Source organism: Sphingobacterium sp. UBA5996 (genome assembly GCF_002429765.1).
Taxonomy (GTDB): domain Bacteria; phylum Bacteroidota; class Bacteroidia; order Sphingobacteriales; family Sphingobacteriaceae; genus Sphingobacterium.
In genome coordinates this window covers 303,344-361,014 of sequence record NZ_DJAS01000003.1, presented here as the reverse complement: position 1 = coordinate 361,014, position 57,671 = coordinate 303,344, and the positions used below count along the sequence as shown (strand labels likewise).

46 protein-coding genes (1 of these 46 cut by a window edge) are annotated in these 57,671 nt (G+C 39.0%); 16 read left to right on the top strand and 30 right to left on the bottom strand.

Annotated elements, in window-relative coordinates:
* The 3 genes in view from recJ to B3E00_RS02550 are tightly spaced (at most 58 nt apart) and all read left to right on the top strand, a layout consistent with a single transcriptional unit that may run on beyond the window.
* Nucleotides 1–283: the 3' end of a single-stranded-DNA-specific exonuclease RecJ gene (recJ, locus tag B3E00_RS02560; protein ID WP_293883703.1), read on the top strand. The gene continues 1,418 nt to the left of window position 1, outside the view; the window shows 283 of its 1,701 coding nt (coding positions 1,419–1,701); its start codon lies beyond the left edge, outside the window; its stop codon occupies nt 281–283.
* Between the two features lie 58 nt (nt 284–341).
* On the top strand, nt 342–1,076 hold the full coding sequence (gene lptB, locus B3E00_RS02555; RefSeq protein ID WP_209580433.1) for an LPS export ABC transporter ATP-binding protein: 735 nt from the start codon (nt 342–344) through the stop codon (nt 1,074–1,076).
* Between the two features lie 22 nt (nt 1,077–1,098).
* The gene (locus B3E00_RS02550) at nt 1,099–2,613 is read left to right on the top strand and encodes a GH3 auxin-responsive promoter family protein (protein ID WP_209580431.1); all 1,515 of its coding nucleotides are present in this window, start codon (nt 1,099–1,101) and stop codon (nt 2,611–2,613) included.
* A 213-nt stretch (nt 2,614–2,826) separates the two neighbouring features.
* On the opposite strand, the gene B3E00_RS02545 is transcribed toward B3E00_RS02550, so the two are convergent.
* Complete coding sequence (locus B3E00_RS02545) at nt 2,827–2,985, bottom strand: hypothetical protein (RefSeq protein ID WP_209580429.1); 159 nt, start codon at nt 2,983–2,985, stop codon at nt 2,827–2,829.
* A 324-nt stretch (nt 2,986–3,309) separates the two neighbouring features.
* Here B3E00_RS02545 and B3E00_RS02540 point away from each other — a divergent pair, with 324 nt between their 5' ends.
* Nucleotides 3,310–4,380: a branched-chain amino acid aminotransferase gene (locus B3E00_RS02540; RefSeq protein ID WP_209580427.1), complete on the top strand. Its 1,071-nt coding sequence runs from the start codon at nt 3,310–3,312 to the stop codon at nt 4,378–4,380.
* A gap of 81 nt (nt 4,381–4,461) precedes the next feature.
* Here B3E00_RS02540 and miaA read toward each other — a convergent pair whose 3' ends face one another.
* Genes miaA through pdxA form a run of 4 tightly spaced genes read right to left on the bottom strand, consistent with a single transcriptional unit; the run spans nt 4,462 to nt 8,626 of the window.
* Nucleotides 4,462–5,397, bottom strand: a complete 936-nt coding sequence (miaA, locus tag B3E00_RS02535) for a tRNA (adenosine(37)-N6)-dimethylallyltransferase MiaA (RefSeq protein WP_293936727.1) — start codon at nt 5,395–5,397, stop codon at nt 4,462–4,464.
* Between the two features lie 45 nt (nt 5,398–5,442).
* On the bottom strand, nt 5,443–6,036 hold the full coding sequence (locus B3E00_RS02530; RefSeq protein ID WP_293936724.1) for an IS1096 element passenger TnpR family protein: 594 nt from the start codon (nt 6,034–6,036) through the stop codon (nt 5,443–5,445).
* Nucleotides 6,037–6,082: 46 nt separating this feature from the next.
* Nucleotides 6,083–7,516 carry a CCA tRNA nucleotidyltransferase gene (locus tag B3E00_RS02525; RefSeq protein WP_209580421.1) on the bottom strand — a complete coding sequence of 478 codons (1,434 nt, stop codon included), beginning with the start codon at nt 7,514–7,516 and terminating at the stop codon, nt 6,083–6,085.
* 54 nt (nt 7,517–7,570) lie between these two features.
* Nucleotides 7,571–8,626: a 4-hydroxythreonine-4-phosphate dehydrogenase PdxA gene (gene pdxA, locus B3E00_RS02520; protein ID WP_209580420.1), complete on the bottom strand. Its 1,056-nt coding sequence runs from the start codon at nt 8,624–8,626 to the stop codon at nt 7,571–7,573.
* A 162-nt stretch (nt 8,627–8,788) separates the two neighbouring features.
* On the opposite strand from pdxA, the gene rsmA reads away from it, so the two are divergent.
* The 3 genes from rsmA to B3E00_RS02505 are packed head-to-tail and all read left to right on the top strand — an operon-like array spanning nt 8,789 to nt 11,743.
* Nucleotides 8,789–9,568: a 16S rRNA (adenine(1518)-N(6)/adenine(1519)-N(6))-dimethyltransferase RsmA gene (gene rsmA, locus B3E00_RS02515; RefSeq protein WP_209580418.1), complete on the top strand. Its 780-nt coding sequence runs from the start codon at nt 8,789–8,791 to the stop codon at nt 9,566–9,568.
* A 1-nt stretch (nt 9,569) separates the two neighbouring features.
* Nucleotides 9,570–10,769, top strand: a complete 1,200-nt coding sequence (locus B3E00_RS02510) for an FAD-dependent monooxygenase (protein ID WP_293936722.1) — start codon at nt 9,570–9,572, stop codon at nt 10,767–10,769.
* 41 nt (nt 10,770–10,810) lie between these two features.
* The gene (locus tag B3E00_RS02505; RefSeq protein ID WP_293936719.1) at nt 10,811–11,743 is read left to right on the top strand and encodes an NAD(P)-dependent oxidoreductase; all 933 of its coding nucleotides are present in this window, start codon (nt 10,811–10,813) and stop codon (nt 11,741–11,743) included.
* Nucleotides 11,744–11,837: 94 nt separating this feature from the next.
* On the opposite strand, the gene B3E00_RS02500 is transcribed toward B3E00_RS02505, so the two are convergent.
* Complete coding sequence (locus B3E00_RS02500; protein WP_293936717.1) at nt 11,838–12,716, bottom strand: hypothetical protein; 879 nt, start codon at nt 12,714–12,716, stop codon at nt 11,838–11,840.
* A gap of 185 nt (nt 12,717–12,901) precedes the next feature.
* On the opposite strand from B3E00_RS02500, the gene acs reads away from it, so the two are divergent.
* Entirely contained in the window at nt 12,902–14,818 is a 1,917-nt protein-coding gene (gene acs, locus B3E00_RS02495; RefSeq protein ID WP_293936714.1) for an acetate--CoA ligase, read from the top strand.
* A 165-nt stretch (nt 14,819–14,983) separates the two neighbouring features.
* Here the strand turns inward: acs and B3E00_RS02490 are convergent, their stop codons facing one another.
* The 18 genes from B3E00_RS02490 to B3E00_RS02405 all read right to left on the bottom strand — a co-directional run bounded on the left by B3E00_RS02490 (nt 14,984) and on the right by B3E00_RS02405 (nt 39,392).
* Nucleotides 14,984–15,976: an energy transducer TonB gene (locus tag B3E00_RS02490; protein WP_293936711.1), complete on the bottom strand. Its 993-nt coding sequence runs from the start codon at nt 15,974–15,976 to the stop codon at nt 14,984–14,986.
* Nucleotides 15,977–16,386: 410 nt separating this feature from the next.
* The gene (locus B3E00_RS02485; protein ID WP_209580406.1) at nt 16,387–16,818 is read right to left on the bottom strand and encodes a nuclear transport factor 2 family protein; all 432 of its coding nucleotides are present in this window, start codon (nt 16,816–16,818) and stop codon (nt 16,387–16,389) included.
* Between the two features lie 613 nt (nt 16,819–17,431).
* Nucleotides 17,432–18,436 carry a hypothetical protein gene (locus tag B3E00_RS02480; protein WP_293936709.1) on the bottom strand — a complete coding sequence of 335 codons (1,005 nt, stop codon included), beginning with the start codon at nt 18,434–18,436 and terminating at the stop codon, nt 17,432–17,434.
* Nucleotides 18,437–18,486: 50 nt separating this feature from the next.
* The gene (locus tag B3E00_RS02475; protein WP_293936707.1) at nt 18,487–18,678 is read right to left on the bottom strand and encodes a hypothetical protein; all 192 of its coding nucleotides are present in this window, start codon (nt 18,676–18,678) and stop codon (nt 18,487–18,489) included.
* Nucleotides 18,679–18,775: 97 nt separating this feature from the next.
* The gene (locus tag B3E00_RS02470; protein ID WP_293936705.1) at nt 18,776–19,639 is read right to left on the bottom strand and encodes a DUF4302 domain-containing protein; all 864 of its coding nucleotides are present in this window, start codon (nt 19,637–19,639) and stop codon (nt 18,776–18,778) included.
* 5 nt (nt 19,640–19,644) lie between these two features.
* Nucleotides 19,645–20,559, bottom strand: a complete 915-nt coding sequence (locus tag B3E00_RS02465; RefSeq protein WP_293936702.1) for a zinc-binding metallopeptidase — start codon at nt 20,557–20,559, stop codon at nt 19,645–19,647.
* A gap of 1 nt (nt 20,560) precedes the next feature.
* On the bottom strand, nt 20,561–22,159 hold the full coding sequence (locus B3E00_RS02460; RefSeq protein WP_293889577.1) for a RagB/SusD family nutrient uptake outer membrane protein: 1,599 nt from the start codon (nt 22,157–22,159) through the stop codon (nt 20,561–20,563).
* Nucleotides 22,160–22,162: 3 nt separating this feature from the next.
* Nucleotides 22,163–25,741, bottom strand: a complete 3,579-nt coding sequence (locus B3E00_RS02455; protein WP_293936699.1) for a SusC/RagA family TonB-linked outer membrane protein — start codon at nt 25,739–25,741, stop codon at nt 22,163–22,165.
* Nucleotides 25,742–26,001: 260 nt separating this feature from the next.
* Nucleotides 26,002–27,150: a FecR family protein gene (locus B3E00_RS02450; protein ID WP_293936696.1), complete on the bottom strand. Its 1,149-nt coding sequence runs from the start codon at nt 27,148–27,150 to the stop codon at nt 26,002–26,004.
* 46 nt (nt 27,151–27,196) lie between these two features.
* Nucleotides 27,197–27,724 (bottom strand): RNA polymerase sigma factor, encoded by a 528-nt coding sequence (locus B3E00_RS02445; RefSeq protein ID WP_293889574.1) that lies wholly within the window; start codon nt 27,722–27,724, stop codon nt 27,197–27,199.
* Between the two features lie 447 nt (nt 27,725–28,171).
* Nucleotides 28,172–28,612 (bottom strand): hypothetical protein, encoded by a 441-nt coding sequence (locus B3E00_RS02440; protein WP_293936693.1) that lies wholly within the window; start codon nt 28,610–28,612, stop codon nt 28,172–28,174.
* 30 nt (nt 28,613–28,642) lie between these two features.
* The gene (locus tag B3E00_RS02435) at nt 28,643–29,257 is read right to left on the bottom strand and encodes a hypothetical protein (RefSeq protein ID WP_293936690.1); all 615 of its coding nucleotides are present in this window, start codon (nt 29,255–29,257) and stop codon (nt 28,643–28,645) included.
* Between the two features lie 367 nt (nt 29,258–29,624).
* Nucleotides 29,625–30,953, bottom strand: a complete 1,329-nt coding sequence (locus B3E00_RS02430) for a DUF4302 domain-containing protein (protein ID WP_293936687.1) — start codon at nt 30,951–30,953, stop codon at nt 29,625–29,627.
* Between the two features lie 3 nt (nt 30,954–30,956).
* Entirely contained in the window at nt 30,957–32,327 is a 1,371-nt protein-coding gene (locus B3E00_RS02425; protein WP_293936685.1) for a substrate import-associated zinc metallohydrolase lipoprotein, read from the bottom strand.
* A gap of 4 nt (nt 32,328–32,331) precedes the next feature.
* Entirely contained in the window at nt 32,332–33,804 is a 1,473-nt protein-coding gene (locus B3E00_RS02420) for a RagB/SusD family nutrient uptake outer membrane protein (protein ID WP_293936682.1), read from the bottom strand.
* An 11-nt stretch (nt 33,805–33,815) separates the two neighbouring features.
* On the bottom strand, nt 33,816–37,436 hold the full coding sequence (locus B3E00_RS02415; RefSeq protein ID WP_293936680.1) for a SusC/RagA family TonB-linked outer membrane protein: 3,621 nt from the start codon (nt 37,434–37,436) through the stop codon (nt 33,816–33,818).
* Nucleotides 37,437–37,666: 230 nt separating this feature from the next.
* Nucleotides 37,667–38,818: a FecR family protein gene (locus B3E00_RS02410; RefSeq protein ID WP_293936678.1), complete on the bottom strand. Its 1,152-nt coding sequence runs from the start codon at nt 38,816–38,818 to the stop codon at nt 37,667–37,669.
* 52 nt (nt 38,819–38,870) lie between these two features.
* Nucleotides 38,871–39,392, bottom strand: coding sequence for an RNA polymerase sigma-70 factor (locus tag B3E00_RS02405; RefSeq protein WP_293936676.1), 522 nt, complete (start codon nt 39,390–39,392; stop codon nt 38,871–38,873).
* Nucleotides 39,393–39,801: 409 nt separating this feature from the next.
* Between B3E00_RS02405 and B3E00_RS02400 the strand changes: the two genes are divergently transcribed.
* The 7 genes from B3E00_RS02400 (at nt 39,802) to mnhG (ending at nt 45,551) form a co-directional block, all read left to right on the top strand.
* The gene (locus tag B3E00_RS02400) at nt 39,802–42,111 is read left to right on the top strand and encodes a putative monovalent cation/H+ antiporter subunit A (protein WP_293887860.1); all 2,310 of its coding nucleotides are present in this window, start codon (nt 39,802–39,804) and stop codon (nt 42,109–42,111) included.
* Between the two features lie 63 nt (nt 42,112–42,174).
* Entirely contained in the window at nt 42,175–42,597 is a 423-nt protein-coding gene (locus tag B3E00_RS02395; RefSeq protein WP_209580377.1) for a Na+/H+ antiporter subunit B, read from the top strand.
* A complete protein-coding gene (locus B3E00_RS02390) occupies nt 42,597–42,953 on the top strand; it encodes a Na+/H+ antiporter subunit C (protein ID WP_209580376.1) in 357 nt (118 codons plus the stop codon). The genes B3E00_RS02395 and B3E00_RS02390 overlap by 1 nt, the downstream gene beginning before the upstream one ends.
* Nucleotides 42,950–44,458, top strand: coding sequence for a proton-conducting transporter membrane subunit (locus B3E00_RS02385; protein ID WP_293936673.1), 1,509 nt, complete (start codon nt 42,950–42,952; stop codon nt 44,456–44,458). The genes B3E00_RS02390 and B3E00_RS02385 overlap by 4 nt, the downstream gene beginning before the upstream one ends.
* 19 nt (nt 44,459–44,477) lie before the next feature.
* Nucleotides 44,478–44,936 carry a Na+/H+ antiporter subunit E gene (locus tag B3E00_RS02380; RefSeq protein ID WP_293936671.1) on the top strand — a complete coding sequence of 153 codons (459 nt, stop codon included), beginning with the start codon at nt 44,478–44,480 and terminating at the stop codon, nt 44,934–44,936.
* The gene (locus B3E00_RS02375) at nt 44,933–45,208 is read left to right on the top strand and encodes a monovalent cation/H+ antiporter complex subunit F (protein ID WP_209580362.1); all 276 of its coding nucleotides are present in this window, start codon (nt 44,933–44,935) and stop codon (nt 45,206–45,208) included. Before B3E00_RS02380 ends, B3E00_RS02375 begins: the two co-directional genes overlap by 4 nt.
* On the top strand, nt 45,201–45,551 hold the full coding sequence (mnhG, locus tag B3E00_RS02370) for a monovalent cation/H(+) antiporter subunit G (protein WP_209580360.1): 351 nt from the start codon (nt 45,201–45,203) through the stop codon (nt 45,549–45,551). Before B3E00_RS02375 ends, mnhG begins: the two co-directional genes overlap by 8 nt.
* Before the next feature lie 42 nt (nt 45,552–45,593).
* On the opposite strand, the gene B3E00_RS02365 is transcribed toward mnhG, so the two are convergent.
* A complete protein-coding gene (locus tag B3E00_RS02365) occupies nt 45,594–46,685 on the bottom strand; it encodes a lactonase family protein (RefSeq protein ID WP_293936669.1) in 1,092 nt (363 codons plus the stop codon).
* Between the two features lie 476 nt (nt 46,686–47,161).
* Here B3E00_RS02365 and B3E00_RS02360 point away from each other — a divergent pair, with 476 nt between their 5' ends.
* Nucleotides 47,162–48,508, top strand: coding sequence for a peptidylprolyl isomerase (locus B3E00_RS02360; protein WP_293936667.1), 1,347 nt, complete (start codon nt 47,162–47,164; stop codon nt 48,506–48,508).
* Between the two features lie 78 nt (nt 48,509–48,586).
* Here B3E00_RS02360 and B3E00_RS02355 read toward each other — a convergent pair whose 3' ends face one another.
* The 5 genes from B3E00_RS02355 to B3E00_RS02335 all read right to left on the bottom strand — a co-directional run bounded on the left by B3E00_RS02355 (nt 48,587) and on the right by B3E00_RS02335 (nt 57,311).
* Nucleotides 48,587–49,471 carry a DUF4440 domain-containing protein gene (locus B3E00_RS02355; RefSeq protein WP_293936665.1) on the bottom strand — a complete coding sequence of 295 codons (885 nt, stop codon included), beginning with the start codon at nt 49,469–49,471 and terminating at the stop codon, nt 48,587–48,589.
* A gap of 42 nt (nt 49,472–49,513) precedes the next feature.
* Complete coding sequence (gene cysS, locus B3E00_RS02350) at nt 49,514–50,980, bottom strand: cysteine--tRNA ligase (RefSeq protein ID WP_293936662.1); 1,467 nt, start codon at nt 50,978–50,980, stop codon at nt 49,514–49,516.
* Nucleotides 50,981–51,000: 20 nt separating this feature from the next.
* Nucleotides 51,001–52,302, bottom strand: coding sequence for a ribosome biogenesis GTPase Der (der, locus tag B3E00_RS02345; RefSeq protein WP_209580350.1), 1,302 nt, complete (start codon nt 52,300–52,302; stop codon nt 51,001–51,003).
* A 174-nt stretch (nt 52,303–52,476) separates the two neighbouring features.
* The gene (locus B3E00_RS02340) at nt 52,477–54,198 is read right to left on the bottom strand and encodes a RagB/SusD family nutrient uptake outer membrane protein (RefSeq protein ID WP_293936659.1); all 1,722 of its coding nucleotides are present in this window, start codon (nt 54,196–54,198) and stop codon (nt 52,477–52,479) included.
* Between the two features lie 23 nt (nt 54,199–54,221).
* Entirely contained in the window at nt 54,222–57,311 is a 3,090-nt protein-coding gene (locus tag B3E00_RS02335) for a SusC/RagA family TonB-linked outer membrane protein (RefSeq protein WP_293936656.1), read from the bottom strand.
* Nucleotides 57,312–57,671 lie beyond the last annotated feature (360 nt).

Sequence of the window (57,671 nt, the reverse complement as noted above, 5' to 3'; positions counted from 1 at the left end):
TCTCCAGCAATTTGAACCATTCGGTCCCCAAAATGAATCCCCTATTTTCCTCAGTAAAAAGGTAAATGCAGTAGGACAAGCCTTTATAGTAGGTACCAATCATCTTAAGATGACCGTTGTGCAGGAAGACTCTCCGGCATTTGACTGCATTGGTTTTGGATTGGCAGAGCATATCACGCATATCAATTCTGGACAAAGTTTCGATATCTGCTACAGCATCGAAGAGAATGTGTGGCGCAACAAAAAGAACTTACAGCTAAACATCAAAGGGATTAAGTATTAGTATTGCAAGAGTAAGAAGATATTAAATATATTTACACAACAATAGATATTCCACGAAGATGATTTTAAAGGCAGAGCATCTTATCAAAAAGTATAAACAGCGCACCGTTGTCAACGATGTTTCTTTCTTTGTAGAGCAGGGAGAGATCGTCGGGTTATTGGGCCCGAACGGAGCTGGAAAAACGACCTCTTTCTATATGATCGTTGGTCTTATTAAGCCCAATGAAGGGAAGGTATTTCTCGACGATCAGGAAATTACGCAAGATGCGATGTACCAACGCGCTCAACGAGGGATAGGTTATCTCGCTCAGGAAGCATCGGTCTTCCGGAAGCTTTCTGTGGAAAACAACATCCTGGCTGTATTAGAAATACACTATCCGAATAAAGAAGAACGTTTGGCAAAACTGGAAGAACTACTCACAGAATTCAGCCTACACCGTGTCCGTAAAAACAGAGGTGATTTGTTATCTGGTGGCGAACGTCGACGTACCGAAATTGCGCGGGCATTAGCTGCAAATCCATCCTTTATTCTTTTGGATGAACCTTTTGCAGGGGTCGACCCAATCGCCGTGGAAGAAATTCAGACGATTGTGGCCAAACTCAAAACCCGTAATATCGGCATCTTAATTACCGATCACAACGTGCAGGAAACATTATCAATCACCGATAGGGCCTATCTGCTAACCGAAGGAAAGATTATGCTGACGGGTACACCTGAGGAGATTGCGGATAATGAGCTTGCCCGTAAATTTTATCTCGGTCGACATTTTGAGTTAAGAAGGAAAAAATTTTAAAAATTAAAGACAAACCTCCCCTATGGCCTTATTAAATTCCATTTTTACTTGGTTCATGAAAAAAAGAATTCACCAGATTGAACTTTTCATGAAATATCCGCATGATGTTCAAGAAGAATGGTTTCAAAGTTTAATTGCCACTGCGGAAGCAACAGAATGGGGAAAAAAATACGATTACACAAGTATATTAACGCCTGAAATTTTCAAAGAACGTGTCCCTATACAGGACTACGACGATATTAAGGGTTATGTTGATCGTATGATTAAAGGTGAGCAAAATATTCTGTGGCCATCGGATATCAAATGGTTTGCGAAGTCTTCGGGCACTACCTCAGATCGAAGCAAATTTATTCCAGTCAGTGAAGAAGCACTCGAAGAATGCCACTTCCAGGGGGGGAAGGATATGTTGACAATCTATTGCCATAATAGGCCCGAAAACCGTGTATTTACAGGGAAATCGGTGGTTATCGGTGGTTCTTCACAAATAAACAATTTTAGTCCAGATTCCTATTATGGTGATCTTTCGTCGATTCTCATTCGGAATCTGCCTTTTTGGGCCGAATTTAAACGGACACCAAATATGGAAGTAACTTTAAACCCAAACTTTGAAGAAAAAATTGAGCAAATTGCTCAAATCACGCTTAAAGAAAACGTAACGAGCCTGGCAGGTGTACCCACTTGGAATATCGTTATGGCCAAACGTATACTTGAAATTACAGGTAAAGACAACTTACTGGAGATATGGCCAAATCTCGAATTTTATGGACACGGGGGCGTGAGCTTCAAACCTTACCGTGAACAATTCCAAAAATTGATCCCGTCAGACAACATGTATTATTTGGAGAATTATAATGCTTCAGAAGGCTATTTTGGTTTACAGGACCAATCTGATTCGGAAGATCTCCTACTCATGTTGGATTATGGTATTTATTACGAGTTTTTACCTACAGAGCGAATGCAGGAAGAAAATCCGTCAACGCTACGCTTGGATCAGGTTGAACTAGGTAAAAATTATGCATTGATCATCTCGACCAACGCAGGTCTTTGGCGTTATAAAATCGGGGATACCATAAAATTTACATCATTATCCCCTTATCGTTTTCAGATCTCCGGACGCACCAAACAATACATTAATACTTTTGGGGAAGAAGTTATCGTCGACAATGCCGAACAGGCACTGGCCGAAGCGAGCAAACTGACTCAAGCTCGAATAAAAGATTATACGGCAGGACCGGTATATTTTAAAGATGCCCAAGCTGGCGCACATGAATGGGTGATCGAATTTGAACAACAACCCAATGATTTTAAGCGTTTCTGTGAAATATTAGACGCGAAGCTCCGTGAAATCAATTCGGATTATGACGCCAAGCGTTTTAAAGATATGGCTCTCCGCCAGCCCATCGTTCATAATGCACCCGAAGATACATTTTACAAATGGATGAAATCACGCGGTAAGCTCGGGGGGCAAAATAAGGTTCCTAGATTGAGTAATAATCGCGAATATATCGACCCGCTCTTAAAACTACTCGCTAGCTAAATGATACATTAAGTATGATTACTTCATGATACAACATGAAACATGATGAAGCATACGGCCGAAATAATAGCCTAGCCTCCGGCTGGAGATTAGCCAAAATTTCCAGGACTTTTTATTTTGGCTAATCTCATGGTATCCAATCGTTGTTGAAAAAACTACTGCGAGTTCATTTGATGTGATAAGCCCAAAAGCTTACACAATTGTGGAGGTTTGTTAGGGTTTAATTGCTGTTTTATATAAAAACACAAAAAAACCGAGGATAAAATTCATCGAAATACCTTTCTTCTGAACTTCAACGTCACGCGGTAACAATGTGTGTACATCGCCAGATGTTACTTCATTACCTTTGTCAAGACTGTGAGTCAATTCCATACTTAGTTTATTTTATGATAAGTGATTTTATAGCGTTACTGCAAACCACAAAGCCCATCAAAATGGTTGCATCCTTTACAGCCAAACTTTATGCCATACTATTGAAACCCGACATTAATTAATAAAAAATTAACACTATTAATTATGAATACTTATGCGCATTAAAAAATGCATCGAAATTCTTCCATTTCAAAAAAAAGTGTAGTAAAATGGGGAACAACTGTCCGAAATAAAAGGCATATCCATACCTGCAAATTATCCAGCTATACGTGCGACTTATATTTCATTTTTTTCCTAACTTAGCCTATGTAATTAAAAAATAAGATGAACGCGACAGAGAACTATTCAATTCGCGTAGAGCCAACTCAAAATTCAAGACTCTCGCAAGTAGATTTCGACAATCTAAAATTCGGAAAGATTTTATCCGACCACATGCTGGTCGCAAACTATGATGACGGTGAATGGAAAGATGTCAGCATCGTTCCTTATGGAGATATCAGTATTAGCCCTTCAATGTCCGCTTTACATTATGGTCAAGCGATCTTCGAAGGAATCAAAGCTTATAAATTTGCCGATGGAACAGTAAGCATTTTCCGTCCGGACAGGAACTGGGAAAGATTCAACAAATCTGCAGCTCGTTTACAAATGCCCGAGGTACCTGAAGAGATTTTTATGGATGGCTTAAGCAAGCTATTGGACATCGACCGCAATTGGATTCCAGCAAAAGAAGGCTCATCCTTGTATATACGCCCTTTTATGTTCGCAACAGAAGCAGCATTAGGTGTGCACCCTTCTAAATCATACAAATTTATTGTTATCACAGGTCCAGTTGGCGCATATTACAGCAAAGCAATTAGTTTAAAAGTAGAAACTTACTACACACGCGCTGCTGAAGGTGGTGTCGGTTTTTCTAAGAATGCCGGTAACTATGCGCTATCACTTTATCCAACACAATTGGCAAATGATGAAGGTTATGACCAAATTATGTGGACTGATGCTTCCGAGCACAAATACATTGAAGAAGCCGGTACAGCGAATCTTATTTTCCGCATTGGAGATACGATCATCACTCCACATGGCGACACAATCCTACATGGTGTTACGCGTCGGACAATCATGGAATTGGCAGAAAAATGGGGCTATAAAACGGAGCAGAGAAAGGTATCTGTACAAGAACTAATTGATGGTATAAAAGCAGGTATCGTGACAGAAGCTTTCGCAGCGGGCACTGCAGCCACCATTACAGATATCAGCCGTATCGGTTTTGAAGGACAGGATTATAATTTGCCGCCAGTCGAAGGCCGCGAATTTTCAAATCGTGTTTTGAATTACCTTAATGATTTACGCTACGGCAAAGTAGAAGATCCATATGGATGGAACTATCTAGTAAAATAGTCCTCCAGGAAAAATAAAAAAGCCTTGGTTATTCATAACCAAGGCTTTTTTATTTCCTATTCGTATAACTTTTACAAAACCCTACCTCACCGCATCCCTATGGATGTGCCCAGCCAGTTCCTTTTGGATAAATTCAATAATAGCTGCAGTCTCATGGGCTAGAAACCAATGTGTACGACCATATTTTTTAAACCAGGTGATCTGTCTTTTGGCGTAACGCCTAGAGTTCTGCTTGATTTTCGCTATTGCTTCCTCCAAAGACTGCTTACCATCAAGATAATCAAACAATTCCGCATAACCTACTGTAAGCAGAGCAGGTTTCGTCTTGAAAGGAAATAAAGCTTTCACTTCATCCAGTAAGCCTTTGGTCATCATCAGATCTATACGCGAATTGATCCTTTCGTACAACTTCGCCCGGTCCATATTCAGCCCTATCGTAAGGACATCAAAAGGCCTTCTCTCAACATCTTTCTTGTGGTAGAAAGACATCGGTTTACCGGTTGCCTCAAAAACTTCAAGAGCCCGCACGACACGTTGCGGATTATCCATATCGGCCGTTTCAAAATATATCGGGTCGATGCTCTTCAATCGATCTTTTAAGACTTCCAGTCCTAAAACTGCAAGTTCATGATTAAGCCTCTCGCGGACATCATCCCCTGCCTTAGGCAAATCGTCCAATCCTTCGCAAAGCGCCCGCACAAATAAGCCAGAGCCGCCTACCATAATCACGACGTCATTTAATTGAAATAGTTCTTCTAACTTCAGCAACGCCTCACGCTCAAAATCTCCTGCAGAATAATCCTGTGTAATCGTATGCGAATCAATAAAATAGTGGGGAGCAGCAGCTAATTCCTCTGGATCTGGCTTTGCAGTACCAATGGACATCTCTCGGTAAAACTGACGAGAATCTGCAGAAATTATTGCTGTTTTAAAATATTGTGCCAATGAAATAGCCATTGCAGTCTTACCAACAGCTGTTGGCCCCACAATGGCTATCAATGTTTTTCTATTTGCCATATTTTAACACTTTAAAAGCTGAAACAACCTCTAAAGTCTTCTTAATTAATATTCGTCTTCGTAGCCAGTGGATTCTTCACGCTCTTCACCTTCTTCCCCCTCTTCCTCGTCGTCACCATCACTATCGAAGCCATCCAATTCATCTTCATCATCCACACCATATTGCGTATCATCTTCCTCTACAAATTCATCCTCTTCAAGAGCATCTGCTACCGGGAAATTAGCCGCAGTCATCGTCTTAGGAACCTGTCCAATAGATTTAAATAAAGCAGGATAAACCTTTCCGTCCTCTTCTTTCAAAATCTTGATCAATTCAACCTGAAAGTCATAAGGGCGATCAAAATTGTAAACGTAGTAAAATTTCTGATGTGGGTCATCAATAAACTTGCTTAAACGGATATTCTCCATCAACAATACCTCAGCATCTTTTTTACGTTGAGTAGGCTTGAATGCAATTTCAGTTCCCTTTTTCCATTGATCATTACTTACATAAAAAGAGGAAGATGCATCTGCATTATATCCTGTCGATTTATGGATTTCCTCATGTAGGTCTATAAATGTACTTTTAGAAGGCATGTCAATCTCACGGTACACATCTTCATAATCTTCAAAAGTAACTCTAAATCTATAAATTGCCATCTCTACTATTTTCTTCTTTTAACCTTTTTAAAAATAATACTATATTTTAAGAATTGGAAATTTCCAATGGGATTTCTTGTTTGATTGTCAAGTTCATTTCCACTGCTTTTTGAACCAGAAATTGATAGGCTTCTATTCGGGAGTTTGGAATCTCGCCCTCCAGAATAGCTTCACGAATCAAATTTTTAAGCTGTCCAACGGTACGTCCTGGTGCCAAGCCGAATAAGAGCATAATATCCTCCCCACTGATTGGTGGCTGCCAATTTCGCACCTTGTCCCGCTCTTCGACATCCTTCAGTTTTTGTTTGACAAGTTCAAAATTCTGTCGATATTTTTTCTTTTTAAACTCATTCTTTGTTGTCACATCCGCATGGCACAGCATCATCAGTGCTTCAATGTCGTCACCAGCCTCAAATAACAAACGGCGTACGGCCGAATCTGTTACAATATCTTGTGCCAATACAATCGGCCGAAGATGCAATTGTACCAGCTTCTGAACAAATTTCATTTTCTCGTGGAGCGGAAGCTTCAATTCAGCAAATAGCTTGGGAACCATCCGGGCACCACGATCTTCATGGCCATGAAAAGTCCAGCCGAGCTTTTTATCGAAACGTTTCGTTGCTGGTTTAGCAATATCATGCATAATCGCCGCCCAACGTAACCAGAGATCATCTGATAATTCGCATACATTATCAAGGACTTCCAACGTATGATAGAAATTATCTTTATGCCCCTTGCCATCAATAATATCCACACCATGTAGATTATACATCGCCGGAAATATCAATTCCAATAGACCGGTATCAAACAAGTATTTGAATCCTACCGAAGGTTTTGGGGAAAGAATAATCTTATTGATTTCATCAATAATCCGCTCTTTGGAAATAATTTGTATCCGCTCTTTGGTATCGGTAATTGCTGTAATTGCTTCGATAGCAATTTTAAAATTCAACTGCGTGGCGAATCGAATGGCGCGCATCATACGCAATGGGTCGTCCGAAAACGTTTCTATCGGATCCAAGGGGGTTCTAATGATCCGCTGTTCAAGATCTTGTACACCTCCGAACGGATCGACTAAAGTACCATAGTCAGCTTTATTCAGTGAAAAGGCCATTGCATTGATCGTAAAATCACGTCTATTTTGATCATCGGATAGGGAGCCATCTTCTACGATAGGCTTGCGCGAATTCGCGCGGTAGGATTCCCTTCGAGCACCCACAAATTCCACATTGAGGCCCTCATACACAAGCATTGCTGTGCCGAAATTCTTATATACGGCAACTTTAGTATGTAGCTTTTCACCCAGTGAAGTCGCAAATTCAATTCCACTCCCGACAACAACAATATCCACATCATTCTTAAAAGGACGCTTCATGATATAGTCGCGGACATACCCACCAATGACATAACATTCGGTATGTGTTGTCTCGGCGAGTTCCTTAATGATGGTAAAGATTGGATGTTGTAAATTATCGTACATAGTCAAAACAGCAGGTAAAAAACCAAACAGTTTGCAAAAGTAACAATTTTTTCCCTAATCCCTATCTTTGGATAATTTACGGAAAGCAAGTGGATTTTTAAGCAATTCAGCTTGTTCACGGCGACGCTTTACAATATGCAATGCAGAAAAAATAGCTTCTACAAAAGAACTTTCGGAAGCTAGATTTTTTCCGGCAATATCATATCCTGTGCCATGATCTGGCGAGGTTCTTACGATAGGTAGACCAGCGGTATAATTTACACCGGCACCTTTAGCGATATGTTTAAAAGGAATCAACCCTTGGTCATGGTACATCGCCAACACCGCATCAAATTTCTCATATGCCCCTTTCGCGAAAAATCCATCGGCCGGATAAGGACCAAAACAGAAGATCCCCAGTTCGTTGGCCTTTTCTACGGTAGGCCTGATGATCTGATCATCTTCGGTACCAATAATGCCATGATCTCCCGCATGTGGATTGAGCCCTAAAACAGCTATTTTAGGCTTTTCTACCCAAAAATCTTTCTTCAGCGAATCATTCATCAAAGCAAGTTTTTTAAGAATGGCCTCTTCGGTAATTTGAGCAGCAACCTCATGTAAAGGAATATGACCGGTCACCACGCCGATACGCAGTTCATCACATACCATAAACATCAATACATCATCGGCTCCAACTTTGGCTTGCAAGTATTCGGTATGCCCTGGAAATTGAAATCCTTCCTGCTGGATGTTGTGCTTATTAATTGGAGCCGTCACCAAAGCATCGATTTTACCCGCTTTTAGATCTTCAACAGCTTTCTCTAAGGACAAGAAAGCATATTTACCGCCAATTTCGTTTTCTTCACCCAGCGAAATCTTGACGTCTTCCTGCCAGCAATTGATCATATTTGCTCTTTTGGAATGCGCCTGCTCAGCATCATTAATAACATTAAAGCTAAAATCATTTACGCCGATCGCTTTACGATGAAAAGAAGCAACCTTTGTGTTTCCATAAACCACTGGTGTAAAGAAGTCACACAAACGTTGATCCACCAAAGATTTAATGATTACTTCAAGTCCAATGCCGTTAATATCGCCTACGGTAATTCCGATTTTTAATTTATCGCTCATTCTGTTTAAATGCTTTGATTCAAAAATAGGGATTTTTTTTTTAGTATTAGGTATTGTCCTTTATCCTTGTTCTTTGCCCGTTGCTCTTTTTTAACGCTTAGCTTTTCACTGCTGACTTCTAATTTCTGACTTTTAATTTTTAATTTTCATTACTTTTGCAACATGAGTACAGTAAGAGCAAAAAAACATTTAGGACAGCATTTCTTAAACGATAAAAATGCTGCACAAAAGATTGTGGAAGCATTGGATCCTAAATTGGGTTTTAGCCAAGTGCTTGAAGTCGGTCCAGGGATGGGAGTACTTTCGGATTTTCTGTTGCAGAAAGAGGAATACGAAACCTATTTAATCGATGTGGATGATGAATCCATCGCTTATTTGGATGACAAATATCCCCAATTGGGCAAAAGGTTAATCCATGGGGATTTCCTAAACCTTGATTTTTCACAATACTTCGGCGAGAAAATGGCCGTTATTGGCAATTTTCCCTACAACATATCTTCTCAAATTCTCTTTAAAATTTTGGATGAACGTCAACGTGTCGTTCAGATGACAGGTATGTTCCAAAAAGAAGTGGCTGAACGCTGTACGGCTAAAGCGGGCAGTAAGGAATATGGCATATTAAGTGTCTTTTTACAGGCTTACTATAAGGTAGAATACCTATTTACCGTCAAGGCGGGAGCATTTAATCCGCCTCCAAAGGTATTGTCAGGCGTTATTCGCATGACCCGCAATGAACGGGATCAATTGGCCTGCGATGAGAAACTGTTTTGGCGCGTTGTGAAAGCAGGTTTCAACCAACGTCGTAAAACCCTCCGGAATTCACTCTCAGGCGTTGTTCCCAAAGATAAAATGTCCGATAATCCACTCTACGAACTACGAGCAGAGCGACTGACGGTAGATGATTTTGTGGGCTTAACAAATGAAATAGCAAATAGTCTTTAATATGCGGGCGGCAGACAGCACATTTATTATCGTTGGTGGAGGTATCGCGGGATTATGTGCTGCAATCGGGCTTGCAAAGCTGGGCATTGAAGCACAGGTATATGAAAGTGCTGCTGAGCTTAAAGGCATAGGTGCTGGATTTGGCCTTGCAGCCAATGCCATGCAGGCTTTAGCGTATTTGGGATTGAAAGATGAAATCGTTCCGATAGGACATTATCTTGCATCCTACCATGTCTTGGATCAAAAGGGAAATATATTGGTTGAACCAGATACCAGATCAATCAGCCGAAAATATCAACAGGACAACTTCGCTATCCATCGGGCAGACCTGCATCAATTTCTATTATCCAAAATCCCAACCACACAGATCCACCTGGGCAAACGCGCTGTTTCCTTCGAACGACAGGGTGAAGAGATTCGAGTTTATTTCGCCGATGGAAGCGATACAAACGGACATGCCCTTTTAATTGCTGATGGTGTACACTCCCCCCTACGGCAGCAACTTATACCCGGTTCGGCACCACGTTATTCTGGTTACACCTGCTGGCGGGCCACCATTGACAATAGCAGCATACAACTCAACAAAGGGACGGAAACCTGGGGTGCGAAAGGACGTTTTGGAATGACCCCACTTGTCAATAACCGGATTTATTGGTACGCTTGCATTAATTCATCTGCACAAAATCCAGTTTTAAAAAATTGGAAAACAAGGGAGCTGCTCGACAACTTCAGCGACTATCATCCCCCTATTCCAACGATCCTGTCTGAGACTAGCGATAGTCAATTGATTGCAAATGATATTATCGACATCGCACCGCTTGAGCAGCTTGCATTTGACAATATACTGTTGCTTGGTGATGCCGGACATGCCACGACCCCAAACTTGGGGCAGGGAGCTTGTCAGGCTATTGAAGATGTCGCTGTACTGATGGACGAGCTACAAACAGCAGCTTCGGTTACCTTAGCCTTCCAACAATTCGAAAAAAGGCGATTGGATCGGGTTAATTATATTTGCAATACATCCTGGAGGATAGGCACAATTGCACAATGGGAAAATCCATTTTTGATAGGAATGCGAAATTTTTGCATGAGAATCATGCCGAACCGCATGAAGCAACAGCAGCTAAACAAATTACTGTCTGTGGATTTTATGCAGATTAACCGTAATCATGCCCCTGGGCACAAAATCAATACGAAATAGAAGCACTATTTATTTATCGTTCCCACATAAAAAATAATTGGATGAAAACTACTATTCTGATCGTCGACGACATTCATGAGATCATGCTTGAGAAATTTGAGCAGGCAGGTATCCATTACGATTATCAGCCTGCTATCAGCCGAGCAGAAGCCGAGCAAATTATTTCTAACTATTCAGGCCTGGTCATCCGTTCCAAATTTCAGGTCGATAAAGCATTTTTTGACCTAGCGCCCAACCTCCGCTTTATCGCCCGCGCAGGGGCCGGTATGGACAATATTGACGATGTCATTGCCGCGCAAAGGGCTGTGCAGTTAATTCCAGCCAATGAAGGCAATCGGGATGCTGTAGGTGAGCATATGATCGGAATGTTGCTTAGTCTGATGAACAATCTGAATCGTGGCGACCAACAAATACGATCTGGCCAGTGGTTGCGTGAAGCCAATCGTGGATACGAACTTAAGGGGCGTACTGTAGGGTTGATCGGCTATGGGCACAATGGTATGGCCATGGCAAAAAAACTATCGGGCTTTGATGTACAGGTGCTTGCTTATGATAAATATCGAATCGACTATACCGATCAATATGCAACAGAAGCAGACATGGAAAAAATCTACAAAGAAGCTGATGTACTCAGTTTTCATATTCCCTTAACAGACGAAACACGTGGAATGATTGATGCGGATTATCTAGCTAAATTTGAAAAACCTATTTTCTTTTTACTCGGAGCACGTGGCGGTATTGTGCAGGTACCTGCAGTGCTTGATCAGCTCGATTCTGGGGCCATTCTCGGAGCGGCTTTTGACGTGTTGCCTGTCGAAAAGTTCCCAACGCTAGCAGAACAAGTCTGGTATGCAGATCTTATCCGCAGGGATAATGTAATCTTATCTCCCCATGTTGCCGGATGGACATTTGAAAGTTATTATAAATTATCAGAAATCGCCGCCGATAAGATCATTGCATTTCTGACATCTTGAGTTTTACACGGCTCATTGGTCAAAATCTTTCGTGCAGCAGGCAGCTTCAATACATGATGTCCGAGTAATCTATTTTTGCTGCCCCTGAAAAAACTCATGCTGCTGGACTAAAGATGACTAGTAGAACAACAATCAAAAACTGTAATACCAAACTACCGTCGAGTAGATAAGCATAGTGATAATGGTCTTTTGTTTTAAAAACTGCCAGTTTTAGCAAAGCAAATATGAGCAGGTTTGTCAAAATCAATCCAATTTTTATGAGTACAGTATAAGGTACTGTCAAGATCAGAACACAATGCAAGCCCAGCAGCAAATAGGTTAAATTCTTTGCTTTTTGTTCGCCCAACATATTGGGTAAAGTTCGTAAGTGATAATAAGAATCTTGTTGAATATCCCGAATATCAAATGGTAATGTACAGATTAACAAAAATATGAACTTCAATCCACAAAGCGCAACAAATACCCAGCGATCTATGGAGACACCTACATTGGCCAGTTCCACATAAGGAAGCACCACGCTGCTGCAGACCCACACTAAGGCAATATGAAAAATTTTGGCACCAGGAATCTGTCGAAGTCCCACTTTACGATCATGGAACTTAAATAGTGGCATCCCGTATAATAGGCTTAGGATTCCAATAAATCCTAAAAAAAGGAAAGAGTAAATGTGTATAAACCACAAACAATACCCCAGCACAAGCAACGCTATACCATTATTTAACCACATGACCCATTCATGATTAAAGATCCAGCGTGTCCGGGGAAATTTTGATTCTTTTGGATTCTTGGGCTTGGACCACCATAGGCTAAAATTATACAGTAATAGTGTCGCTGTTCCCTCCACCAGCACAATATACCAATTGATGGATCGTTCAAAAATAATGTAAGTCAGTGCACATTGTGCCATGGCTGCCATAGCGATCAGAAGATTCGTATAAATTGTAATATAGAATAGCTTTCTCAGAAAAGACATCTTGGTAAATCTTGATGCAAGATAACAATCTTGATAGACAAAAGTAGTTTAACATTATATTAAACATCATTTTTTTGATAAAATGGGCAAAAACCGCTAAATTGTACACCGAAATCGAAATACCAAAAACAATTTCGCAACGATAACAATATAAATTAAAATAATTCATAATAATCCTAATAACGATGAGCCTACAAATAAAATCATTTGAAGAATATCAAAGTGAATATAAGCGAAGTGTAGAACAACCTGAGGAGTTTTGGGCGAGCATTGCAGATCATTTTTTCTGGAAGAGAAAATGGAATAAGGTGCTAAATTGGAACTTTGAAGAACCCAATGTCAAATGGTTTGAGGGTGCCAAACTAAATATTACAGAAAATTGTCTTGATCGCCATATATATGCAAATGGAGATAAACCGGCCATCATCTGGGAACCTAATGATCCGAATGAAGCACACCGCATTCTTTCCTATAAGCAATTATTGCAGAAGGTGGAGCAATTTGCCAACGTACTTAAAAATAATAACATCAAAAAAGGAGACCGTGTCTGTATTTACTTACCAATGGTTCCCGAATTGGTCATTGCTGTATTGGCTTGCGCCCGTATTGGTGCTATACATTCTGTAGTATTTGGTGGTTTTTCAGCGCGTTCTATCGCAGATCGTATCGAAGATGCCGAATGCAAACTGATTGTCACATCAGATGGCAGTTACCGCGGAAATAAAACTATTGGCCTTAAAAATATTGTAGATGATGCGTTGATGCAGTGTGATACGGTGGAGAAAGTTATTGTGTTAACGCGTACGCGCACCCCGGTATCGATGATTAAAGGCCGTGATGTATGGTGGGAAGATGAGATCAAGAAAGTAGAAACACAAGGAAATCCAGCGTGTCCAGCAGAAGAAATGGATGCTGAAGACACCCTGTTTATTCTCTATACATCAGGATCTACAGGAAAGCCGAAGGGGGTGGTGCACACGTGTGGTGGTTATATGGTATACACCGGTTATACCTTCATGAACACTTTCCAATACCAACCCAACGACGTCTTTTTCTGTACTGCAGATATTGGCTGGATTACAGGTCACAGTTATATCGTTTACGGCCCCTTATCACAAGGCGCTACCTCATTGATGTTTGAAGGTATACCAACCTTCCCGGATGCGAGCCGCTATTGGGATATTGTGGATAAATTCAACGTCAATATTATCTATACCTCACCGACTGCTCTACGTTCATTAATGGCTTTTGGTGATGAATTTGTAGACAAAAACAACCTTTCTTCGTTGCGTGTTTTAGGATCTGTAGGAGAGCCGATCAACGAAGAAGCATGGAACTGGTTTAATGAGAAAGTCGGTAAGAACAATTGTCCTATTGTTGATACGTATTGGCAAACAGAGAACGGGGGCCACTTGATCACTTCATTGGCGGGCGTGACACCAGAGAAAGCAAGCTATGCGATGTTCCCAATGCCAGGTATTCAGCCTGCTTTGATGGACGAGAATGGAAAAGAAATCGAGGGCAATGATGTTACAGGAAACCTGTGTATCAAATTCCCTTGGCCGGGTATGTTACGTACGACGTGGGGAGATCACGACCGCTGTCGTCAAACCTATTTCTCGACCTATAAGGATATGTATTTTACGGGCGACGGATGTTTCCGTAGTCCAGAGGGCTATTACAAAATCACGGGGCGTGTAGATGATGTACTGAACGTTTCGGGCCACCGTATTGGCACAGCTGAAGTTGAAAATGCCATTAATATGCACGCTGACGTTGTCGAATCCGCAATCGTAGGCTATCCGCACGCCGTAAAAGGGCAAGGTATCTATGCCTATGTGATTGCCAATCACCACACAGATGCCGAAGCGACCAGACGCGATATCATGGAAACCGTTTCTCGTATTATCGGCCCGATTGCAAAACCAGACATCATCCAATTTGTCGATGATCTACCAAAAACACGTTCAGGAAAGATCATGCGTCGTATTTTACGTAAGATTGCCGAAGGCGATACCAGCAATTTAGGAGATACTTCTACCCTACAGGATCCGAATGTAGTAGAAGGCATTATACAAGGTGCTGAAGGTCTGAAAAAATAATATATCGTATATGATATATGTAGAAATGGCTGTCCGATTTTTTTGGACAGCCATTTTTAGTTTGATTTATCTATATAACTGCTGTTACATATATATCTTCAAAATGCTATTTCAGCTCTTTGAGATCACTTTTGCACATCCGCTAATTATACGATCTAAATAGGCTTAATTTGATAGGTGCAATTGTATGGGAAGCGTATACTTCACATTAACGGCCTCTCCACGCTGTATGCCGGGCTTCCATTTTCCCGCTCTTTTTATCACGCGAATTCCTTCCTCTCCTGTTCCGAAACCTAGGTCATTCTCTACAACTAAATCCTTTACGTTACCATCTTTGCCTACCACAAACGCTATCCTTACAACGCCAGACACCCCATTACTAATAGCGCCCCTTGGGAAGACATAATTGCTCGCGATGAAGCCCATCAGTCTCGAAATTCCACCAGGGTAATCGGGAGGACTCATAAAGTTCGACGAATCATATTTAAAAACTTCGCCCGAATCCTTTGTTTTAATGCCTGAAATTAATTGATTATTTGTGTAATTTTCAACAAAGCTATCCTTTCCCGACTTTCCTTTCCACTCACCCTCGCGTAAATTACTTTTCATTTTTCCCTCTTCATAACCCCCGCTATAAGTTAAACGGATAAAACCCGTTCCATTTTCCAGTGTTTTATTATTTAGCGAATCATAATACACAACATAAATGGGATCTCCTATTTTCAGTTTTCCCTTTTTAGCTGAACTACTCGGATAAAAAACAATTTTTTCCAATTTATTACGTGGATAAAAGTAAAAAGCAGAATCTACAAGCGCACTGTCGTCGCTATAGTCCTCGATACTTCGTATCGTTCCCTGTTCATAAAATTCATACTTTCGCCCGCGAAATTTAAACGGGTAAAGAGCACTCGTACTGATCCCACTGAGTTTAATGGAGTCGTTGCGCGTATAAAATTCTTCGACACGGTAAACTTTATCCTTCCCGGAGGCGTCGACATGAACTATCCGCGTGTAATAGGCCGAATCCAGATGCTTTGTTTCGGAATCATTTCTCTTGTGATAGCTGGTAAAAGAAACCTGAGCATAAAGGTTTGATAAGCACAAATTAAACGATAAAAAGCATACTAATGACGCCCAAAAACTTAAATAACCCTTCATAAATACTGGTTTGTATAGCAGCAATAATAGGAAATATCAAAGACAATTAAAAAAATAATCGGTTAAATAATTTTTATATTCATTGCGTGTTATACGATAGATTAGTAATTTTAGTTATCCACACAATGTTAATAACATTGTTGAAAACCCATTTTACCGGTAGAACGAACAACATGATCTTATGACTAGACGCCACCCTCATAGAAGCAGTAGAGCAATTGTGCTCCCAAAAAGAAATATTACTTTCTTTTACATAGTATAAAATCAATGATAGGAGCTCAACAGAATAGGTATACTACCTTTAACGGCTTAGAAATAATTTTGGCACTTTTTAAGTGCTTAATACAACAAAAAAAGCCACATCATCCCGACGTGGCCAAAATAAACATATGAATTTAATTAAACAGTTTCTATTTATACGAGTTTACGGAGCTTGCAACTTTCCAGGTACCTGATTCATTGACCAATGTCACTACATCTGTTTTGATGAAATTGTCAAACTTCATGGTGATACGTGCTACCATATAGTTTTCAGATTCCTCCAGAACTTCAGTATGCGTCCTGCAGTTCAATTTTTCACCTTTTTGTTTTTTCAGGAACGAAATAACTTCCGAACGGCTGTTGGTACGAACTGATTTCCCTTGAATTTTCTGATTAAATTCCTGAGCGAACAACTTTTCTACGCCCTGAGAAGCGCCTTCCGTCATTACGGACACATAACTATCGATGGCCAGATCAGCTGTGGATAGGTTCAATGCTTTTCCAGGATCGGTAGTTGCCATTGCGAAAGTTGATATTGTAATCAATGCTGCTGCTGCGAATGTCTTTACTAAAGTTTTCATAATATTGTACTTTATCGTGTTAGTTTTTTGTTTCTTTTCTTATTGTCGCAAGGATCTTGATTATGTTGCATCATTTCCTTTAAGATTCTGATTCAAAAGTAAGACAACGCAGCGTTCTATTTTATTACATTTCGATAAACAAAATAAAAAAGTCGGTAAATGGAGGGAAAGGAGCGGTAAATAAAAAATAACTGAGCGTATAGCGTATACTCAATGGTAAAGGATTATTTTTCCTATCAATTGGCAAAAAATTGACCAAATTCAGTTAGATATTAGATTCGGTTAAATTTTGAATATCATCGATATCTTTAGGTCTATTACTAGACTTTTTACGTAGACAACATCAAATCCCCATTCATTGAAATTGAAAGAAAAGGCATGATTGTATTCCTGGAGGCAAAGTGTTTGGGATTGTAATTTGCAATTTTCGAGACAAGCGCGAAATGTGTTTTCCACATCGTTATTAACATCATGTGGAAAACTGAAATTTTACTTCAATTTGCCAACTCTCCTATAAAAGATATTCGAGAATATTTACGTAAAACTTATTAGCAAATGAATTAAGTCAAGACATTGATGAAACAATTGCGTCCATGTAATTTTTCCCAACCATCTATTTTATTCGAATAAAGGTACCATTAACATAGTCAAGCTTCTGTGTATAGTAGTTTGTTTCTGGTCCCGATACCAACATGCCCCCTATCGCACCTAACAGCACTGAAGCTACAACAACATTCGTTGCAGCGGTGGTTTCTTTCACTGGCCCCACGAAAATGAAATCATCCTCCTCCCTGATTAATGCGTAAAACTGATCTTGACTTGAAATAAAAGGATTACCATTGTACACCACTGCATAATAATCTTTTGGATTTAACTTTTTAAGTTTACCTTTTTCATTTTCTTTAAAGAATCCCGAATAGAAGTCTCCATCTTTTAATTGTGCAGGTCCACCTGAAGGTATTTGACGCACAAACTCTTCGTAGGTGAGATAAAGTCCATCTTTATAAGTGGACGTATTGTATAACGCTAAATGTCTCTTTTGAACAGAATCGTAATTTTCAATTTGACTTAGGGTGTAAAGTTTTGTGGTATCGCCTTTTTTGGTTAACGCATCACAGATCAAATTATTGACAACGTCGCTAGCACGTGCCAAAGTCGCTTTGGTTACATCCATCCCTTTCACTATAATAGACGTATCTACCTGAGCAACTTGCAAATAATTTCCATTTCCTTTCTTAGCAAATAAAATTGCTCTAAAATCCAAGAATCCTTTTTCGGAAAAAGCACCCGTCAATTCCGCAATACAAAATTTTTCAAGGCGCATTAGTAATTCGTCGTCGGCTTTGCGGCTTGCTGTCATATCTTCCAATTGGCGCTGCAGTTGCTTTTCCAATGATGGTTCAGCCACTAAAAATCGATTTGCGTTGAGCATACCTACTTGTATGACGCCGAGGTTATCTTTTATTTCTCGTGCATCGTATAGCCTTATTTTGCCATACTTAGCATGTTCAACTACTTTATTCGGTTTCTTAAATTGAAATGGCCTGTTTTTTTGCTGCGCTTGCAAGGCAACTGTATTTATAATACTAATCAACAAGATGACAATGATTCGTTTCATTGGAGCTTTAATAGATTTTCAAAAATTAGGCAATACGCTAAGTTATGCTATTAATTTCTTTTCTGCAATGTCCATACTTCTTTATGGATCACAGGCTTTCCTTCCTGTTTACTATCTATATCTTTTATAGCAAGTTCAAGAAAACCATTCACGAAAGCATAATGATAAGTTAACTTTACGGTAGAAGCAATAAAGATTTTAATGAACGGCGATAATACATAAAAAAGGAATAGACTCATCATAAAGACGACAAAAAAACCCTCTCAGAAACATTTGAGAGGGTAAATTTAATAAACTTAATAAAATACTATCTGTGTAGCGTATAGGATATATTAGATTTTAGCTTTGTGGAACTAATTTGATTGTTCCAGCATCATTCGTAAAGTATCCCTTCGCATAGCTACCTGTTGGTTCTACATACTTCAATTCTCTAAACTTCACTCCATTGACGTCATATTCTGTGTAAAATTCAAGTCCAGTAGGGGTATAACGATAGGCATATGGTTTTGAATTTCCAGCGATCAATAGTGCTCTCTTCGTTGCCGCTGTTGCAAATGTTGCAGGAAAAGATTCAGTTCCCACTTCAAATTTGTAATTTGAAAAGGCATGGAATTTTGTAAGTGCAGAACGATATGTTGCAACAATTGTGGTAGCCTCTGAAGATTTGATTGGAACCATCACAACCTTATTGTACGACTTTCTACCTTCCATAACAATGGAATCAGCTGACGCTTTTGTTACCAAGAAATCATTTTCGCCTTTCATTCCTTCATTAACGGAACCGATTTGCGCCGTTAAGAAACCAGGTAATTGATATGCACTTGATTTATTAAAATACCCTGGCAAAGCAAAATAATGAAAAATACGATTATAGGTATCGAACGTCAAAATTGGCCCGGCCCCCGGAACCACTATGTAAGTGCTAGTCTGTGCCGCCAAAGTCGTCATGTCACCTTCCACAGTCACATCGACCGAATTGGTAAATTTTGCAAATAATGTATAACCACCAAATTCCAATGCACTGCTAGGATAATATTTAATCATCCAACCATCTTTATTAGCCTGCAACATTGTATATACATTGGATACACTTGCATTCAAACGATCAGTCGGACTTTCATCAAAGATTCGATCCATTTTCTTTTCACAACTTACGCTCAAAGATAAAATGGCTATTGCGAATATAAATAGTTTTAATTTCATTTTTCTTAATTTAAAGTTGTTTGATCAAACGTACTAAGTTTAGGATAACGGGCAATAATATTAGCCCGTAAAATGTCCATATCGATTCCCCATTCGGACTTCATATAGCTTTTTACAATAGCCAATTTTGATAGTATCAATGCCCTTCCCGCTGCTGTTGAATTTTCGACATTCAACATGGCATCAAAATCCGCCTGACTTCGCGTAACATAGAATGAATAGAGTTCAGCAAAATCTTCCGTATCAGCCTTAGAAGCATACGGGGATATAAAACCTGCTGCTATAGCGGATCCTATTCCGACCGGCGTACCAGGATACTTCGTATTCCACTCGTCTTCAATATAGTTACTTCCCGAAATCTCTCTAAAATTGCTCGGATAGGGTTTATTTTGATTTAAAATATGTTGAAATTCATGGTGTACTGTCTTAAAGAATCCGTTATTCAAAAACTGGGAATTTTTACCAGTAGTTTCATTCAGCTCCAATAAATTGTACAGTGAAACTTTTGTGCCGGATTCAGCTGTACCGAGTATAATGACGCCGTTTGTTTGTACAGGTACAGAACCTGTATAAGTAATGATCTTTGGAAAATTACTTCTTAAAAACTGGGTACTTCCAGTTACTTCACTATACGGATCCATTACCAAAAATAACATTAGTTTTGACAAACGAATAGAAGCGTCATAAGGAGCCGGCACCAACCGATAGGTCATATTAGATTCGTTGTCATTATATTTATAAAGTATTTGTACGTTATAAGGCTTCGTATAGTTGTTGTATAAATAGTTGTCTAAAGCATTTTTCGGAATCTCTGAATCCACAAAAACACTTTTCGAATCCAACTTATCCTCTTTATTACAGCCTGAAAACATCACGCCACAGGATAATAATATTGATATTAATAGGGTATTATTTTTCATATTATCTAGGATTAGGAGTTAAACCTGCATTAATAACATCTTGCGGCAACTGTATAGCACGTCTTTTATCACGTTTGGTGAGTATATTATCTGTAACCGTATATGTTAGATTACCATTATATACAGCTGGTGCCTCCCTTCTTGTAATTTCTATTCCGTAACGTTTCACATCAAACCATCGCATACCAGTTTGTAAAAATTGTAGCCGTTTTAAAGATAATACGGCATGAAGCATATTTTCCTGCGTACCAGGCTCAATGGAAAATTCTGGATTCAATTTTTTCTTTGGGGTAGGTGTGGTTGGCGTAAAATAATCAAACGAATTTGCCCAATTATTAATTGAAGCTTCACTTACTGTTGCAGGAGCATTGATCGTATTATTGTCAATATGGATTTGCATATCAGAGAGCGCTGCACTATAATTTTTCAAATGAATATTCGCTTCCGCCCGATTAAGTAGGGCTTCTTCCGATACGATTGGGGCATAAACGCCTTTTGTATAACCGATACCTGCAACTTGATCGGTATATTCAAACATTCGCGCCACATGTGGAAAAATAACTTTATTTGTTGTAGTACTGGAATAAATTGCAGCTTTAATTCTGTAATCAGTACTTACCTTAGCCTGTCCGAAAGGTTGCTTGGCAAAGATAGTTTCTGTCATAGCGATACTACCACCGTGTGCTAACCTATTGTTTGTAGAATAATTTCCAAACGTTTGCCCCATAGAAGAAGATGCCGTAGCAATCAGAAAATTTGCTTTAACAGAACTCGCATTGTACTCGCGCGTAAAGTTTGCATAAGTCGCTGAGAAAGTAGCTATTGTCTTATAATCCCGTAACGTGATGGCTGGGTTTTCACCTAAAGCCAATGTCGCATACTCCACAGCCTTGGTCCAATCTTCCATAAACAAAGCAACACGAGATGCGAATGTATAAGCGGCTGCACGATTAAAATGATATTTTGCTACACTTGAATTCGCGTACGAAGCATCATTAATTAATGGTAACCCTTCTTCCACATCTTTTTTAATATAATCATAAACCTCTGCGACAGTATTACGCTCATACTTAGGGTTTAAAGTAGTTTCCCCCTTTGTCATATAAGTTATACCAAGATCAGTTGTCGCATGTGTCTTTGAATAATTCTGAGCAAAAACATTGACAAGTATCCAATGATTATAGGCTCTAGCCAACAATGCCTCCCCTCTTTGTGCACTGAGACTAGCAGGATTTCCTTGTTCTTCAATTGCCTGTAAGGCAGCATTGGCACTGGCTATTGAACCATAGCATGCACCCCAGATGCGTTCAATGCCGTCGTTATTCGTCTCCGATATATCCTGCCATTTATAGATTTCTTCTATAAATCTCGGATAGTTTAAATATACCGGACCAACATCGTCGACATTGTCTGAAGACAGCTCAGTAACAACAACGTAAGCGCTGCTAGGATAAGCCCCTACAAGCATTTTACCTATTTTGTCTGTGGTATTCAACTCGGCTCTATTATCTGGCAATTCATCAAGGTACTTTTTACAGGACGATAGGCCCATCGCCGTTAAACCGGCAAAAATCAGTATATATGATAGTCTATTTTTCATATGCTAAAATCCCATTTTTAAGGTTAATGTATATTGTTTTGCAATTGGTAAAGCTACACCGCCTGAATTAACGAATTCTGGATCCTGTCCATTTAGACGCTTATCTGCATAAATCAACCATGGATTCACCATATTGAAACGTACACCTAGATTAGACATCTTTAAGGACTTAACGATATGTTTCGGTAATTCATAAGCTAATGAAATATCCTTCAAGCGAATAAAGTCACCTTTAGCAACTGTTTCAGTAGAATAATTGTACGCATTGTACGCATACCGATACTGACTGTTATTTCGAATAAAACGAGAATCCAAAATGACAGGTATATTGGTGAGCGCTTCTTCACCAGGAACTGTCCAGGCATCGGCAAACTCTCTCGGCATGGCATCCAGATCTGTATAACCTGTTTTATACGCAGGATCCAATCGTACGACATTTCCAAAAGAATAGGTAAGAAATATATTCAGTTTAAAATTTTTGTAAGAGAATACGTTTCCAAAGCTTCCCATATCTGTTGGTTCGGTAGGACCTTCATACTTTAAGAACCCAATATTATTTCTTTCCTGAAAATAGACACCTGTAGTTGTTTCAGCGCCATCGATGTAATTATAAACTGGTAATCCGTTGTCAATAATACGGTTGAAAGGAATAGAAAATAAGGGGCGTACCGGATAACCTTCTACACCGTATCCACCTAGCGCAATTAAATCAGAAACTCTGCTGTTATTTTCCAATGAAGTAATTCTATTCTTCGCCTTTGAATAGATAAAATTCGATACCCAAGAGAAATGCTCCTTTTTCAATATTGTAGCAGATAAACTAAGCTCAATACCATTAGATTCCATATCTGCCACGTTACCGTACTTCAAGATTTCTCCTCCTAATCCCTGAGTATTGACTATGCCTATAAGATCGTAATTTTTGCGTTTGTAATAATCCACATCTATGGCAATACGATTTCGGAACAAACCGATTGAAGTACCAATATTAAGTTCGTGCTTTTTCTCATAGGTCAACTCAGAGTTTTCAAGATCCGAAATAGAAAGACCAGTTTCTTTATCAGCTGTACTTGGTCTCCATGGATTATAGCTTTGAATGATAATTTTCGAATTGGTTACAAAGTCTGGCCCCCTATCAGCAGTCAAACTATAGGAACCTTTAAAACTCAGGTTTGAAAAAGGCGTCTCCAAGTTTTTAAAGAAATCCTCTTCCATCACATTCCACATACCCGAAACATTCCATGTAGGCATCCAACGCGCAGATGTTGTACGTCCTAAGCGATTTGTACCTTCATAACGAAATGTTCCATTGACAGTATAACGATTGTCAAATGTATAATTTGCTGTACTATAAAAAGCAACCTGTCTATTTCGCGCAGGGGCCACATCACCGTTCTTTTTACGATCTATAGAATAGTAATCAGCATTTTCTTCTTGATTTTTCTTAAATAAGGTGTAATCAATATATGGAATCTCTCCTAGATCATATTGCAAGCCCCAACCTCTAAACCAGTTTTGATTACGATTTACAGAATTAGATTCGGCTCCCGCAAATACATATAATTTATGGATATCGTTGAATGTCTTATCATAAGCTGCAGTAAAGCGCAAATCACGGGTAAACATCTTGTTGTCTGTACGATTATATATCCCTCCAGCAGGCAACACAGAAACCGGAACAGCATAGGGATTACTTGGATCAGTATATAAGAAAGGATTTGCATCACGAATAAACGTTGTTGGCATCCATCGGTAAGCTAATGCCTGATTCGAATGATCCTTGATATAATGCTGCTGCGAAGTTTGTTGATAGCGTGTTGCAGCTAATAACCCTAGTTCGAGTGCTTTAATGGGCTTCCACTTTAGTTCCCCCTGGAATTTTATATCAGCAGCATTGATATCCATGTAATTGTTGTCTAACTCATGCAGGATATTAAATGGAGCATAATTCCGTGTATAGAACTCGTTAGGATCGAGGGTACGAGAATTCCTTAATGCATAGGTATATGGGTTGATATCAAAGTCTCGCTTAATTTCCATCGAGACCCGATCCACCGATGAACCTATCGTACCTGGTGCTCTTTGATCCCTATAAGAACCATTTGTTCTTAAATCCAATTTTAGGTTATCGAACAAATTATAGGATGCATTAAACATCCCAGTATAGCGCTTCACATCCGATTTGCGCGTCCAGCCATTATCAAAAACACCACTTATAGAGGTATAATATTGTGCTCTATCTGTACCAGAAGAAAGGCTGACCGAGTGATTTTGCATGATTGTCCGGCTGAACAACTGTTTAAACCAGTCTGTATTACGGTATTCAGCTTGTCTTAGGTAGGCGTTTCTTGCCTCCTGTGTATTTTCTAACTGTCCCGCTTTGATCAACTGATACATTTTCCCATACACTCCTGATTCGGACCTATTTGCCACATCGGACATTGTAAGCCATCCTCTCTGCTCAAGTGTTTGATAGAAAGCCATTTGCTCTTGCGAGTTCATGATATTAAAATTATTATAAGAAGGAATAGCTCTGGATGTAAACTCTCCTACATAGTTTGCAGAATTTCTACCGGCAATTCCTTTTTTTGTTGTAATAACAATAACACCACCCATCGCCCGAGCACCGTAAATGGATGTCGCTGAACCGTCCTTAAGAACGGTGAAAGACTCGATGTCGTTCGCATTCAATCCAGCTACGGCAGAACTGATCAACGTCAATGCATCTCCGGAAGAAAGATCATCCGATGAAACATTCGCCACATCCTCTATAATGATTCCATCAACTACCCAAAGTGGTTTTGAACTACCATAAATCGAGGTCGCCCCACGAACTCTGATTTTTGGTGCTGATCCAAATGTACCAGTTGTGTTCTGTACTGATACACCGGCGACACGCCCTTCCAAAGCTCTCGAAGGGTCAGGTAGTCCGCCCAGTTCAATATCTTTCATATTGACTTTAGCGGTAGCGCCTGTAAAGGTTCGTTTGTCAATCTTAGCTCCAAGCCCCGTTACAACAACTTCCTCGATTTGATTTTCATTAGAATCCAATACGATAGATACTGTATTTCTATTATTGACAGCAACCTCCGTATTGTTAAATCCTATATAGCGGACAACCAATACAGCATTTCCGCCAGCATTTATCTTAAAATGCCCGTCTGCATCTGCTTGTGTGGAAATGGAAGTTCCTTTGACCGTGATTGTAGCGCCAGCCAGCGGATTTCCGTTAGCATTTTTAACGGTTCCAGTGACAGACTGTTGCATGTTGTCTGAAACTACTTCGCTCTTTTCATTACTGTTAACAGAAATTGTATTTGCTATAATCTTATACTCGATATTTTTATCTCTTAGTATCGAGTTCAACGCCTCTTCCACAGACGCATTTTTTAGGTCGACTGTAATACGAGATTTAGCGTTTAAGTTTTCGCTGTAGAGAACGCGTAAGTTGGATTGCTTTGAGATCGCAGAAAGCGCCTCCTCAATCCGTGCATTCCTCATTTTCAATGTAACTTTTTGTGCTGTTCCTTTTGCTTGGACGCCAGTTACAAATGCGAATAAAAGGCATGTACTAATTTTCATAATACGTAAGGGTTTGCAAAACCGATGGTCTTGGGGTAACAAGGACCAGGCTTTGCTTAATGGTAAGTTATTCATACATTTACATTTTGTGGTTAATTAGGTAATTAATAGTTCACTTTAAAGTTATGAGCCCTTTAATCGCATGTTTGAACAGGTATGCGCCAACATTCCTGTTCTCTTTTTGCGGGCATTTTAATGATTGGGTAGTAAAGTTATATCATAAGCCTGGCTAAATTAATTTTTATGTCTATTTAAAAAAGTTAGATTTTATTCTCGATAATCAATTCTTTGCCACGAATCTCAAATTTAAGATCGCTGACGTAAGATAGCATTTCCAATACCTGTGAAAGTTTTACGTCTCGCTGTATGCTGCCGCTATATTCTTTATTAAGTTTAACATTCCCTCTAAATTTCACATCTAAATCGTACCAACGAGAAAGTTGATGGGCAATATTTACTATAGTTTCCTTTTTAAAATAAAACTCATTATTATGCCAAGCTAAATCTTGCAATATATCAGCTTTTCCTTTTATAAGGTTACTTTTCGAAAGCGAGGCAAATTCTCCAGGATTTAATTCAAGCGTATTATCCTTCTGCCTTACTTCAACCTTTCCTTCAACTAATGTTGCTCGAATATCATCGTGATAAGCAAAAACATTAAAGTGAGTTCCCAACACCTTAATTTCACCAGCTTTTGATTCAACGAAAAAAGGTTTGCTAGGATCATGTGCCACTTCAAAATAGGCTTCGCCTTCTAAACGTACTCTCCTCTCATTTGCTGAGAATTGTGCTGGAAATGTTAGATTAGACTGCGCATTCACCCAAACTTTAGTACCATCACTCAATGTGATTTTATAAAAACTAGCCCGCGGTACAATTAAAGAATTCTGGGAAGATTCGAGCTTATTTTTGCCATTTTTAACAATCAATTCTGCAGCATTCCATACAAAAGTTTTATCGCTATTGTAACCATTCGGTTTAGTATTGTTTAGCCGAACTTCTTTGCCATCTGCCATCCGTAAAACAGCTCCACTTTTCGCTGGCGCTACATCTTGACTTAGGTTTAGAGCCGAAATGCTGCCATCATTATCTTCTTTTTCCATTTGGCTGTACCATAGATAGAAGAAACTAGATAATAGCACCAGTGAGGCAGCAATACCAATAAACCATTTATTGTACGATCTATTATTTTTGTTAGTAAGCCTATCCCATGCTTTATTTGCATCTAACTGCCCAACAATAGCTAGATCTTGTTCAATATTCTTCGCTCTTTGAAATGAATCCAAAAGCCGTCTGTTATGGTCACTAGCTTGTAGCCATTCTTCAAATTGATTTTTCTCCTCTTCGGTCAATTGACCATATAGAAATTTTTGAAGAAGACGGGAGATATGTCCTGAGTTTTCCATCATTTTGTAGAATAAAGAAACTTAAGACAGGCAAAAGGGTGACAAGAATTTAAATATTTTTTAGCAAAAATATAATAAACGGCAAAAACTCAGGATTTAGTCGCTTTAAAAGCATTTTCATACCGCGTTGTTTTTGAGTTTTTACGGTATTAACACTAATTTTCAGTTCCTCGGTTATTTCAAGATTTGATAAACCTTCCAAATATCCAAGACGAAACACCTGTTGACATGACAAAGGCATTTGTTCGATAATTTTATAAATTTCTTGAATAACCTCACTATGAATCATATTTAATTCGAGGGCGATATTATCCTCTTCCGTAAAACCGACTACATTCCAATATTTTTGCCGAACTTTCTCATGACGAATATGATTATAGCATGCAAAACGGACAGCACTATACAAATAGTTTTTTATAGCAATATCATTATCACTGACCTGTTCTGTATTTTTAAAGTAAGCGATGAAGGAATCTTGCACCAGATCTTCCGCGACAGCTAAATCTCCGACAATTTTCCAGGCAAAGTGGCAAAGCCCATTATAGTGTGTTTTAAATAATATTTCTTCCTTCTGCATAGTTAGATATCTTCCAAACTACAAATCGTGCTTCATAGTGGAAATTTTTAGGACATATATGTACATCTCAGCGGATGCCTAATAATTGAGCAGTAAAAATGCTTAATATTTTTTACTTTTTTAAAAAAAAGTTAGCAAGGAAAATTTGAACTCATATTTTGTCCATATAAATCTAAAAAAACAGATCTAAAAAATAAAAGCTAATTGCCTTAGGGGGAGTAAAACGAAAAAAATAGAGCAGTTTATAAAATGAGATCGTTCCCGAGACGAGAGTTTTAATTGTAACAAGACACTTGCCGTTTATCTATATCCAACGGATATCCCGATAATTATCTACAATTTTCTATGTATAATGATAAATTAGGAGTAGGCTAGTACGATAGAAGATACGAAATTCTCGAACAAGAAGACCGAAATAGTATAATAAAGTATGCTCAAAACTATAGACTATTCACATTGTACAACATCGATATTGGGTGTAATCTGTTTAAGTTCATTGATAAATTCGGTAGCATTTTCTGGATCAACAAATACGTGGTCAACCACATTATAACGTAAGACCATTCCTCTTCTGTAAGGTTTTAAAACTGTAAATCCCATTGATCCAAACCAGTCAACCTTATTTGTTTCTAATTTGTGTATAGAGCGAATATCTATCGATTTTACACCAGAGATCGTCTTAATGAAAAGATTGTGACCTTCAATCCAATAGCGTTTAAAAAAAAATGTAAAATACCAGATTGATAGACATATTCCAAACAAGAGTAATGTGCCGAAATAGCGTTCTTTTTCAAGTCGCTCAAATAACAATATTCCAATAAATATGATCACGACTATTCCCCAAACGTAGCTTCCAAAATTTATATGCGTTTTAAAGACTTTTTTCATTGCTAATAGTTTTTTAATGGATCAATTATTTTAATTTCTGACAGCTAAATCTCGCTTAACAGTAATTGGAAATAAATTGTAGACTTGGTGATACTGTTCGAAATCATCTTTCGTGTTCACCAATATATGATAGATATGAGGGATGACTTCGCTGTTAATATTATTTTTCATAAAGATTATTTCGTCCTTCAGCAGTTCGGTCTTGACATTTACTAGCCAATCTTTCGCTAAGAAAGCATTTATTCGCGCTGAATCTTTGAATAATTTAAGATCATTGAAATGAGTTGCTACTTGCCGAAGACTGTCTTTCTGATGTCGATTTTTTGCCTTATAATAATCCAATAAGGTTAAGTATTCATTATAAAGTTTATTGTTTTCTCCATCGGATACGACCGTCATTTTAATTGATTCGCCTCCATTCTTAGTCAACAACAGTTCTTGTAGTTGCTCTTGGTGATAGACGCTATCAAATAACAGTTTATAATTATTGGACTCTTTTGAATCCAACCAAAATGTAGTTGACATATAATATTTTGGTTTGCCGAGCTCGGGCTGACGAGCAAATCTTTCCTTCTCTTGAGGCCTTACAATATCCCTATCCCATGAAACAGTGAGTTGATAAATTCCCTTGTGTAATGTTTTCATATGAAGATTAATATTCTTGTCACGACTTGTATCAGAAAGCACCTTAATTCCTGTACGCGTATTATATATATCGATATAAAAAGGATCTTTTATTGGAATATCACCATCGATATATATTTGGCCTGTAGTACCGCATCCAACTAGAAGAAATAAAATGAAACTCAATAGCAATCTCCTTGTATTGCTTATTAACCCCGGAGTATTAGCCTGCTTTAAATACATATATTTATCGATACAATTTATCATAATGTAATATGGATAGTTATCTCTTTAAACAATAGCAAAAGCTATAGTTATTACTTTAATACCCCACAATACTTTCCACAAAGATATCGTGGGGCTTATCACATAAAACTGTGATGGTAAATTAGTAAACGAAAGAAAAATAATAATTAGGATCCTCGACGCTTGTAAACTGTATTCCTGACCCAAAATCTTTATCCGTTATGAATGAAAGTTTAAAATCATGATTGATCATTTTCTTAAAGAATGTGGCATTCATATAAGGAACCATGATTCCTCCATTATTTGTTGTATTTTTAATCGAAAGAAAACGTATTGTGCCTTTTTCGAGATCAATTGAATAATTCATTACATAACCACCAATAAACCTTGTATTCCCTTGGTAAATATAGCCATCCATTGTTATGAGTTTCTTTGCGTCATTAAAATTGTAGAAAGAATCTCCTACTGTGAGATTATAACCGCTTGTTTTTGATAAACGCACGTACTCATTCCAATCTATTACATAACTTGCAGACCAAGTTTTTAATGGTAAGTAGCTAGCATAGCTGTAAATACCCGGTTGGAACATATCGGTAATTGCAGTCCCCAATTTATACTGCGGCGGTAATAAATAATCATTCGATTTCTTTATAACAAAAGTTTTTCCAGAGAAAGCATGTAGTTTATACACACCGTTGTTTTCAGTAATCTTTGAAAACTTTTCACCATCAAAGGTTGAATCACTGAGCAACGTCATATTTTTTTCCAAATTGTATAAATATGGAATCTGTACGCTCTCCACTTTACCGTCGATCATAGCCATTAGGGTAATTTGTTTTGCTGAAGTGTTTAGTGTAAACTCACAGTTTGCCTTATTTAGCATAACAGTGTTTATCCCATTTCCGAAGTAATCATTTACATCATTTATACTAGTCCAAAGTTTTTTGCTTAAATAAGCACCTTCTTCTTCCGCCGTAGCTTTTATTAATACAAGCGGTTGTACAAACTTGCGACCCTGAAAAAACAAAGTATCTCCATGGGTTTTCACGTAATCGTATTCATTGTCACTACCGAGTCCTTTTCCAGCCGCCCCACCATAAACACTAGGATCAGGATCTTGTAACATGGTAATATAATTATACGTATCAAAAGATAGTGTAGCATACATGATTTGACGTATGCGATAAGTAGATTCCTTTGCTTCTGTAGCAGTCGTTTCGTTTAGATCTGCGACCATCTTCAGGCGATCATTCTTATCGAACCGAATATAGAATCCATATCCACCTTTAGATATTTCGGTGGTTGTATAGGCTTTCCATCCGTATGGTGCATCTACCAAGGTTCTTTTGACATACAACAGCGTATCAGATATCCTTTCGTCGGGATTACCGAATATAGGATCAATTTCTTTCGGTTTACTACAACTAAAAGCCAATAGGACCAAAAACATTAAATAAAATATCTTTTTCATAATTTAATACTTCCTTAAATTTACTTTGCCTATGAATGTTGCATTCGCATCTTTTACATCCTTCAAAATCAAAAACTGCAGATAGTCGCTCGGATTTACCTTTAAATCTACTTGTTTCCACTCCGCGGAAAAGCTGGTGCTACCTAGATAGTCGATCAACGGTTTAGTATCTTTCAATACCCAATCAATGGCCCCATTATTGTAAATAGTGCCTGTACCTTGGGTAGCAGACTTAGAAATTTTAAAAGTATTATCTGCATTTTTTAAAATATCAAAGTCATAAGCCGCAGTATAGGTCGCGTTATTGTCACCAAAAGCAATGCTTAATGTTGCTTTTGTGGCTGAAACGAACTGAAATGTCATGGATTTTGTAGTCCATCCGCCAAGTTCATCCAAAATAGACATAAAAAATAACCTTTGCTTGCTGGAAATAGTGTTCTCTAATCCCCACGTATTCCTTATATCCCAATCCAAAGAACCTATAAAATCACTACTTAGGGCGGTTGCAGCAGAATAACGTGTTGATTTATACTTTTCGGTCATGACACGCTGAAATTCTATCTGCAACTGTGTTACATCAATGTTAAAATTCTGCATCATATAATCCCGTACAATTGCCTCCTTCTGTTTAAACTTAGGGTAAGCATCCTTTCCACTATCATAAGCAAAATCATCATAATATAATTGACCTGCAACGATTAAATGAGATAGAACTTCCGCAAAATCCTCACCGATAGATTTTCTAGAATATGGTGTAATAAAGCCAAGTGATCTTGCTTTTGCCTGGCTGTTTTCTTGCGCAGTCCAATTCGAGTAATAATCTCCCGCACAAATTTTCCCAAACTCCGCAGGTATAAATCTCATCTGATTAAGAATATGGGTAAATTCATGATGAATAACCTGAAGGTTTCCAGTTACCGAATTGGAATTCGCAATATCAAAATTATTAATCCCGTACAAGGTGATCCGTCTACCGCCATCTGCAGTACCTCCTTTTACTGAACCATCCACATCATAGTCTCCAGACCCAAATAAAGCAAATTGTTTAGGCGTATATGTTTTTATAAATGGAACCCCTCCAATATTCTTATAAACATCTAAAAATCCATTAATAACTACATCCATTTGCGGAATAACTTTTGACTCATCCGCTGGTGCAATATTTTTATTGATATCATGCATATTTCGCTGATACCGATAGACCACTTCAATATTATAGGGATCGGTCAAATTCTTTGTAATCCATTCATCAATATCTCCTGGAACAAAGGTGTCGTAATTTTCAATTTTCGCATTCAGCTTCTCCTCTTTCACACAGGAATATGAACTGGCGATTAGACCGACTGTGATACATATTTTTGTTATTGTTTTCATAAAATTACCTTGGATTTTGTTCAACACCGGACAACTTCGCTTCTTGTGGGATCTGGAAAACACGTCGTGGATCCTCAGGTTTCAATTCGATATAAGACTCGCTTTCATCATTGGCAATGATAAGATGCTTCACTGTTATCCCTTTCCGAATAATATCGAACCAACGTAATCCCATAGACATGAAACCAACTTGCTTAAACTGTAGAACGGTTTGAATAAGTGCTTCTTTATCATCTTGAACCCCGAAAAACAACTTAGACTTTGCAGCTGTTACAGCATGATTTGTAGGATTGTAATTTTCAATTCTATTGCTTGCCATTAAATTCATATCGGCTATACCAGCTGAAATATTACCTAATTCCAAATAGGCTTCAGCTCGATTCATTAGCGCCTCATCTGTAATTAATACTGGAACCATAAGCATAGGAAATCCCGTATTCGCGGTGGCATTTGTTACATACCAGAATTCCTTCCATATATAGGTAGTATAATGTGGAGCACCATAGGAGACACCAAAATTATAGAACTTTGCACCAGCAGCAGTTGTACCATTATAAATGTTTTGGAACACATTTATACCCATAGCATAGCGATTATCCCACCAACGTTGATAACCGCTATAAGTTTCATTGATCAAAAGGCTATAGGGCTGATCTGCCTTGGAAAAGACTGAATGTACTTCCTCGAATGTCATTTTCTTGAACGTGGAATTATAAGGTATCAATTTTCCTGCAAAATTTCCTCCCGCGAAAATCTTATTAGCATTGTCCACAACTTTTTGCCATTCGCCTGTGAACAAATAGAATCTAGTCGCAAAAGCATGGGCAGCAGCTGGTGTAAAATGGTATTTGGGTACATTCCACTCTGCAGGGTTCCCGTCTAAAAGGGCTAAACCTTCTTCCAAATCCTTCCGAATATTATCATAAACAGATTTAACTGTCCCGCGATCATACTGCTTAATCACAATAGTCTCTGGTTCAGTAACGTAAGGAATTCCAGGAGACGTATTGTTCTCTGGATTTTTATAATCGTAGACTTTGGCAAAGAAATTAACAAGCATAAAATGTGAATATGCCCTTGCAACCAAAGCTTCCCCTTTAAATGCAGCAATCTCCTGTCCAAAATTATTAGTTTCAATTGCAGCCAAAGCATGGTTAGCGGCTGCGATAGCTTCATAACAATTGTTCCAGTAGCTATTGGGACTATCCGTATCACTGTTGTTGATATCTTGCCAACGGTATAAGGAAGGAACCGGTTGATAAAGTCCGCCGACGCCTTTATCTTCTACATTATCCGAATAAGTTTCGGCCATAGCAAGATAATTACCAAAAGGATAGGCTGATGTAATCAGTCGTTTGACTTTATCAACCGTATTGATCTCTGCTCTCATATCCGGTTGCTGATCCAGATATTTACTACAACTGTTGAGAAGCAGTGTTGAAGAAAAGAATAGATATTTAAGATTTGTAAGTTTCATAATTTAATCGTTTAGAATCCCAATTTTACAGACAGAGTTATTTGCTTGGGAACAGGTAAAGCTACTCCCCCGTTATTATAGAACTCGGGGTCTACTCCATTTAATTTTTTATCGGAGTAAATCAACCAAAGGTTATTTCCCACCAAATTTACTTGGGCAGTTCTAAATTTAATCTTGTTTACGACCGATTTCGGAATGTTATATCCTACTGAAATCTGCGATAAACGCAGATAATCTCCTTTTGCAACTCGTTCTGATGAATAATTATAAGCGTTATAGGAATAAACAGATGCCGTACGATCCCCAGCGGCGTTCTTAATGTCAAATTCCGCTGTTAGTCCATCGAGAGTAGACGGAACTACTGTTAAATATTCATCCCCTTTATAAATAAAGCGATTGATTAGTTCCCTTGATACATTATACATATCGAGGTAAACTGGTGAATAATTTGGCTGTAGACGGACCATATTGCCCAAACCAAATTTAAGCAAAAACGAAAAGCTAAAATTTTTGTATTCCAGACGGTTGTAGTAACCTCCGGCGAGCGTGGGATCTACCGGTCCCTCATACTTCAAGAATTCCGTTTGATTGTCCTGAAACCAAAAGTAAGTTTCCCCTGGAGTACCATCTGTCCCAATATAGGTTGGATAACCTCCATTGGCAGCCAGTTTATCAAAATCTAAGGAGTAGAGACCTCTATGCGGTTTGCCGATCATTGCCCCACCCTCTCCAGAAATCAGTTCCCAAATATTGCGAGTTACATTTAGCTTTGTAATCTTGGTTTTGTTAAAACCAAGCGTAAGCTGTGTCCGCCAAGTAAATCCGTTTGGATCCTTAAACGGATATCCTCCAAGCTGAATATCAACTCCATGACCTTTCATATCTGCATAATTGGCTAATTTTTCAAATTGCCCGCCAATCCCTGAAGTGCGAATTGGCCCGATTAAATCAAATATATTACGTCTATAATAGTCAAAATTCAAATCTATACGATCATTTAAGAAACCTAAATCTGTACCAATATTAAGCTCGTACATCTTTTCCCAAGTCAGCTCGGAATTTTCCAAACCATTGATATTGATTTTACCTTCCTTTTCTCCGTCATATGGTCTATAAGTAATGGCGTTATAGAAAACGGCCGAAGAATTAGAAGCATTTCCCATATTTGCAACTAGACCATAAGTCCCCCTCAATCTAGCGCGAGACAAAATCTTATTATCTCTATTAAAAAAGTTTTCTTGATCAATATCCCATGCCGCGGAAACGTTCCACGTCGGTAGCCATCTAGCAACGTTCGTACGCCCCATTTTATTGGAACCATCGTAACGCGTCGTAAAGTTCAAAGAGTATTTATCTTTATAATTATAAGCACCACGCAAAGCATAAGCAAGTTTACGATCATAGGTATAATTCATAGCAAATGGAGCATCGCCAGATTCAATCTGCTTCTTATAGTACCGATATGCGGGTAAAACTAGATTACCATTTCCATATTCAATTCCTGGTCCGTTAAAATCGTGGCTCTGCTTATCCGCATACTGAAGTTCATAGGTTCCAAACAAATTCATGGTATGATCATTCCATTTTTTGTTGAATTCCAAATTATGCCGCATATAATAACTGATCATATTATTATTAGCGACATTGAAAAAACCTCCGTTGGGAAGAATAACATATTTATCCGTATTGGGAAAATCTGGATCAGCATACAAAAATCTGTTTCCTGCGTTTACCGTTTGATCTTGATTCGCACGGTATGCTTTCGAAAGATTGGCATTCTCCGTGATCATATGTTGTCTTTCGGAATTATAGTAGCGATACATTCCGTTAGCAGAATAGGTTAGGGAAGGTAAGACTTTATACGTTATACCAGCTTGCACCTTGATATCCATTAATTTAAGTTTGATATAATTATTATCAAGTTCGTTGAAGATATTAAAAGGCGCATAATCTCGCGTAAAATATTCTAAATCGCCATTTTCATCATATGGAGTAATAATACGACTGGTATTTAGTGCATAGGAGTATGGATTAATATCAAAATCCCGCGAATAGCTACCATATACAGCATCAGAATTACGGTTTAAAGTTCCAGGCGTACGCTGATCGCGAATATTTCCCTGAAAAATAAATTCCGTACTCAATTTATCATTAATTTTATAGTTATTACGGATATTGGCTGTAAAACGCTTTGCTTGATTACCTACCGTGTAACCGGGATCATTCATAAAACTAGTAGAAGCATAAGTCTGCGCCTTAGCAGTTCCTGAACTCATGCTTAATGAATGGTCATGTACAAAACTGTTTCGGAATAATAGATCAAACCAGTCCGTATTTACATTTGCATAACGTTGTAAGAAATTATAACGTGATGGTGCATCATTTCGGAGTTTGAAAGAATCCGTATTAGGATCATATTCGTACATGAGATTGTACATTTTTGTAAATACGCCCCCTGTTCCCGCTCTTGATACCTGAGAGTGATTGAGATACCCTTTATTTTCCATATCTATAACCAACTGCATCTGTTCCGAAGAATTCATGATATCAAATTGATTGTAATTAGGTTTAATATAGGTTGTAAAGTTTCCAGAATAATTGAAATGTACCTGTCCTTCTGTATTTTTACCTCTTTTCGTATTAACCACAACTACCCCATTCATTGCTGCTGCACCGTACATCGCTGTTGCAGCGGCATCTTTCAATACAGTGATCGACTCAATATCATCAGGATTCAAGCCCGCTACAGAGGACCCTAGTAAGGTATTTGCATCACCAGTGGATAACGCTTCGTTGGAGATATTGACAGCCTCATCCAAAATAACACCGTCGATCACCCATAAAGGTTTATTATCTCCCGTTAAAGAAGTGGCACCGCGGACCCGAATTTTTGGTGCGGCACCAAAAGTACCGGAAACGTTTTGCACTGATACACCCGCAGCTTGTCCTTCCAACATTCGAGAAACATCGGGAACCCCAGCACGTTCGGCTTCCTTAGCGTCTATTCTTGTAGATGCTCCTGTAAAAAACTTACGGTCCAGATTCTGATATCCGGTTGCAACAACATTAACTTCATCCAATTTTAAGTCATTAGCCGCGAGCACGACATTTACGCTAGACTTCCCATCCACGGAAATTTCCCTAGTGCCAAATCCAACGTACCGTACAACCAAAACGGCCGATGTAGCGGCATTGATCTTAAAATGGCCCAGGTCATCAGTCTGTGTTGAAATAGAAGTTCCCTTTACAGTTACTGTAGCTCCACTCAATCCTTTGCCATCTTGACTTTTAACAGTACCAGAAACAACCTGTTGCTGCGTATTACGTTCGAAACGACTGCCCTCATCACCATTTACTGAAATAGTGTTCGCAATGATCTTATAATCAATGTGATTATTGCGCAAGACAGAATTTAATGCTTCTTCTACCGAAGCATTTTTTAAGTTCACATTGACCCTTAACTTAGAATCAACGTTTTCCCCATAAAATAATTGCAAATTAGATTGTTTGGAGATTGCGTTCAACGCCTCTTCAATCCTTGCATTTTTCATCTTTAAAGTAACTTTCTGCGCAATGCCGTTGGCTTGAACTCCGGTCACAAAGGCGAAAAGAAGGCAGGTACTAATTTTCATAATACGTAAAGGTTTACAAAACCGTGGGTCATGAGGTAGCATTCGCCAAGTTTTGCCAAATGGTAAGTTATTCATACATTTACTCTTTGTGGTTAATTGGGTTTACTTAATTCGCTTTAAAATTTTTAGGCCTTTTGATCATTTCGGAACAGGGATGCTGCAACATTCCTGTTCTACTTTGCTTCTAAAACCTCTAGGTTAGGTATCGATTCTCACATAAGCACTCCTTTCTATTTGTTTTCGACAATTAATTCTTTTCCATGAAGCTCAAATTTCAAATCGCAGACGTAAGTCAACATTTCCAAAACTTCAGATAACGTAACATCGCGTTTAAAATTACCGCTATACACTTTATCCATTGCGACATCTTTCTTAAATCGAACTTGGACATCGTACCATTTAGACAGCGTAGAAGCAATCTCAACAATCGTTTCTTTCTTAAAATAAAACTGATTATTATGCCATGAAAGATCGTGATCCATATCTGCTTTCCCTTTGCTGAGAAGTTCACCTTTCAGATTTGCATACTCTCCGGGCTCAAGAACAATAACATTGCCTAAATGGCTGACTTGAACTCTCCCGGAGGATAATGTCGTACGAACATTACTACTATAGGCGTTAATATTGAAATGTGTACCTAACACCTTTACCTCGCTTCCTCTAGACTCCACTACAAAAGGACGATCAGCTTCATGAGCGACTTCGAAATAAGCCTCGCCCTCTAGCATAACGCGACGCTCATTTTCTTTAAATTTTACAGGGAATTTAAGCTGAGAGTTAGCATTTACCCAAACCTGAGTTCCATCTTCTAAATTTAACTTATAAAAATTGCCTTTAGGAACAACCAATGTATTAAATTGTATTTCAGCCACTTCTTGAGGGTGATTGATTTGGTCAATGTTAGCTTTATTCGTTAAAGCTACTATTTTCGGATCAACTGCTTTGTTAGACTTCTCCAATGACATAATTGATCCATCAGCCAAAACAAGCAAAGCTCCGGACTTTGCCGGTTGTATATCGCCCTTCACTGGACTGATAATTGCAACTTTCTCCGAAACTTTACCCTTCTGATGAAAAATATAAAAGAGCGACATACCCATCAATACGACAAGACTAGCTGCCACACGGAGAATAGGATTATAATGTTTCTTAATTCTCTGAGTAGTCTCCTGAATATTACGCCAAGCACCATCTTCGTCCAGATTATCTAAAAAGATAAGATCCTCCTCAATATTTTTTGCATCCCGAAAGCTTTCAAGCAATTCATCGTTATTTTTGTCAGATTTCCGCCACTCTTCAATAGCATCCCGATCTGCTATGGTTTCTTGACCACGAAGCAATTTATTAATGAGTTTGGTTATGTAATTGGTATTAGCTTTCATATCTATAGGTTATAAACCCTATAGATTCGTCGAGGGTGACAAGAAATTAAAATTATTTTAATAAAAAAATAATAAAGGGTAAAAACTCGGGGTGCAGCTTATCCATCAAAATTTTCATGCCCCTTTGTTTTTGCGTTTTAACCGTATTTATGCTGATTTGAAGTCTTTCTGTGATCTCAAGATTTGACAGCCCATCTAAATATCCCATCTTAAAAATCTGTTGACAAGCGGAAGGCATTTGAGCAATAATCCGGTAAATTTCATTAATCACTTCGGTATGAATAATGGAACGCTCAACCGAATGCCCATCTTCCTCGTTGAACTCAACCCGAGTCCAATACTTTTCCTTTACTTTTTCATGCCGTAAATGCTTTAAACAAGAAAATCGAACAGCAGTATACAAATAGTTTCGTACAAATGCATCGGATTGTTCCATTCGTTGTTGATCTCTGAAGAATGTAACAAATGCTTCTTGTACCAAATCCTCCGCAGTAGTAGATTCCCGCACAAATTTCCAAGCAAAATGGCACAAACTCCTATAATACGTTCTAAATAATTTCTCTTCTGGGCCCATAATTCTAACGGGTATAACAAAATTGATTAGCAAACAGTCCTCGTAGGCAGATTAACTATTTTAAAGATAGAGTTTTTATTTTTTTTTAACAAGATTTGACATTTTTATTGCATAAAATGTTAATATCAGCCCATAACGATCTTGTTTTTCAATAAAATCATATTTAAACATCCATAATTTAGTAATATTTGGCCTCAAAAATTTCGATCATATTTAAAACAAAAGACTATTCTCCGTATTTATAAATAGAAAAAATGGTCTATAAGCGCCAAAATGTCGCTTTTTTTTACTATATTGTAAACTTTCAAAAAACCTTCATCGCCCTATCAGTGTTGACTAGGATGATATGTCGAAGGTTCTAATTGACAAGTAAAACAAACACTTCAATAAAAATTAAAACAAAGACTAAATGCTATTTACTGTTCTGTCAGGATTAATAACATCGAGCCTTATTGTTCCATTTGGTCGTTTCCTAAAAACCAAATGGGGTTTTATTCTCGCATTCTTACCGGTACTTCTATTTCTATATTTTGCTCAATATATTGTACCTATTGGTCGAGGCTCCTATTTTGTACAGTCAACCTCGTGGGTGCCCTCTCTAGGTATCAATCTGGATTTTAAACTGGATGGGCTATCCCTACTTTTCGCCTTATTGATTACCGGTATCGGAGCCTGTATTTTCTTCTACGCGAATGCCTATCTTAAAGGGCATCGGTATATCGATCGATTCTTTGGCTATCTCTGCTTATTTATGTCAGCGATGCTGGGGCTTGTCCTATCGGACAATATGTTATTATTATTTATCTTTTGGGAATTGACTTCAATCAGCTCATTTTTTCTCATTGGATTTAACAATGACAACAACGATTCACGCAAAAGCGCATTGACCGCTCTTTCCATCACGGGTCTAGGTGGCTTCTTTCTACTGGCAGGTTTCATTTTACTGGGTAATATCGCAGGTACTTATCATATTACAGCACTGCTCGACAAAGTATCACTCATTCAACAACATCCACTCTTCCCCTTGGTATTTGGCTTGGTAGCACTTGGAGCAATTACAAAATCTGCACAGTTCCCTTTCCATTTTTGGTTACCTGGTGCCATGAAAGCGCCAACGCCAGTCTCGGCCTACCTCCATTCTGCAACCATGGTCAAAGCAGGTATTTATCTTTTGGCCCGCTTTTCGCCGATTCTTGGAGGGAACCCCATCTGGATGTACTCCCTGATGGCCATTGGTGGCTTTACCATGCTTTACACCGCCTTTCATTCGCTGTTCAGAACAGACTTAAAAGGCGTTTTGGCCTATTCAACGATATCCGCACTAGGAATTTTGGTTTTTTTATTGGGTCTTGGTACAAAGGACGCCATTATTGCAGCATGTGTCTTTATACTTGTACATGCCTTATATAAAGCCGCTTTATTCCTTATTACGGGAATTATAGATCATGAAACCGGGACAAGGGATCTGACGGTTTTACGGGGACTGCGTAAGGTTTTGATGCCTGTCGCTATCGCCGGTTTTCTTGCTGCACTTTCCAGTGCTGGTATTCCGCTTACTTTTGGATTTATTGGAAAAGATCTGATCTATGAGGCAACACTACACGCAGCACCGGATTTATTTCTCTATTTGACAGCGGCTGCGGTCGCAACAAATATATTATTGGTCTCCGCTGGATTTATGGCCGGTATCAAACCTTTTATGGGGAAGTTGCCCGAACAATTTAGTAAAATCCATCTGCCTTACAGAGCCATGTGGATCCCACCATTACTTTTAGCCGTTCTTGGTGTTATTTTTGGCTGTATTCCGGGACTTATTGGTGAATGGATTGCAGGCCCAACCGCGGTAAGTATACTTGCCAAAACGGAAGTTTTTCAGCTAAAGATCTGGCATGGCTTTAATTTAATCCTGCTCCTAAGTGCAATTACAATTGTTGCCGGCACGCTACTCTATTTCGCAAACAGACCAAGTAATAACAAATTGAGCTGGATCGCGAAATTCAATAAGATTTCTCCGGAATATATGATCAACTTGTGTGCACAGGAAATTGTATTGTTCTCCGCTTTCTTCACAAACAAAATGCACAACGGCTACTTGCGTTCATATTTATTAAAAATTATCTTATTTGCGGAAGTATTGATCGCCTACCAGCTATATCTCGGGGGGCCACTCCATATCAAATGGGAAACGCTATCGCCGGTAAGCTTCTACGAAGTAACCACGGTCTGTATTTTGATCGGTGCTATTGTATTGACCATACGAACCACATCCCGGTTGACAGCAGTCGTGGCCACTAGTGTCGTAGGCTATGCCATATGTCTTATTTTCGTATTTTACAGTGCTCCAGATTTAGCGATGACCCAGTTTACCATAGACACCCTCACGGTAGTACTCTTTGTCTTGGTACTGTTTAAACTCCCTTCCTTCCTGAATCTGGCAAACAGACGCACCGTCATTCGTGACGCCATAGTCGCTGTCATTTTTGGCGTTTTGCTGTCCATGGTAGCACTCCGTGTCCTGCATGAACCAACAACGACTAATATCAGTGATTTCTACGGCGACTATGCTTATGTGCTTGCTAAGGGTAAAAATGTAGTCAATGTACTTCTTGTGGATTTCAGAGGCTTTGACACCATGTTTGAGATTGTCGTGTTGAGTATTGCTGCATTGGGAGTATACAGCTTATTAAAATTACGTTTAAAACCTTCGGATAAAGAATAATGATGTTTAACAGCTATGAGGCCGTAAACGGACATAGCATGATGCATAGCTAAATAGTAACAAATGAACAGTACAATATTACAGACCGCTACGCGATATCTATTACCGATACTCTTACTTTTCTCGGTATTCCTGCTATTAAGAGGGCACTATTACCCTGGGGGCGGATTCGTGGGGGGCTTGGTTGCTTCTATTGCCTTCGTTTTGCATAGTTTTGCCTTTGGCCCACAAAACACCATGAAATTGATTCAATATAAACCCTTATCCCTCATCCCCATAGGACTGGGAGTTTCGGCGATAAGCATGTTCCTGCCTGTTTTCTTTGGCTATCCTGTGATGACGGGACTGTGGCTTGAGGAAAAAATTCCAGTCATCGGAATGATCGGAACAGCCTTGTTTTTTGACCTTGGTGTATATTTTGTTGTTATTGGCGTCGTGCTTACAATTTTATTTACAATTGCGTTAACTACTGAAGAAGAAGAATAATGGAACTGATTCTTGTCTTATTAATAGGCATTTTATATGCCGCTGGGATATACCTTATCCTCCGCCGAAGCATGGTAAAACTGTTGTTGGGTATTATGTTACTGGGCAATGGCACCAATATACTGATCTTCTTATTGGGCAATATTATTAAAGGAAAACCGCCTATTATTGCACCAGATCTGAAAGTATTCACCGATATTTATGCGGATCCGATTCCGCAAGCTCTTATTTTAACAGCCATCGTGATTAGCTTTGGCCTAACCTCCTTTGCCATCGTTCTGCTCAAGCGTGTCTATGCATTGCTGGGTACAGACGATTTGGATGATTTGAACACCCCTGAGGAAGAAGATATATGATAGACAACCACATTATTGCCACGATCATCGTGCACTTATTTATTGCTATTGTCCAACTGATGTTTTGGCGCAAATCTACTGCACAACGTTTCCTGAGTGTTGTTGGAAGCTTGCTCGTTCTTATTCTTGCTTTTAAATTATTCTTCAAGGTCTACGAAGGTGGTATTTTAACCATGAATGCGGCCAATTGGAAAGCTCCCTTTGGAATTGTCTTTGTTGCGGATCTATTCAGTAGCACCCTTGTCCTTCTCACATCAATTGCAGGTCTTGCTGTCTCCATCTTCTCCTGTGTCGGCGTGGGCCGCCAGCGTATTCTCTACGGATATTTCCCTATCTTCCACTTTTTAATGATGGGACTGAATGGAGCCTTTCTCACTGGTGATATCTTCAACTTGTATGTATGGTTTGAAGTCATTATCATTTCTTCCTTCGTACTCATGACATTGGGTGGGAGAAAATCCCAACTGGAAGGGGCTGTAAAATACATGGCCATGAATATCTTGGCGTCCACATTTTTCTTAACAGGGATAGGCATACTTTATGGTATTTCAGGATCATTGAATATGGCCGACTTAGCTCTGCGTATCCCAAAGATACAGAACCAAGCGTTAGTAGAAATCACAGCGACATTTTTTCTGATCGGTTTTGGTATTAAATCTGCCGTATTTCCACTTTACTTCTGGCTACCATCATCTTATCATACCCCGCCCTCGGCAGTAGCGGCGACTTTCGGCGGCCTATTGACAAAAGTAGGTATCTACGCATTATTCAGAGTGTTTTCTTTGCTATTTATTCCCAATCATTTTACCAAAGAACTACTGATCGCACTAGCCATATTGACAATTTTGACCGGTGCCTTTGGTGCATTGATCAAAACCAATATCAGAAGGTTGTTTTCCTATTTAATCGTTTGCCATATCGGCTTTATGATTGGCGGGCTGGGCCTATACAGTAAATGGGCCTTACTAGGAGCAATATTCTATCTCATCCACGATATCATGGTTAAAACCAATTTATTTCTAATTGCTGGTGTTGTACGTCAACTCCGCGGTACCATGGATATGAATAAATTGGGTGGACTGTATGCCCAATACCCTAAAATTTCTTTACTTTTTGCCCTTGTTCTTTTTTCTCTTGTCGGCATACCGCCCCTATCGGGTTTCTGGCCCAAAATCTATTTATTCCGGGACGCGTTCCAGCTCGAAAAGTATGCCTTTGCAGGAGCCCTGATCATCGGTAGTTTTATCACTTTGTTTGTCATCGCGAAAATGTGGGCACAGGTATTCTGGAAAGATGCACCTGACCCAGAAATAGTTGAAGATAAATTTGCAGATATGGTTGGGTATAAAAAAACAATGCTCATACTCCCGGTTATTATTTTGGCATCTGCGTCGCTGTATATCGGGCTCAACGCCGAGGCTATCATTCATGTGGCGGATCAGATTGCTACACAATTATTGGACACATCACCTTACATAAACGCTGTACTAGGAGGGCAGAAATAATATGATAAAGCAGTTTTTAATGAACCTCATGTTATCCTTTATCTGGGTTGCACTGACGGGATCAATGTATTACTCGAACTTTCTATTCGGTTTTATGCTCGGATTTGGCATACTCTGGTTGATGAACAGAAATGAAGCCGATCAGCGCTACTTCTATCGGGTACCTAAAACATTGAGTTTTATTCTTTTTTTCCTTTGGGAAATGATCGTTGCTAATATTCAGGTTGCCTATGATGTCATCACGCCGAAATTTTTCATCAAACCGGCCATTGTGAAATATCCTATGGATGCAAAAACAGATTTAGAAATCAACCTACTTTCAACTTTTATTTCGTTAACACCAGGCACACTTATACTCGATGTAAGTGAAGATAAAAAGACGATCTTTATACATGTGATGTACATGAAGAACAGGGAACAGTTTGTCTCTACCCTTAAAAATAATGTTGAACGAAGACTTTTAGAACTCTTAAGATGACTTTAAACAGCTATTTTGACTATGTAATCCTTCCAATCTTGACTATTTCAGTCATATTGGCTTTTATTCGCCTGTATAAAGGACCTCAGATATTTGATCGTGTTATTGCCTTAGATCTTATTATTACCATTGGAATCGGTATCATTACCGTCTATAGTATACGAACTTCGCAGGAAGTATTTTTAGATATTGCCATGATATTAGCACTTATCGCATTTCTTGGCACAATCGCATTTTCATTTTATTTAGAAAAACAAAGCAAAGATGAATGATATTACTTTAGCCATACTCAGCACCATAGGGGCACTGGCCATATTGTTTGCATCTATTGGCATCTTGCGGATGCCGGATTTTTATTTACGTCTTTCGGTAACCGTCAAGGCAGCAACACTCGGTGTTGGGCTATTGCTCATTTGTGCTGCTGTCACTTTCCCGGATGTATCCGTAACGACAAAGGCCATAGCTATTGGTTTCTTTCTGATTCTAACGGCGCCAGTTGCAGCACACATGATTGGCCGAGCCGCATACATACAACGCGTAAAAACATGGAAGGGAACCACCTTAAATGATCTGGAAAAAGAGGGAAAATTAGATTGCAGAAAAGAAGATTTCTAAGAAAAGTCCATTGAGCCTTTCTTAAAAATCTTCTTACCTTGATTAAAATAGAATACAAACAGGAGCAGGCACAGAAATTTCTTTCCCGGTATCTGTTAACAAACCAGTTTTCGTATCCCGGCTAAACAAAACAATGTTGTTCGTGTATTGATTGGCAACTAAAAGATATTTACCATCTGGAGAAAGATTGAAATTGCGCGGTCCCTTACCTTTTACCGAATTATTGGCTATTTTCTTTAATTCTCCATCTTTCTCTACCGAAAAAGTAGCTATCGTATTGGCATCGCCCCGATTGGTTGCATACAAAAATTTGCCATCAGCAGACATCTTGATATCTGCCCCACCGTTACTTCCTTTAAAACCTTCCGGATTGATATCAAATGTACTTTGATACATCCAGGCATTGCCATCTTTCTTATAAAAGGCAATTTGACCCGTCATTTCCAATACAACATACAAGAATTTCTCTTTCTTATCAAAAACGATATGTCGCGGACCGCCCCCAGCAGGAGTAAAGATATCTTCCGATTCCTCAGCGAGACTATAGGTATTTCCAGTTTTATTGACTGAATAAATTGAGACCTCGTCCAGACCAAGATCTTGGATATACAACTTATCGCCCTTTTTAGAGAAAAAAGTAGAATGTACATGTGGTTTTTCTTGCCGAACTGGATCAACGCCCTTACCTTCATGTTGTATCAGTCGCGCTCTTTTACTCAAGACACCATTACTTTCTAGATCAAATAGAGCCGCAGATCCGCCTGTATAGTTTGCTACGGCCAGCAGGCTTGCGTTAGGATGGACCTCGACAAAACAAGGCGCCCCTCCACCTGAAGGGAGAGAGTTTAGAAATGTTAAATGCCCGTCTTTAAAAGAATAAGCAGAAACCGTCCCTTCTTGATTCGGAACCTCATTAACAGCATAGATAAAGTTGTTACTCCGGGCGAGAAATGATGGGTCTTTACTCTCCTGTGTACTCAACAACGTTGCATTACCAGTTTTGACATCAAAATTATAGACATAAATACCTTTGCTTTCAGTTTTGCTAGTGTAAGTACCGACAAACATAGGAGTCTGTTGTGCAAAACTAGCGAAAGGTAAAATTGTCATTAAGTAAATAAATGCTTTTTTCATCGAAATTATTTTATAAATTGATACCCATGTATTTAATGAGATCGTTGCTACGGGTTTGTGTATACACTATTTGCGACCTCGATTAAATTTATGTATTCATTTTTCGGTGCTTAAATTCAAAAACCCGCAACCATTTTATCGGCACAAATATCGTCAATAGACTTGTTAAATTTGGTTAAAACCGCCCTTTCTAATAGGCAAATGCGTATTTTAGCGCATCAATTTTAACAATTCCAAAATCACCCATTTAAAATATGGGTAGTACAAAAATATTGTTAAATAAAAGTACGAATAATTCATATAATCTGATAATTTTGTGCTGTTGTTCAAAAAGTATATATTGAATATAATTAGCTTACATATCTGCAAAGGCCTGAGCCTTTAATAATGAATAAATCATGAACAAATGACCGAGTGAAAAGAGCCCATTTGAACAAATGGTGGACACTCATAAATATCATAAATAATTTATACGAATGAAAAAAAACATTTATATATTGTTTTTATTGCTTTTAGCTTCAATTCAGGCTAGTTTAGCGCAACGTCAGGTGATTGACCGTGTTGTCGCAACAGTTGGATCGGGCATTATCTTACAGTCCGACGTGGATATGCAATATTCGCAATGGTTAGCGCAAGGAAACAAACCTAATGAAAACTTTAAATGCGGTGTACTTGAGCAATTAATCATTCAGAAACTGCTTTCCCAACAGGCCGTAATTGACTCTATTGATGTAACAGAAACCGAAGTTGACGACAACCTTAACTCCCGTTTACGCCATATGTCACAACAGGCTGGAGGTCAAGAACGTCTTGAGAAATTTCTCAACCGCTCGTTATTACAATACAAGGAAGAAATGCGTGCAAGTGTTTTTGAGCAGTTGAAAGCGAACAAAATGCAGCAAAACATTGTTCAAAAAGTTGACGTAACACCATTGGAAGTAAAACGTTATTTTGAAGGCCTGAATCAAGATAGCCTCCCTTATTTCAATACTGAAGTCGAAATTGGTGAAATTGTCATGATGCCGAAGTTGACAGATGAGGAAAAAAAAGAACAACGAGACAAAATTGAAGGTATCCGAAAACAGATTGTAGAGGGCTCTGATTTTGGTACAATGGCTCGTATATATTCCCAAGACCCAGGATCAGCACCCTACGGTGGAGATTTGGGTTTCGGTACACGCGACAACTACGTCAAGGAATACTCTGCAATGGCATTTAAATTAAAACCTGGAGAAATATCGCCCATTGTAGAATCTAAATATGGATTCCATATTATTCAGGTACTCGAAAGACGTGGCGAAGAGGTTCACACACGCCATATTCTAATGAAGATTAATCCTGGTGCCGCAGCGTTAGAACGGACTAAAAATAAACTGGACAGTATCTATAAATTAGTCGTTGACAAAAAAATGGATTTCTATCACGCTGCCACAAATTATTCGGATGCAGAGGAAAGTAAATTCAATGGTGGTATGATCCTCAATCAAGACGGATCAAGCCGCACAACAGTAATTCCTATGGATGGCTTGGAGAAATCAGTATTTACAGCAATCGATCAGCTAAAACCGGGAGAATACTCCAAACCAGCGCAATTTACAGACAAAATGGGCGATGTTGGCTATCGCTTCAACTATTTAAAAACACGTATCCCTCCACACAAAGCTAATTTGGACGAGGATTTTACCAAAATTAAAGAGGCGGCCAGACAAGATAAAATCAATCGCAATCTGAGCAAATGGTTTGACGATAAATCCAAAACAACATTTATTGATATCAGTGACGAATTTGGTTCATGTGATGAATTGAAAAAATGGAGAAAATAATAGGCTTAAAACACTTATCACCTAAAAAGGGCTTGAATATTTGATATTCAAGCCCTTTTTAGTTTGCAGTCTCCGTTATTATTTCTCAAACATCATCTCAATCAGGATATTCCAATTGGCCTTCTTCACATCATCTTTCGCCAATTCACTGAGTTGCCAGATGCGAATATAATTATACTTGACAACTTTATCCTTCTGTCTCACCGTTGCCGTTCCTTTTGTATAGGCAAAATCTCCACTATACGAACGTTTTACTTCTTCGGGGACTGTTTCTATCGTCATTCGTTGCTTTTTGAGATAGGCCATCATAGTAGCCTTTCCTTCCATCGGACTAGTCCAGGGAAACAAAAACCGTACATCCTCACTTAAAAACTCCTTATAAGCGGTTGGGTTGTCGGCTTTCAATACTGTCGACATTAACTTGTCTGTTTCTAAAACAATATCTTCCCGCTGATTTAAGCGTACTTTAGAACGATGTTTCAGATACCAAGAATCGGTAGGTTCGATATATTCCAAATCAAATTCACCATCGTTCCCATTGTTTTCCACTTCGGCGCGAATATCGACCAGCCACTTGCCCTTCTTATTCCGCTTCCATACGGTGAGATATTCTCCGTGTCGCAATCGCGCACCTACCTTCTGAAAATCCATAGACCCCGAAGTCACACCGAACTCCTGACTCTTGGCAATCAGCGCAAACGTAGGTTGCCAATGTAAGACATCCGGAATATTTGGTCTATTATTCAGATAATTATAAGCATTTACTGCCGACGGAACATAAAACGTAGATTCTTTATCAATAATCGAAAGAAATGCCTGGTGCGGTGTAGATGCTTTAGCCAATGCTGCTGCATCCTTATCTGCCTGCAGGAGGCTGCCAACTTTCTCGGGTATCTGTGCATGTAGTGTTGTACCAACAACACTCATCAATGTAACAACAGATAGCCTATTCCAAAAATTCATACGCAAAATGATTTCCTCTTTTATAATTCGATTTCTTCTCTATCAAATCTTATTCCAAAGTGTTCCTTCTTTACTATCTTTCAATTGAATTCCAATAGTATTAAGCTCATCACGAATACGATCTGAGGTAACGAAGTCTTTATTTGCTTTTGCTTCATTACGTAGCTTAATAACCAGATTCATGACATCGTCAATATCATCAGATGCGGATGTCTGATCGTTTCTAAGCCCGAGGATATTCTCGACAAATTCTTTCATGAATACTTTCAGGTTTTCCAATCCTTCAGCCGACACTTTCGCTTTACCATCATAAATTGAGTTGATGATACGTACAATTTCAAACAGCTCGGCGATGAGTACTGGACTATTAAAGTCGTCATCCATAGCGGCGTAACACTTGCGGCGGATTTCCGCTAAATTAAATGAATCAGCACCTTTCGATACTTTCAATTTATCTAAGAGGCTTATAGCAGTCATTAGACGCTTATAACCCTTGTCGGCCGCATCCAGTGCCTCGTTTGAAAAATCCAAAGTACTTCTATAATGCGCCTGTAGCATAAAGAAGCGTACAGCCATCGGCGAGTATCCTCTATTCAGTAAGGGGTGATTTCCTGTAAATAACTCGCCCGGCAAGAATCCGTTTCCAGCAGATTTAGACATACGGGCACCATTTACAGTCAACATATTGGTATGCATCCAGTACTTTGCAGGACTCGTATGGTTACATGCTTCAGACTGTGCAATTTCATTGGTATGATGTGTAGCAGCCAAATCCATTCCACCACCATGAATATCAAACTGATCGCCCAGGTACTTTCTGCTCATGGCTGAACACTCGATATGCCAGCCCGGAAAGCCAACGCTCCAAGGAGCGGGCCAACGCATGATCGTTTCGGGTTTTGCTTTGATCCACAAGGCAAAATCCAAACGCCCCTTTTTCTCATCCTGACCACTCAATTCACGGGTGTTATTGAGCATATCCTCTAATTTACGATTGGTCAATATCGTGTAATCATATGTTTCAACGTATTTTTCAACATCAAAATATACGGTACCATTCCGTTCATAAGCATAGCCATTCTCCATAATCTGTTCGATCATCTCGATCTGCTCGCAAATATGCCCTGTCGCCGTAGGCTCAATACTTGGCGGCAAGGTATTAAAAAGACGCAATACGTCGTGAAAACCTATCGTATACTTTTGTACAATTTCCATAGGCTCCAACTGTTCCAATTTTGCCTTTTTTGCAAATTTGTCATCTCCCTCATCACGATCGCCTTCCAAATGCCCCGCATCCGTAATATTGCGTACATAACGCACTTTATAACCAAGATGACGTAGGTATCTAAAAATCAAATCAAAAGATACGAATGTCCGACAGTTACCCAAATGTACATCACTGTATACAGTAGGGCCACAGACGTACATACCAACGAGATTGGCATGAATGGGTTCGAATTTTTCTTTTGTTCGCGAAAGTGTATTGTATAAAACGAGATTATGGTCCATGTCTAATCGCTGCTTGAAAGCTATTTTTGTCTAAAGTATATTTGAATTGGCACACCAGTAAAGTCAAAATTATCACGTAATTTATTCTCTACAAAGCGCTTATATGGATCTTTGATATATTGTGGTAAATTACAGAAGAACGCAAACATCGGTGTTCTTCCTGGCAATTGTGTTACATATTTAATTTTGATGTATTTGCCTTTTAAGGATGGTGGTGGATAGTTTTCAATAATATCCAGCATCACTTCATTCAGCTTGGACGTTGGAATTTTCTTTGTTTTGTTAGCATATACCTTATCAGCAACCTCCAACACCTTAAGAACACGTTGTTTTTCAGTCACCGAAGTAAAAACAATAGGTACATCAGTAAACGGCGCTATTTTTTCTTTGATGCGATCTTCGAACGCCTTCATGGTCTTATTATCTTTTTCGATCAAATCCCATTTGTTGACAACGATCACGATACCTTTGCGGTTTTTCTCTGCCAGGTTGAAAATATTAACGTCCTGCGCCTCTAATCCATCTTGTGCATCGAGCATTAAAATCGTCACATCGGAATCTTCCAACGCTTTAATGGTACGCATGACCGAATAAAACTCGATATCTTCATTTACTTTGGATTTGCGACGAAGACCTGCCGTATCGATCAATAAAAAGTTGTGTCCATATTGATTATAATGAATACGGATTGAATCACGTGTTGTACCAGCCATTGGCGTAACAATATTGCGATCTTTACCGATCAATGCATTTGTCAAAGAGGATTTACCCACATTTGGGCGACCAACAATCGTATATTTAGGTAAAGCTTCATCTTCTTCCTGCTCTTCTTCAAAATGAGAGACAACAGCATCCAACAGTTCTCCTGTACCCGATCCTGTAGCTGAGGAAATATTGAACACCTCTCCTAATCCAAAGGCATAAAACTCAGCCGATTCATGGTGCAATTTTGCGTGATCGACTTTATTCGCTACCACATAAACAGGTTTGGAACTTCTTCTCAGAATATCAGCGATTTCGTCATCCAAATCGGTAATTCCGGTAGTGACATCTACCATAAAGATCACGACAGACGCTTCTTCAATAGCGATATAGACCTGATCACGGATTGCCTCTTCAAAGACATCATCTGAACCATGTACAAAACCACCTGTATCAATTACTGTAAATCTCTTTCCGATCCACTCGGCTGTTTCATAATGACGGTCGCGCGTCACCCCACTAAAGTCATCGACAATCGCTTTTCTACTTTCTGTAAGACGATTGAATAAGGTAGATTTACCAACGTTTGGACGACCAACAATTGCAACAATATTTGCCATATTTATTTTATTTGATCCACCCACTATCACAGCAGGTGGCACTTTTATGCTAAAATTATACTTAAGGGAACAAAGATACGGATTCGAAAGGGATAATTGAGACACAAAAACAAAAATGGCTTTACCGTGAAGTAAAGCCATTTATATTGATTAAATGATCGTATACATCTAATTCTAATTAGACGTTGGATTCTGTGTCAACTTACCAGGATATGAGTTTATCGCATCTTGTGGTATAAAATAGGTTACTCTAAAATCTGTTGGTGCAATATCTTCGAACTGCTTCTGCGGTCCAGGATATGTTCTATTTAGAGGTTCTCCGTTACGAAAAACATCGTAACTGCGTTCCGCCTGATAGGCCAGCTCCAGTTGACGTTCTTTATCAATCAATTTAAATGCATTACTTGCATCGAGCGATGCGTAGCCACCATTTACAATAGAACGATTTCTGATAGTATTCAAATCATTTAAAGCAGCGCCATAATTACCTAATTTTGCATTAGCCTCAGCACGGTTTAAATAAATTTCACCTAAACGGCTGATGACTGGTGAGTGCAACTGTGATTCCTCGCCTTCACGTGAGCACTTCACAATATAAAACTGTGGATAAGCACGGTTTAAGGAAATATAATAATCAATCATACCTACATATGTTTTACCATCTGCATACGAAATTTTATAGGTTTGCTGTGCAGCATTGACAGCAGTCAATGTATAGACATTTTCACCATCTTTACAAGTAACGGTATTACCGCTAATAGTAGCAGGAGCCTGCACATAACTCAATGTAACCGGATCACCTGCTTTTTGGGGCACATCCTGCTTAATAAATCGAAACACCGTCGAATATTTCCCGGCATCATCTTTTGAATAAGTAGGTTCAATAAAGGCTGCGCGCGCATCGACAATCGTATAATGATCAGGTCTCCAGTCATTGCGACCAGTTTCATTTAATAAATCAATGTACTTGGCACTGGAATACATCTCACCCCAGCCCATACCGCCAATATTGGAATACATACCACCGATACCATAATAATGATCATCGCCCGAGAACTCAGACGCAACACGTTTCACCGCAAAGATCGTCTCTTTGTTATCTTCTGGTCTAAAGGTATTGTATTTCATGAATTGCTCACGAGCCAATAGGACATATTTACCTGAATTAATCACCTTGTCTGCGTATTCTACAGAAAGACGTGCATATTCTGCATTTGGATTTTTATACGTGCCGCTCATATACAGATATATACGGGAAAGCATTGCTTGTGCCGCCCCCTTTGAAGCATACACTGCCCCTTTATCGATCTTCAATAAAGCTTCTGCTTTCTTCAGATCACTGATTGCTTGCGCATAGGTATCTTTTACAGACGCACGGTCCGGTAAGTTCAAATCATTGAATACATCTTCAGGTGTACCGTTGACAATTGGAACACCCAAGTTTGTCTCGGGACTTTGGTAATAAGGCTTCCCGAACGCACGGCAAAGGTAAAAATACATCATTCCACGGATGTAATAACATTCACCTATCTTATTATCCATTTCTGGACTCTGACCTTCAGCAAACATCTTGATCAGGTTCGACGATTGGGCAATCGCTTTATAACCGCTATCCCAAAAGTTCTGCAAACGGTAATTATTCGGTGTTCTTGCATAGGAGATAAATTCGTAGAACGCATCTGTGGATGACCCGCGGATCATCATATTATCACCGGCATATTCACCAAGACGGTGCATCGGATCAGACCAAGCTTTTAACTGCGCATAAGTACCTGTTACCATTGCATCAGGATTACTTGCTATATTTTCTTCGTCCATCGAAGTATAAGGAAGACGATCAATATCGCAGGAAGATACTGCCGCTGCGATCAAAAGTCCGATTAATATCTTTTTCATTATTGGTTTTCTAAACGTTAAAATTAAAATGTCACGCTTGCGCCGAACATGTATTTACGAACCATTGGATATACAGAAACGCCTGTAGATCTGATCATTTGACCACCCCCGCCTTTACCATCTGGTTCAGTCAATGGAAGCTCCGGATCAACACCCGAGTAGTTTGTAATCGTAAACAAATTCTCTCCAGCTAAGAATACACGTAAATTTTTGATGTTATACTTTTTCAGATCGAAGTTGTAACCCAAAGTCAAGGATCTCATTTTTAAGAAATTGTTACTTTCCAAGAAGCGTGTTGACGGTGAATTGCCTTTATCTTGGTTATCGTATCTTGCAATCGGGTGAGTGGCAACATCGCCAGGTTTTTCCCAACGGCTCCAACCATCCTGTAACTTCATCTGGTTACGATCCGTATAGGTTCCATCCGAATCAAATTCCTGACGCGAGTAATTATATAATTTACCGCCCAAGGAGAAACCGAACACGGCATTCAGGTCAAACTGCTTATAACTTAAAGCCGTACTGAAACCGCCGAAAAGATCCGGATTTCCTTTTCCTACATTACGGAAGGTTGCATTGGAATAGTTCGACGTCGTTGTCCTTGTTTGATTGCCATTGGCATCTGTCTCGTATCGATACCACATTGGCAAACCATTATCTACGTTAACACCAGCCCACTCTTTTAAGTAATAGGTATCTACCGGAAAACCAGGTTGAAGCAGACGTTGCGCTGATCCAGCGATACCCGATCCGTCACCTGCGATAATTGGTTTTGAAACTAGATTACCATTGGCATCTTTTGTCGCAAATAGCTCGGTCAATTTATTCATATTGTGACTCAAATTAACATCCAAGCTCCAATGTACATTGTCATTTCGAACGATGTCGCCACCAATGGTCAATTCAATCCCCCGGTTTTGCATCTTACCAATATTTTTCCAGATAGAAGTGACACCGGTCAGACCGCTGATTGGCACTTGATAAAGTACATTATCAGTCTTCTTGTCATAATAATCAACATTGAATCGCAATCTATTCTTAAACAAGGCTGCATCAACCCCAAAACCAGTTGTGTAGGTTTTTTCCCAAGTCAGATCTTTATTACCGATTTGGCTAATTAATGCCCCTGGTATACCATTGTAACTTGATGATGCAGACACCGAGTAAAGACTATATTGCGGATATAATGAACTTGGTCTATTACCTACCGATCCATAAGCCGCCCGCAGTTTCAAATTATCTACCCAATCAGCCTTGAACCACTCTTCCTTATTGATATTCCAGCCACCACTAACGGAAAAGAAGTTTCCATATTTTGCATTGGTACCAAAATTGGATGCTCCATCCCGACGAAACGATAGCTGTGCCAAATATTTATTATCGTATGCATAGTTTGCATTAGACAAGAATGACTGTACTGCCCATTCTGAAATCCCACCTTTCGTACGTTCTGGCTTTGCAACAACATCCAATACCTCGAAACCATTGACAATACCCGTTCCGTAAGCATCTAAAGTTTTTGTCCAGTAGTCGTTAAATTCGTATGCAGCCAATCCATTCAGACTATGTTTATCCCAGGTCTTGTTGAAACGCAAGATTTGGTTGGTATAACGACGCGCAAACTCCATGCGGTAATCCGTCACACGCCCAATTACACTTTCACCGCTGTTTGATCGCGGATCTTGATAACCACTGTCAGAATACGTATTGTAGCGATAATTGTTGACAGAAGAGAAGGTCAACCAATCCGTTAATTTGACATCGAAATCTAAGTTACCCATAAATTCATAATTGGTATTGGCACTATGATTCCATTGCAAGTCATACAAGTAATTCGTGCTTGCATTATTGACCCAGCCACTATAACGGTGTGGCACTAAATTTCCATTTGCATCGTATGGACTATCCCAAGGTAGGTTTCCATACATGGCATTGACATCATATTGACGATCATCTACCGCACGTCTCGAACCGGCAATAGATGGCTTGATGGTCAACCAGTCAAAAGGCTTATAGTTGGTACGTAATCTAAAGTTATAACGATCGTAATCATACCCTTTTACAGCACCGGCTTCGTTGTAGTACCCTAAAGACAAATAAGACTGTAGTTTATCATTTCCTCCCTGAATGGATAAATTGTGGTTTTGAACAAATCCGGTCTTCGTTGCCAGCTTCCACCAATCAAAATTGCTATTGCGCAAGTCCGAATTCCAACGTGGGAATTTGATATCAGCGGGATTCGAAAATGAAGCAAAGTAGTCATAAAGTTCAGCCCCATCCATCATTTCCATATGCCCATTGGAAAGTTGGTTGATACCCATTTTTGTAGAAAAGCTAATGCTTGTTTTGGAAGCCGAAGGATTTTTTGTTGTAACGACAACAACACCATTTGCACCTTGAGAACCATAAATAGATGTTGAGGCAGCATCTTTTAGTATAGTCAATGATTCAATGTCATCTGGATTGATATCACCTGGGCTTGAGCCAACGATAACACCGTCAATAACCCACAACGGACTCGTCGTACCGCTTAGGGTTGCCTGACCACGAATCACAACACCACCATTTGACCCCGGTTTACCAGCCCCTGGTGCAACATATACACCGGCAGCCTTACCATTCAGCATATTCTCAACCGATGGCGTAGTGACATCACGTAATTTGTTTCCCTTAACAGCCTGAAGGGCACCAGTTAAACTTTCTTTTTTCTGTTGTGTTCCATACCCAACGACAACAACTTCCTCAAGTGCTTCACTATTGGACTCCAGATTGATGTTAACAACCGGTCCTGTCACCGTCACTTCCTGTGTTTTATAACCAACACTTGTAACGACCAGTACATCACCATTTTTAGCATCTATTGTAAAACGTCCATCTGCTCCTGCCGATGTCGATTTACCGCTCCTCTTAACGCTAATGGTTGCTCCAGCCAATGGGCCGTCCGTCGACTGCACTTTTCCATTCACTTTTTGTTGATAAACAGCGCCATGCAACAATACATTTTGGCCCGCAACTGGAAGATCATTAGCATTTGCCAAGTTGTGCGAACTTGATAGGAGTAAAGCTATTGATAACAGACTCAACTTGTGATTTTCAAGAATCTTTGAAATCATAATATTTTATAGTTAGTTTAAAAATTGATTAGCTTACTAATCAAAATTTAGGTACATGAATGCTAAAACTAAAGTAAGATGGTAGGATATCAAAATTTACAAACAACGAAATCGATTGCGCCAATTGGACAAACGATTGCATAAACACGCATTATACAACCTATCACATGTGCACGAAGAAGAAGCATAAAGCTGTATCAAAAATTGATCTTTCAATAAATGTGGACAACCAAACAATGGGAAATTAGATGAAAGGAAAGTGCGCCTACCCTGGAGGATATACCATGGCTACAATAGATTAGTAGCGCATAAAAAAAGCCAAGATTTACACCTCAGCTTTTCCTTTAGTAGCGGGGACCA

What these genes read in the sequence shown, in the direction of transcription:
- lptB (WP_209580433.1), top strand. Translation starts at nt 342, where the DNA reads ATGATTTTAAAGGCAGAGCATCTTATCAAAAAGTATAAACAGCGCACC.
- B3E00_RS02550 (WP_209580431.1), top strand. Translation starts at nt 1,099, where the DNA reads ATGGCCTTATTAAATTCCATTTTTACTTGGTTCATGAAAAAAAGAATT.
- B3E00_RS02545 (WP_209580429.1), bottom strand. Translation starts at nt 2,985, where the DNA reads ATGGAATTGACTCACAGTCTTGACAAAGGTAATGAAGTAACATCTGGC.
- B3E00_RS02540 (WP_209580427.1), top strand. Translation starts at nt 3,310, where the DNA reads ATGAACGCGACAGAGAACTATTCAATTCGCGTAGAGCCAACTCAAAAT.
- miaA (WP_293936727.1), bottom strand. Translation starts at nt 5,397, where the DNA reads ATGGCAAATAGAAAAACATTGATAGCCATTGTGGGGCCAACAGCTGTT.
- B3E00_RS02530 (WP_293936724.1), bottom strand. Translation starts at nt 6,036, where the DNA reads ATGGCAATTTATAGATTTAGAGTTACTTTTGAAGATTATGAAGATGTG.
- B3E00_RS02525 (WP_209580421.1), bottom strand. Translation starts at nt 7,516, where the DNA reads ATGTACGATAATTTACAACATCCAATCTTTACCATCATTAAGGAACTC.
- pdxA (WP_209580420.1), bottom strand. Translation starts at nt 8,626, where the DNA reads ATGAGCGATAAATTAAAAATCGGAATTACCGTAGGCGATATTAACGGC.
- rsmA (WP_209580418.1), top strand. Translation starts at nt 8,789, where the DNA reads ATGAGTACAGTAAGAGCAAAAAAACATTTAGGACAGCATTTCTTAAAC.
- B3E00_RS02510 (WP_293936722.1), top strand. Translation starts at nt 9,570, where the DNA reads ATGCGGGCGGCAGACAGCACATTTATTATCGTTGGTGGAGGTATCGCG.
- B3E00_RS02505 (WP_293936719.1), top strand. Translation starts at nt 10,811, where the DNA reads ATGAAAACTACTATTCTGATCGTCGACGACATTCATGAGATCATGCTT.
- B3E00_RS02500 (WP_293936717.1), bottom strand. Translation starts at nt 12,716, where the DNA reads ATGTCTTTTCTGAGAAAGCTATTCTATATTACAATTTATACGAATCTT.
- acs (WP_293936714.1), top strand. Translation starts at nt 12,902, where the DNA reads ATGAGCCTACAAATAAAATCATTTGAAGAATATCAAAGTGAATATAAG.
- B3E00_RS02490 (WP_293936711.1), bottom strand. Translation starts at nt 15,976, where the DNA reads ATGAAGGGTTATTTAAGTTTTTGGGCGTCATTAGTATGCTTTTTATCG.
- B3E00_RS02485 (WP_209580406.1), bottom strand. Translation starts at nt 16,818, where the DNA reads ATGAAAACTTTAGTAAAGACATTCGCAGCAGCAGCATTGATTACAATA.
- B3E00_RS02480 (WP_293936709.1), bottom strand. Translation starts at nt 18,436, where the DNA reads ATGAAACGAATCATTGTCATCTTGTTGATTAGTATTATAAATACAGTT.
- B3E00_RS02475 (WP_293936707.1), bottom strand. Translation starts at nt 18,678, where the DNA reads ATGATGAGTCTATTCCTTTTTTATGTATTATCGCCGTTCATTAAAATC.
- B3E00_RS02470 (WP_293936705.1), bottom strand. Translation starts at nt 19,639, where the DNA reads ATGAAATTAAAACTATTTATATTCGCAATAGCCATTTTATCTTTGAGC.
- B3E00_RS02465 (WP_293936702.1), bottom strand. Translation starts at nt 20,559, where the DNA reads ATGAAAAATAATACCCTATTAATATCAATATTATTATCCTGTGGCGTG.
- B3E00_RS02460 (WP_293889577.1), bottom strand. Translation starts at nt 22,159, where the DNA reads ATGAAAAATAGACTATCATATATACTGATTTTTGCCGGTTTAACGGCG.
- B3E00_RS02455 (WP_293936699.1), bottom strand. Translation starts at nt 25,741, where the DNA reads ATGAAAATTAGTACATGCCTTTTATTCGCATTTGTAACTGGCGTCCAA.
- B3E00_RS02450 (WP_293936696.1), bottom strand. Translation starts at nt 27,150, where the DNA reads ATGATGGAAAACTCAGGACATATCTCCCGTCTTCTTCAAAAATTTCTA.
- B3E00_RS02445 (WP_293889574.1), bottom strand. Translation starts at nt 27,724, where the DNA reads ATGCAGAAGGAAGAAATATTATTTAAAACACACTATAATGGGCTTTGC.
- B3E00_RS02440 (WP_293936693.1), bottom strand. Translation starts at nt 28,612, where the DNA reads ATGAAAAAAGTCTTTAAAACGCATATAAATTTTGGAAGCTACGTTTGG.
- B3E00_RS02435 (WP_293936690.1), bottom strand. Translation starts at nt 29,257, where the DNA reads ATGAAAACATTACACAAGGGAATTTATCAACTCACTGTTTCATGGGAT.
- B3E00_RS02430 (WP_293936687.1), bottom strand. Translation starts at nt 30,953, where the DNA reads ATGAAAAAGATATTTTATTTAATGTTTTTGGTCCTATTGGCTTTTAGT.
- B3E00_RS02425 (WP_293936685.1), bottom strand. Translation starts at nt 32,327, where the DNA reads ATGAAAACAATAACAAAAATATGTATCACAGTCGGTCTAATCGCCAGT.
- B3E00_RS02420 (WP_293936682.1), bottom strand. Translation starts at nt 33,804, where the DNA reads ATGAAACTTACAAATCTTAAATATCTATTCTTTTCTTCAACACTGCTT.
- B3E00_RS02415 (WP_293936680.1), bottom strand. Translation starts at nt 37,436, where the DNA reads ATGAAAATTAGTACCTGCCTTCTTTTCGCCTTTGTGACCGGAGTTCAA.
- B3E00_RS02410 (WP_293936678.1), bottom strand. Translation starts at nt 38,818, where the DNA reads ATGAAAGCTAATACCAATTACATAACCAAACTCATTAATAAATTGCTT.
- B3E00_RS02405 (WP_293936676.1), bottom strand. Translation starts at nt 39,392, where the DNA reads ATGGGCCCAGAAGAGAAATTATTTAGAACGTATTATAGGAGTTTGTGC.
- B3E00_RS02400 (WP_293887860.1), top strand. Translation starts at nt 39,802, where the DNA reads ATGCTATTTACTGTTCTGTCAGGATTAATAACATCGAGCCTTATTGTT.
- B3E00_RS02395 (WP_209580377.1), top strand. Translation starts at nt 42,175, where the DNA reads ATGAACAGTACAATATTACAGACCGCTACGCGATATCTATTACCGATA.
- B3E00_RS02390 (WP_209580376.1), top strand. Translation starts at nt 42,597, where the DNA reads ATGGAACTGATTCTTGTCTTATTAATAGGCATTTTATATGCCGCTGGG.
- B3E00_RS02385 (WP_293936673.1), top strand. Translation starts at nt 42,950, where the DNA reads ATGATAGACAACCACATTATTGCCACGATCATCGTGCACTTATTTATT.
- B3E00_RS02380 (WP_293936671.1), top strand. Translation starts at nt 44,478, where the DNA reads ATGAACCTCATGTTATCCTTTATCTGGGTTGCACTGACGGGATCAATG.
- B3E00_RS02375 (WP_209580362.1), top strand. Translation starts at nt 44,933, where the DNA reads ATGACTTTAAACAGCTATTTTGACTATGTAATCCTTCCAATCTTGACT.
- mnhG (WP_209580360.1), top strand. Translation starts at nt 45,201, where the DNA reads ATGAATGATATTACTTTAGCCATACTCAGCACCATAGGGGCACTGGCC.
- B3E00_RS02365 (WP_293936669.1), bottom strand. Translation starts at nt 46,685, where the DNA reads ATGAAAAAAGCATTTATTTACTTAATGACAATTTTACCTTTCGCTAGT.
- B3E00_RS02360 (WP_293936667.1), top strand. Translation starts at nt 47,162, where the DNA reads ATGAAAAAAAACATTTATATATTGTTTTTATTGCTTTTAGCTTCAATT.
- B3E00_RS02355 (WP_293936665.1), bottom strand. Translation starts at nt 49,471, where the DNA reads ATGAATTTTTGGAATAGGCTATCTGTTGTTACATTGATGAGTGTTGTT.
- cysS (WP_293936662.1), bottom strand. Translation starts at nt 50,980, where the DNA reads ATGGACCATAATCTCGTTTTATACAATACACTTTCGCGAACAAAAGAA.
- der (WP_209580350.1), bottom strand. Translation starts at nt 52,302, where the DNA reads ATGGCAAATATTGTTGCAATTGTTGGTCGTCCAAACGTTGGTAAATCT.
- B3E00_RS02340 (WP_293936659.1), bottom strand. Translation starts at nt 54,198, where the DNA reads ATGAAAAAGATATTAATCGGACTTTTGATCGCAGCGGCAGTATCTTCC.
- B3E00_RS02335 (WP_293936656.1), bottom strand. Translation starts at nt 57,311, where the DNA reads ATGATTTCAAAGATTCTTGAAAATCACAAGTTGAGTCTGTTATCAATA.